This is a genomic window from Candidatus Hydrogenedentota bacterium, assembly GCA_012730045.1.
Lineage (GTDB): Bacteria > Hydrogenedentota > Hydrogenedentia > Hydrogenedentales > CAITNO01 > JAAYBR01.
Genome location: JAAYBR010000082.1, coordinates 1 through 57671 on the forward strand (window position 1 = coordinate 1; position 57671 = coordinate 57671).

41 protein-coding genes (1 of these 41 running past the window's edge) are annotated in these 57671 nt (G+C 66.2%); 24 read left to right on the top strand and 17 right to left on the bottom strand.

What is annotated here, in order from left to right; translation table 11 throughout:
* The 3 genes from GXY15_08170 to GXY15_08180 form a co-directional block, all read right to left on the bottom strand.
* Positions 1-693 (bottom strand): hypothetical protein (locus GXY15_08170; GenBank protein ID NLV41191.1); only part of this gene is annotated, 693 nt, incomplete at its 3' end.
* The gene (locus GXY15_08175; GenBank protein NLV41192.1) at positions 677-1426 is read right to left on the bottom strand and encodes a hypothetical protein; all 750 of its coding nucleotides are present in this window, start codon (positions 1424-1426) and stop codon (positions 677-679) included. The genes GXY15_08170 and GXY15_08175, both read right to left, overlap by 17 nt.
* Before the next feature lie 30 nt (positions 1427-1456).
* A complete protein-coding gene (locus tag GXY15_08180) occupies positions 1457-3298 on the bottom strand; it encodes a hypothetical protein (GenBank protein NLV41193.1) in 1842 nt (613 codons plus the stop codon).
* A gap of 209 nt (positions 3299-3507) precedes the next feature.
* On the opposite strand from GXY15_08180, the gene GXY15_08185 reads away from it, so the two are divergent.
* The 4 genes from GXY15_08185 (at position 3508) to GXY15_08200 (ending at position 14989) form a co-directional block, all read left to right on the top strand.
* Complete coding sequence (locus tag GXY15_08185) at positions 3508-6453, top strand: hypothetical protein (GenBank protein ID NLV41194.1); 2946 nt, start codon at positions 3508-3510, stop codon at positions 6451-6453.
* 258 nt (positions 6454-6711) lie between these two features.
* A complete protein-coding gene (locus GXY15_08190; GenBank protein NLV41195.1) occupies positions 6712-11259 on the top strand; it encodes a DUF5011 domain-containing protein in 4548 nt (1515 codons plus the stop codon).
* A gap of 75 nt (positions 11260-11334) precedes the next feature.
* The gene (locus GXY15_08195) at positions 11335-13854 is read left to right on the top strand and encodes a hypothetical protein (GenBank protein NLV41196.1); all 2520 of its coding nucleotides are present in this window, start codon (positions 11335-11337) and stop codon (positions 13852-13854) included.
* 184 nt (positions 13855-14038) lie between these two features.
* The gene (locus GXY15_08200; GenBank protein ID NLV41197.1) at positions 14039-14989 is read left to right on the top strand and encodes an ROK family protein; all 951 of its coding nucleotides are present in this window, start codon (positions 14039-14041) and stop codon (positions 14987-14989) included.
* Positions 14990-14992: 3 nt separating this feature from the next.
* Here the strand turns inward: GXY15_08200 and GXY15_08205 are convergent, their stop codons facing one another.
* From GXY15_08205 to GXY15_08230, 6 genes are all read right to left on the bottom strand, one after another.
* Positions 14993-16357, bottom strand: coding sequence for a hypothetical protein (locus GXY15_08205; protein NLV41198.1), 1365 nt, complete (start codon positions 16355-16357; stop codon positions 14993-14995).
* Positions 16354-17235 (bottom strand): ABC transporter ATP-binding protein, encoded by an 882-nt coding sequence (locus GXY15_08210; GenBank protein ID NLV41199.1) that lies wholly within the window; start codon positions 17233-17235, stop codon positions 16354-16356. The genes GXY15_08205 and GXY15_08210 overlap by 4 nt, the downstream gene beginning before the upstream one ends.
* A complete protein-coding gene (locus tag GXY15_08215) occupies positions 17232-17657 on the bottom strand; it encodes a GntR family transcriptional regulator (protein ID NLV41200.1) in 426 nt (141 codons plus the stop codon). Before GXY15_08215 ends, GXY15_08210 begins: the two co-directional genes overlap by 4 nt.
* Before the next feature lie 617 nt (positions 17658-18274).
* Positions 18275-19027: a hypothetical protein gene (locus GXY15_08220; protein ID NLV41201.1), complete on the bottom strand. Its 753-nt coding sequence runs from the start codon at positions 19025-19027 to the stop codon at positions 18275-18277.
* Positions 19020-19424 (bottom strand): hypothetical protein, encoded by a 405-nt coding sequence (locus tag GXY15_08225; GenBank protein NLV41202.1) that lies wholly within the window; start codon positions 19422-19424, stop codon positions 19020-19022. The genes GXY15_08220 and GXY15_08225 overlap by 8 nt, the downstream gene beginning before the upstream one ends.
* A gap of 63 nt (positions 19425-19487) precedes the next feature.
* Positions 19488-20441 carry a hypothetical protein gene (locus GXY15_08230; GenBank protein ID NLV41203.1) on the bottom strand — a complete coding sequence of 318 codons (954 nt, stop codon included), beginning with the start codon at positions 20439-20441 and terminating at the stop codon, positions 19488-19490.
* A 170-nt stretch (positions 20442-20611) separates the two neighbouring features.
* Between GXY15_08230 and GXY15_08235 the strand changes: the two genes are divergently transcribed.
* The 3 genes from GXY15_08235 (at position 20612) to GXY15_08245 (ending at position 27854) form a co-directional block, all read left to right on the top strand.
* The gene (locus GXY15_08235; GenBank protein NLV41204.1) at positions 20612-21199 is read left to right on the top strand and encodes a GNAT family N-acetyltransferase; all 588 of its coding nucleotides are present in this window, start codon (positions 20612-20614) and stop codon (positions 21197-21199) included.
* Positions 21200-21383: 184 nt separating this feature from the next.
* Complete coding sequence (locus GXY15_08240) at positions 21384-23129, top strand: BamA/TamA family outer membrane protein (GenBank protein ID NLV41205.1); 1746 nt, start codon at positions 21384-21386, stop codon at positions 23127-23129.
* A 3-nt stretch (positions 23130-23132) separates the two neighbouring features.
* Positions 23133-27854 carry a translocation/assembly module TamB gene (locus tag GXY15_08245; GenBank protein ID NLV41206.1) on the top strand — a complete coding sequence of 1574 codons (4722 nt, stop codon included), beginning with the start codon at positions 23133-23135 and terminating at the stop codon, positions 27852-27854.
* Positions 27855-27979: 125 nt separating this feature from the next.
* Here GXY15_08245 and GXY15_08250 read toward each other — a convergent pair whose 3' ends face one another.
* Positions 27980-29380, bottom strand: a complete 1401-nt coding sequence (locus GXY15_08250) for a hypothetical protein (GenBank protein ID NLV41207.1) — start codon at positions 29378-29380, stop codon at positions 27980-27982.
* 367 nt (positions 29381-29747) lie between these two features.
* On the opposite strand from GXY15_08250, the gene GXY15_08255 reads away from it, so the two are divergent.
* From GXY15_08255 to radC, 4 genes are all read left to right on the top strand, one after another.
* Positions 29748-29987, top strand: a complete 240-nt coding sequence (locus tag GXY15_08255) for a type B 50S ribosomal protein L31 (GenBank protein NLV41208.1) — start codon at positions 29748-29750, stop codon at positions 29985-29987.
* 30 nt (positions 29988-30017) lie between these two features.
* Positions 30018-31085 (top strand): peptide chain release factor 1, encoded by a 1068-nt coding sequence (gene prfA, locus GXY15_08260; protein ID NLV41209.1) that lies wholly within the window; start codon positions 30018-30020, stop codon positions 31083-31085.
* Between the two features lies 1 nt (position 31086).
* Complete coding sequence (prmC, locus tag GXY15_08265; protein ID NLV41210.1) at positions 31087-31938, top strand: peptide chain release factor N(5)-glutamine methyltransferase; 852 nt, start codon at positions 31087-31089, stop codon at positions 31936-31938.
* A 149-nt stretch (positions 31939-32087) separates the two neighbouring features.
* Positions 32088-32795 carry a DNA repair protein RadC gene (gene radC / locus GXY15_08270; protein ID NLV41211.1) on the top strand — a complete coding sequence of 236 codons (708 nt, stop codon included), beginning with the start codon at positions 32088-32090 and terminating at the stop codon, positions 32793-32795.
* 54 nt (positions 32796-32849) lie between these two features.
* Here the strand turns inward: radC and gnd are convergent, their stop codons facing one another.
* Both gnd and GXY15_08280 read right to left on the bottom strand, forming a co-directional pair.
* Complete coding sequence (gene gnd / locus GXY15_08275; protein NLV41212.1) at positions 32850-34304, bottom strand: decarboxylating NADP(+)-dependent phosphogluconate dehydrogenase; 1455 nt, start codon at positions 34302-34304, stop codon at positions 32850-32852.
* A 126-nt stretch (positions 34305-34430) separates the two neighbouring features.
* Positions 34431-35420 (bottom strand): hypothetical protein, encoded by a 990-nt coding sequence (locus GXY15_08280; protein NLV41213.1) that lies wholly within the window; start codon positions 35418-35420, stop codon positions 34431-34433.
* Positions 35421-35553: 133 nt separating this feature from the next.
* On the opposite strand from GXY15_08280, the gene GXY15_08285 reads away from it, so the two are divergent.
* The 5 genes from GXY15_08285 (at position 35554) to GXY15_08305 (ending at position 41302) form a co-directional block, all read left to right on the top strand.
* Positions 35554-36186, top strand: coding sequence for an acyltransferase (locus GXY15_08285; protein ID NLV41214.1), 633 nt, complete (start codon positions 35554-35556; stop codon positions 36184-36186).
* 39 nt (positions 36187-36225) lie between these two features.
* On the top strand, positions 36226-37677 hold the full coding sequence (locus GXY15_08290) for a hypothetical protein (protein NLV41215.1): 1452 nt from the start codon (positions 36226-36228) through the stop codon (positions 37675-37677).
* Positions 37678-37745: 68 nt separating this feature from the next.
* On the top strand, positions 37746-39326 hold the full coding sequence (gene lnt / locus GXY15_08295) for an apolipoprotein N-acyltransferase (protein ID NLV41216.1): 1581 nt from the start codon (positions 37746-37748) through the stop codon (positions 39324-39326).
* Positions 39326-40930 (top strand): murein biosynthesis integral membrane protein MurJ, encoded by a 1605-nt coding sequence (gene murJ, locus GXY15_08300; GenBank protein NLV41217.1) that lies wholly within the window; start codon positions 39326-39328, stop codon positions 40928-40930. The genes lnt and murJ overlap by 1 nt, the downstream gene beginning before the upstream one ends.
* Before the next feature lie 6 nt (positions 40931-40936).
* Positions 40937-41302, top strand: a complete 366-nt coding sequence (locus GXY15_08305) for a response regulator (GenBank protein ID NLV41218.1) — start codon at positions 40937-40939, stop codon at positions 41300-41302.
* A gap of 51 nt (positions 41303-41353) precedes the next feature.
* On the opposite strand, the gene GXY15_08310 is transcribed toward GXY15_08305, so the two are convergent.
* On the bottom strand, positions 41354-42421 hold the full coding sequence (locus GXY15_08310; GenBank protein ID NLV41219.1) for a Gfo/Idh/MocA family oxidoreductase: 1068 nt from the start codon (positions 42419-42421) through the stop codon (positions 41354-41356).
* A 217-nt stretch (positions 42422-42638) separates the two neighbouring features.
* Here GXY15_08310 and GXY15_08315 point away from each other — a divergent pair, with 217 nt between their 5' ends.
* Complete coding sequence (locus GXY15_08315) at positions 42639-43517, top strand: sugar phosphate isomerase/epimerase (protein NLV41220.1); 879 nt, start codon at positions 42639-42641, stop codon at positions 43515-43517.
* A 190-nt stretch (positions 43518-43707) separates the two neighbouring features.
* Complete coding sequence (locus GXY15_08320) at positions 43708-45312, top strand: radical SAM protein (GenBank protein NLV41221.1); 1605 nt, start codon at positions 43708-43710, stop codon at positions 45310-45312.
* 36 nt (positions 45313-45348) lie between these two features.
* Here GXY15_08320 and GXY15_08325 read toward each other — a convergent pair whose 3' ends face one another.
* Positions 45349-47823: a hypothetical protein gene (locus tag GXY15_08325; protein ID NLV41222.1), complete on the bottom strand. Its 2475-nt coding sequence runs from the start codon at positions 47821-47823 to the stop codon at positions 45349-45351.
* A 140-nt stretch (positions 47824-47963) separates the two neighbouring features.
* Between GXY15_08325 and GXY15_08330 the strand changes: the two genes are divergently transcribed.
* From GXY15_08330 to GXY15_08355, 6 genes are all read left to right on the top strand, one after another.
* The gene (locus GXY15_08330; protein ID NLV41223.1) at positions 47964-48905 is read left to right on the top strand and encodes a hypothetical protein; all 942 of its coding nucleotides are present in this window, start codon (positions 47964-47966) and stop codon (positions 48903-48905) included.
* Between the two features lie 52 nt (positions 48906-48957).
* Positions 48958-50625: a hypothetical protein gene (locus GXY15_08335; GenBank protein NLV41224.1), complete on the top strand. Its 1668-nt coding sequence runs from the start codon at positions 48958-48960 to the stop codon at positions 50623-50625.
* Position 50626: 1 nt separating this feature from the next.
* Entirely contained in the window at positions 50627-50941 is a 315-nt protein-coding gene (locus GXY15_08340; protein ID NLV41225.1) for a hypothetical protein, read from the top strand.
* Positions 50938-51417, top strand: a complete 480-nt coding sequence (locus GXY15_08345) for a hypothetical protein (protein ID NLV41226.1) — start codon at positions 50938-50940, stop codon at positions 51415-51417. The genes GXY15_08340 and GXY15_08345 overlap by 4 nt, the downstream gene beginning before the upstream one ends.
* A gap of 45 nt (positions 51418-51462) precedes the next feature.
* Positions 51463-52479 (top strand): flotillin-like protein FloA, encoded by a 1017-nt coding sequence (gene floA / locus GXY15_08350; GenBank protein NLV41227.1) that lies wholly within the window; start codon positions 51463-51465, stop codon positions 52477-52479.
* A gap of 1015 nt (positions 52480-53494) precedes the next feature.
* Positions 53495-54385: a DUF1559 domain-containing protein gene (locus GXY15_08355; GenBank protein ID NLV41228.1), complete on the top strand. Its 891-nt coding sequence runs from the start codon at positions 53495-53497 to the stop codon at positions 54383-54385.
* A 76-nt stretch (positions 54386-54461) separates the two neighbouring features.
* Here GXY15_08355 and GXY15_08360 read toward each other — a convergent pair whose 3' ends face one another.
* From GXY15_08360 to GXY15_08370, 3 genes are all read right to left on the bottom strand, one after another.
* The gene (locus GXY15_08360) at positions 54462-56252 is read right to left on the bottom strand and encodes a hypothetical protein (protein ID NLV41229.1); all 1791 of its coding nucleotides are present in this window, start codon (positions 56250-56252) and stop codon (positions 54462-54464) included.
* Positions 56253-56343: 91 nt separating this feature from the next.
* Entirely contained in the window at positions 56344-57186 is an 843-nt protein-coding gene (locus GXY15_08365; protein NLV41230.1) for a hypothetical protein, read from the bottom strand.
* 122 nt (positions 57187-57308) lie between these two features.
* A protein-coding gene (locus GXY15_08370; protein ID NLV41231.1) for a DNA polymerase II crosses the window boundary here: on the bottom strand, positions 57309-57671 show its 3' end. It continues 1536 nt past the right edge of the window; the window shows 363 of its 1899 coding nt (coding positions 1537-1899); its start codon lies off the right edge, out of view — the gene reads right to left on this strand; it ends in the stop codon at positions 57309-57311.

Sequence of the window (57671 nt, forward strand, 5' to 3'; positions counted from 1 at the left end):
CAGCGAAGGCGACGGACTGGCTTCGGCGGCCAGGGCGGCGGCGCGCGCCGACTCAAGAGTGTCAAGAAGCGCCCCGGCGGGAACCTGTGCCGGGTCCACAAGGGAGAACAGGGCCGCCGCCGCCACCCGCACCGACGGGTCCGTGTCTTTGAGCGTGAACTCGAGGGGTGCCGGGGAATCCGCCGGCACGGCCGGTGTTTTCGCCACCAGGAAGTTGTGCAGCAGGGTCATGAGGGCGACCACGGGCACCCGGTTGCCGGAGAAGGGGGGAAACTCCGCCTTGCCGTCAGAGGCCGGGTAGAAACCGACCGTGGGGAAGGTTCCCGCAGGTGCCAGCCGTCCCTCGGAGGGCGCGACAAGAAGGAGCGCGCGGGTTTCCACACCGGGCATCCAGCATGCGTCGGTCAGGCCCTGAAGCCGCATTTCCATGGGCCCGCCGCCGGGAAAGCTCTTCAGCACCGACAGCCGCGCCTCATAGGGCAGTATCTGGAGGGAGGCGCCCTCGGCGGGGAGGGCGGGCGCGATGCCCGCGAGGGGATGGTTCATGTACGCCACCCGGACGTCCAGCACCATGGTCGCGGAAAGGAGCCCGCGCGGGAGGCACGCCTCCAGCGTTTCGGGGGTGAGCGGAACGGCGTGCGCCGCGCCGCAGACCAGCAGGGCCGTGGCGGCAATTCTAATAGTCGTCGTCATCAAGGGCGTTCTCCTCGGCTTGCGCGCGGTCGCGGTCCGCCATGCAGACCCTCCAGGAAATCGCCAAGATTGCGCATTCCATCAGGGCCAGGGGAAGGTCGCACAGGCCCAGCAGGGCGATGTCCAGGAATGAGGATGACGGGAAGGCCGCCTGAAAGAGGTCGCCGCAGACAACCTGCATGAGTCCCAGCAGCAGGGCGGGGGCCAGCGCCGGCAAATTGCGGAGCAGGCAGACGGCGGCGTCGCGCGGCGCTGCGGGGCCGGACTGCGCGTGGAACATGACCGCGGCCCCGGCGGGCGTCGCGGCGCACAGGGCGGCGCAGGACACCAGCAGGAGAAACCCCGCCGTCGGGGCGGGACTGGACAGCGCCACGGAACCCGCCACGGACATCAGGGTGGTGACGCCGAGATTAATCACGAACCACACCGGGAGGAACTCCCGCAGCGCGGTGCGGGGCGCGGCGCGGCGCCAGATCGGATAGTCAAGGTGGGCGCCCATGCGAGCGAAGCACAGGGCCTGCAGGGCGGACAGGGCCAGCGTGACGGCCAGCAGGGAGACAAACAGGTGAAGGTTAAGAAGAGCCCCCCACTCCGGCGCGCGCTCCAAGAGCGCGGTGGCCGCCGCACGGTTGAGGCGGAACACAGTCAGCACGGCGGCCGTGCCTGCGGCATACACCGCAACGGTGCGCTTGTTGCTCTCGATATCCTGCTGTGTCTGCTGAATGGGGGACATCTCTTCCTGACCGGGACGGCCGCCGGGGGCCTATTCCACCACAAATCCTTCTTTCTCGAGCAGCCGCGCGAGCTCCTTCCGCGACAACCCCTTGAACTGCACAACCCGGTGCGGGTCAACCTGCTCAATGATCGGGGCGACCCGCTTGCGGTGGGCCAGATCGAGCAGCGTCATCGGGTCGTCCGCCTCAATGACGTGAAGGGTGCGCACGCGCACCTTCTTGATGCCCCCGCGCCAGTCCTCCAGTGTGGTCCGCACATTGTCCGGAAGAAGGCCCCCGCGGTTGTGCCGCAGCAGAAAATCAGTGAAGGTCACCGGGTTGTGCCCGTTCTGCACGGCCTGAAGGTAGCTCTCCCGGGAAACCCGGTACACCGACACCTGCCCCGTGCTGACCTGTTTCGCAAACTGCTCGAGCGGCACCGTGAGCAGGGGGTCCATGTCCTGGATCGGCACCATGATGTCGAAATTGGGCTGGACCACGATCTCGCTGGCGGGGTCCGGGTGGATTTTCTCCAGGCGCGAAAGCGGCGTGCCCTGGAGGATCGAGCGGCCCAGCGGCGTCACGCGGACCGCCGAGTTGCCGTCGCACACGCCCCGCTCCACCAGCCCCAGCCAGAAAAACAGCTCCTCGAGGGCGCGCGCCAGCTTGCTCTCGGAGCGGGCCGAGGTGGCGGGGTCAACGTACTCGTGCGCCCCGTTGACCAGCTTCAGCACGGGGCGGGAGGTCTGCGCGTCGCGGCGGAACGCGTTCTCCACGAGGTCCATCGCGTTGTACCAGGCGCCGTCCTCCATCTCGGCGGCAAGTTCCGCCAGGGTCTTGCACTGCGCCGTGTAGTCCATGAACCGGATGGTCTGCTCGCACACGGTCCTGTGGCGCTCCAGCCGCCGCTGCGGGAGCAGCTCGCCGATGTCGCGGACCACCAGGTCCTGGTCCACATAGGCCAGCCATTGCAGGCCCGTTGTCGCAATCCAGAGGCAGGTGCTCAGCGAGGGCTCATTGTCCTCGCCGCCGCACAGCGGCCCGAGCCTTCGAAGGTCCTCCCGGAACAGTTCCCCGTCGCTGCGCAGCCGCGCCGGCTGCGCGGCGACCGCGGCCACCAGGCGGGAGAGGGTGTCCGTGAGGGAGACCCCGCGGTATTCGGGGGACTCCACCTCGGCGCGCAGCGGCCGCAGCCGGTTCTTCTCGCGCTGGCGGCGGCCGCAGGACTGGAGGTGCTGCCGCACCTCCGACAGCAGCCCCACCACCCGCACCAGCCGGTCCTCCGCGTCGAAGCGGAACATCTCGGCGCAGGCGAATCCCTGGATCAGCTCCAGCAGCGCCTGCTCCACCGCGTACTCGTTCCCCCCGTGCAGCGCGTGCACCTGCGACACCGCCAGCACCCCGTTCTTGCTCTGCCACAGGATGTCAAAGACCTCCCGCGCCGTCTCCGAGAACAGCTCCGTCGCAACATGGTCCTGGAGCGAGTCGGGATGGTGGTAGCACTTTTCCAGAAGGATGTCTATGGCCGCCTTCTTCGTGAGCGGGTTCTCCGAGCCCAGGCGCTCCTCCAGCATCTGGAACTCGAAGGTGCCCAGGGCCTTCACCCGCGCGCAGAGCGACGGGATGTCCCCGTGGTTGTTAAGACCCTCCCGGATCCGCCGCACCGCGCCGTACCCCTCCGGCACCAGCTTGATCTTCGTGAGGTCCGTGAAGAAGAGGCGGTGGTTAACGTCGAGAAGGTACTCGATCTCCTCCGCGGGCACCTCGAGTTTCTTCGCGAGAAAGCGCGTGGTGAGTCCGGAGCGGCTGTTGTTGGACAGCTCCACGGCGATGTTGTACGCCGTGCGGCTCATGCCCTCCAACGAGGCCAGCAGGCTCGCCCCATGTCGCATAGCCAAACGCCTCCTTGCACAGTCGCGTGAAAAAACGCACCGAAACCGAATCTCATATTATATTCGCCGAACTCACGCGCGGCAAGCAATCTTCGCGCGTATTTTCTGCGGGAAGCGGACGGGGAAGAGGAGCGCCTTGAAGGGCGGTTCCCGGTCGGGTATCATCGCCGGACCGGCCCCGGGCCGGACAACCAGGAAAGGGTGTTCGCATGCGGCGTGCGTTTCAGGCTTGGGCGGTCGTGATGATTATGGGCGCGGCGGCGGCGCAGGACGCGGCGGCACCGCAGTGGGATGTTTTCCAGGGGGAGATGATCGCCTATCCCGGGCCGTGGTCTTTCGGGCTGCCCAAGGACCACATCATCCTCGTGAGCGACGAGCAGCTGGAGGCGCTGTCGGATCCGGACAAGGCGGTGGACCTCAGCCTCACCTTTGACAAGCGCGAGGAGAGCCTCCGCCAGGTCTGCGAGCACGCCCAGGCCGCCGGTGCCCGCACCCTGATCCTCGCCTTTGACCATTTCTTCTCGCAGTACCGGGAGGGCCAGAAGGGCAAGCCGCGCGCCCTCACGCCGGACAAGCAGGGGTACATTGACCGCATCGCCGCGATCAGCAGCTTCGCTGCGGGCTACGGCCTCGGGCTGGAACTGAGCCTGCTGTCCCCGCTGGAGATCGGCCCCGGCTACACGGAGCAGACGGGGGAGCAGGGGGTGTGGATGCACTACCGCAAGGGCCTGCGCGACCCGAAGAGCGGCGCGTACAGCGTCCAGCTCTGGCGCCAGCGCCGCTGGGCAAACAACAAGGGCCCGCTGGATGTGAAAGACGCCGGGGTCCGCGTGTTCGCGTTCCGCGAAAAGGAAATCGGCGGCACGCAGTACAGTGCGGTGGACCCTGCGGACATCGTGGAGATCACGGAAACCGCGAATGTGGAGGTGTTCGAGGACCTCGTGGAGGGCCGGGGCGACTACCAGGCCGTGCGGGTCCGCGTGCATGGAACGGGGAACGGCGACGGCCGGGACCGGGTGCTCGTGGTCCAGCAGTACCACACCCCCGAGATGGACTACTTCAGCGAGAACGCCCTGCCGTACCTGAAATCGCTGGGGGACCGCTACGCCGACGCGGGCGTGCGCCTCAACGGGCTGTACAGCGACGAGATGCACATCCAGCAGGACTGGGGTTATTTTGGCCACCACGACAACGGGGAGTTTGCCCTGCGCTATGTCAGCCCCGGCCTCGCGCGCCGCTACGCGGAGCTGTATGGCGCGGAGTACGCCGACTTTGCGAAGTGGCTGGTCTATTTCGTCCAGGGGCAGGACGACACGGCGAACGACCTGTGGGCGAAGGCGGACCGGATGCACGTTTTCGGCGCGTCGCCCGAGGACATCGCCCGGACCGCCCTGCTGCGGTCGCGGTACTACCGTCTCCTGCAGGACGGCGTGGTGGAGCTGTTCACCGCCGCAAAGGCGCATCTGGAAGGGCGCATGGGGCGCCGCCTTGAGACGCGCGCCCACGCCACCTGGGCGGAGAGCCCCACCATTGACCGGTGGGACACCGGGCGGCTGCCCCACCAGCAGGCGCAGTACGAATACACCCCGAATTTTGTCTGGTCCTGCACGGTCCATCAGGCGGCCTCGGCCTGCCACGACTATTTCCGCTGGGGCGACTACCTCACGGGCAACGGAAACGACCACCCGGAGGGCGGGTGGATGGACCGCGACTACTACGCCCTGGCCCTGGCCTGTTCCACCGGCATCCTCAACGAGGTGCCCCACTCGTACTGTGCCCACTGGGGGATGCCCGGACCGGTGAGCGCCCACCGGAACGCCCTCGTCAGCGTCACCGGGACGGGCGGGCCCGATTTCTACTCCATGGTGGCCGACATGGAGCACCGCGACACGTCCGTGCTGATGCTGTACCCCCTGGACCTGGTGGCGGCGAGCGAGCGGTTCGGGAGCTGGATGACCCAGTACGGCTACGCGAACTATGTGACCCAGGCGAAGCTCCTGGAGATGGGGCGCGTGGAGAACGGCGCGATTGTGCTCGGGGGACGCCGCTTCACGACCCTCTGCACGCTCTTCGAGCCCTTTCCCGCGCCCCGGCTGCTGGAGATGATGTCCGCCCTCGCGGACCAGGGCGGGCGTGTGCTCTGGTCCGGGCCGCCGCCGCTGCTGGACGCGGACGGAAACCCCGCACTCGCGGCCTGGCAGGGCCTCTTCGGCGCGCAGGTGGCCCCGGAGAACGCGGGGGGGCTTATGCTCCCCGGCCGGGTGGCCACTTTCTCCGGCGCCCTGGAGGGGGTGCCCGACATGCCGGTCCTCACGCATTTCCTTGTGGACCGCGTCTATCCCGCCGCCACGGCGGAGGGGGTGGAGGCGGTGGCCCATGTCGGCGCGTACTGCGCGGGCACCCTCCGGCGGCTGCCTTCCGGCGGGATGCTCGGCTTCCTGGGGTTCCGGCCGCGGGACGACCAGGCGGCCTCCCTGGGCTATGAGACGCGGACGTGGTTCGAGATTCTGGACCGGCTGGGCGCCTACCCGCCGTCCGGCGCGTTCCCGGAAGTCAACGACAACCCAGACCACCTTTCCCGGACGGGCCCGCATCTGGTCTGCCGCTTTCCAAACGGCGCGGTGGGCGTCGCCCCGCATCTGACCTCGGTGCTGGAGGACTGGCCGGGCGGGTTTGCCCGGAACGCGGAGCAGGACGCGGAGATCATGAAGCGCGTGGTGATGCCGCCGGACCGGGTGCATCTGGAGGATTTTCAGGTCAACGGGCAGAAGGTTTCCTATGACGGCAGGATGGCGGTCCTGTGGCGCGCCGGGGAGGGCGGCTTGCCGGAGGCCTTCGCCGGCATGGACTGCCGGGAGATCACCCTTGACGGTGTGAAGACCCCCTTTGCGGAAAACCCCATGCCCCTGGTCGCCTGGGCGCCCGTTCCCGAAAGCCGGCGTGTTCAGGGCGGGGCGAAACTGGTGGTGTTCTTCCACGGCGCCGGACAGCTGCGCATCCCGGTTTCACCGGCCCTCGGCTTGACCGGGGAGGCGTTCTGCCAGGGAAGCGTTCCGGGAAGCAAAGGAGCGCCTGTTCCTGTGTCGCTGGCGGCGGGACTCCTGGAAATCGTGGCAGGGCCGGACACGGCCGGACGGTGGATATTTGTGAGGTGACATCCAGAAAGGGATTTGTGGACTCAGTGCAATACTGTTGACAGTGTTGACCGGGACCTGGAAAAACTGCCGAAGGCTTGACCCCTGTCCAGATGCGTTCTATAATTCAAGTGCGTGGCTGGTGTACGGAGTTCTCAGCGCGGGGATGTGTCGCCGGAACAAAAGGGTGGATGTATGAAAATGTCGGGAATCGTGTTTTCTGCATGCTTGATATGCGGTGGGTTTGCCTCCGCCATGACCGAGCCCGGAACGGTGGATATGACCCGAAGCGTTGCCAGTCTGGGGGAGGTGTCCCCGGGAATATTGGGGTTCGTGGTCTCCCTGAACATTGTCGCCGCGTCGGACATTGCCCCCTTCGTGACAGCCTTGTCGGTAGTCGAGTATCTTCCGGATGGATGGGTGTACGATGGCACCTATGGAAATCCAATGCCTGTGGCCAGCATAGGGCAGGGCGTCCTGCAACTGCTTTGGGAGAATGTGCCCGACCTGTCGTCCCCTCTGGCGGTTGAATACCATCTGCGGGTTCCGCAGGCGTTGGCAGGCGCCGTCCTTTTCGGGAGGGTCGTTTACGCAACGGAAGCAGGACCACAGGAGTCTCCGGATGTCATCACCAACCCAAACGAGATTAACTGCCTCTTCATGGCCCGCTCCGCCTCACTGGCCGGATATGTGCCCGGCGCGGAAGTGACGTTCACGGTCACGGTCAACAGTTTCTGCCTCGAGCCGGTCACCGCGCTGGCCGTGGTTGAAGAGTGCCCCGCCGGTTGGACCTTCGTCTCCGCGACGGGCGTTGCCGACGCCGGCGGCGTGGAGCCCGATCCCGGCGCGTCCGGACCCTTGGAGTTTGTCTGGCTGTCCGCCGTTTCGGTCTTTCCGCACAGCTTCACCTATACGGTGGCCGTGCCGGAGGACTTTTCGGGCGATGCGATGGTCTCCGGCCGCGTGCTCAGCCGCCTGAGCGGTCCCGAGCTCCTTTCCCCCGTGGTGGAGACGCCCCTCGACTACCTCGACACGGTCCCGCCGGTCATCGTGATCACCGGCGGTTCCCCCGTGACCGTCGAATGCGGCGGGCTCTACGTTGAACTGGGGGCGACCGCCACCGACAATGTGGACTCCGCGGTGGATGTGACTGTGGACAACAGCGCCGTGAACACCGCCGTGCCGGGCGACTACACGGTCTATTACAGAGCCCAGGACACCGCGGGCAACAGCGCCCAGGAAACCCGGACGGTGCAGGTGGTGGACACCACCGCCCCTGTGGTCGTCATGGACGGGGGGGAGGCCCAGTCCGGCACGTGCAGCGTTCCCCTGACGCTGCACACCGCCACCGCCTCGGACGCCTGCGACGGCTCCGTTCCGGCGGTGGCCGCCGATTTGGGCGGGCTCAATCCCGCATCTCCGGCAGTGGGCGTGTATGAAGTGCTCTTCGAGGCGTTTGACGGCGCGGGCAACCGCGGAACGGCCGTCCTGACGGTCAGCATTACGGACAGCCAGACCCCGCTGCTTGTTCTTAACGGCGCGAATCCGCTCTCCGTGGAGTGCGGCGCGGTCTTCAATGATCCCGGCGCCACGGCGACAGACAGTTGCGCGGGCAATCTCACGGCAGCGATCACCGTGGAGGGAACTGTCAACACCGCCGAGCCCGGCCTCTATCTGCTGACCTACACGGTTGAGGACCCCTCCGGCAATGTGGCGTCGCTTGCGCGGGATGTCGAGGTGGCGGACACGACGCCCCCCGTGATCGCGCTGCTGGGGCCGTCCACGGTCACAATCACCCAGGGAACTCCCTACACCGAGCCCGGATACACCGCGACGGACCTCTGCTCCGGCGACCTGACGGCGGAGGTGAACGTCACGGGTTCTGTCAACATCAACGTGGTCGGCGCCTATGAACTCACCTATGCCGTCTCCGACGGCGCGGGGAATCCCGCCCAGACCACCCGAACGGTAAACGTGGTTTCGGACTCCGCGCCCGTCATCACGATCCTGGGTGACAACCCCGCAACCGTTGAGTGCGGAGACCCCTATGAGGATGCGGGCGCCGAGGCGGATGACGCCGAGGACGGCGACCTGACCCTGTACATTGTGGTGGAGAATCTCGTGAACCCCGGCGCGGCGGGCGTCTATCGGGTCATCTATTCCGTCACGGACGCCGACATGAACACCACCACGGCCGAGAGGACGGTCATTCTTCAGGACACGGCCGCGCCGGCGCTTGAACTGCTGGGGGACAATCCGCTGGTGGTGCAGTGCGGTTACGGTTTCAATGACCCGGGCGCGACCGCCCTGGACGCCTGCCTGGGCAATCTGGACGCCGCCATCTCCGTGTATTCAGAGGTGGATGCCTCCACGCCCGGCACCTACCCCGTCGTCTACGCGGTCAGCGACGCCTCGGGCAATGAGAGCGAGGCGTCCCGCACCGTGGAGGTGGTGGACACCGTCGGGCCGATGGTCTTCCTGCAGGGAGACAATCCCATGCAGCTTGAGTGCGGCACGCCCTTTGTGGAGCCCGGCACCATCGGAAGCGACGCCTGCTCGGGCGAAGTGCCCGTGGAGAGCACCGCCGCGCTGGAGAATTTCGGCGCCGTCGGCCCCGTCACGGTCCAGTATTCCGCCCAGGACAACGCGGGGAACGTCACGACCGTGACCCGCACGGTCAACGTGGTGGACACCACGCCGCCGGTTCTCAGCCTGGTTGGCGGGAGTCTGGTGCTTGTGCCCCTGGGTTCGCCGTGGGTGGAGCCCGGCTACACGGCCGTGGATGCCTGCGCGGGGGACATCACCGGCGGTGTGTCGGTCACCGGTTCTGTGAACACGGACCTTCCCGGCGATTATCCGTTGACCTATGTCTCCATTGACGGCGCGGAGAACAGCGCGGAGGCGGAGCGCATTGTGCGTGTCACCCCGGGGACCCCGCCGGCAATCACCTTGAACGGTGACAATCCCATGACCGTGGAGTGCGGCGCGGCCTTCCAGGATCCGGGCGCCACGGCCTCCGACGCCGAGGACGGCGACCTGACTGCGGCCATTTCGGTGGACGGATCCGTTGATGTCTCCGTGCCGGGATGGTATGTTCTTAGCTACGCCGTCGCCGACAGCGGCGGCCTTTCCGACCTCGAGACCCGTTCCGTGCAGGTGGTGGACACGGCGGCCCCCGTGGTGGCGCTGCTCGGGGACAACCCCCTCAGCCTGGCGGTGGGCGCGGCCTACACCGAGCCGGGCTTCACCGCCGGGGACGCCTGCGCCGGCGATGTGACAGCGGGCGTTGTGGTCGGGGGAACCGTGGACACGTCGGCGCCGGGGACCTATGTCCTCACTTACTCGGCCCAGGACGCCGCAGGAAACACAGGGTCCGCCTCCCGGACCGTGGTCGTGGGCGGGGTGGACTACTGCGCCCTGACGGATGTGGACATTCTCCGGCCGACGGGCAACGTGCTGACGCCCTTCGTCACCAGCACGGCCTCCGTCCCGCTCCGGTCCCGCCCCGTGTTCTCCTCCACCGACTGCGTCACCGGGACCGTTTCCGTCGAATACTTCGTCAACGGCGTTTCCCGCGGCGCCTCGACCGATGCGGCGGGAGACTATCCCGTGACCGTCGCGCTGGGCAACGGCCGGTATGAACTGGCCGCCGTCGCGACACAGCAGGAGACGGGCGCCGTGGTCACGGCCTCGCGTGTGTTCAGCGTTATCGGGGCGCAGATCAACCGCTACGGCTATCTGGACAACCCCTTCCCGAGCCTTCCGCTGGACGGCGACCTCTTCGAGAACACCCTCGCCGTCACAGGCTACTACCGCGTCATCGCGATGGCTTCGGCGTACTGTGAGGAGGAGGTTGGCCTTGCCGCCGACATCGTCCTGGCGGCGGAATATCCGGACAACCCCGGCCAGACCGTGACCGTCCGCGTGCCGCGCGGGGCGATCCCCTGCGGGTACCAGGCGATCATCATCCTCACGCTGTCCGACAGCATTGAGGGGCTCGTCGGCTACGACCAGGCGCCTGTGATGGCCGCCACGCCGGAGGGGCTGGTTCAGGGCGGCCTCTTCTTTGATGTCAGCATCATTATCGCCTCCCGGGAGGATGTGCTCGCGGGCGGGGAGATCCCCTACGCCGAGCTGGACAACGCATGGCTTGCGGACAATCCGGTCTCGTTCACGCTCAACGGCCTCTCCTTTACGCCCGGCCGGGTTCCCGTGTTCCTGTCCCACCCGACGGACATTCAGCCGCTGGGCGACGCCGATGTGAACCTCTTCGCCGCAAAGGGCGCCTGGAGCGGCGTCAACACCGGCGGGTTCATGGTCCAGGGCGACGCCCTCACCGGGTCCGCCACCGCGCTGTCCGTCTTCGCGCCCTTTGAGCGCCGCGCCACCCTGGCATTCTCGCCAAACATCGCCTACGGCGTGGTCTTCGGCCGGGCCGTGCTGGAGGAGACGCTGGAGCGGACCTTCGTGGTGACCAATGTCGGCGACCTCCCCGTTTCCGGAGAGGCGGCCATTGCGGGGGACGGCGCCTTCACGGTGGTCGGGGAGGCCGCGTACACCCTGCAGCCCGGCCAGAGCGCGGAGATCACCGTCGCCTTCACCCCGGCGGAGATCCGCGACTATGAGGCCCAGCTGCAGCTCACCGGCGACCCGGAGGGGCTCCACAGCGCCCGCCTCTTGGGCTCGGGCACAAAGGGCCGCACCAACCTCTTCGGATGCGGGCCGGGCACCGCGGCGGGCGGCGGCGACTGGGCGGTCCTTCTGGCCGTGTGCGCCCTGCTGGCGCTCGGCGGCGGGCTGCGCGGCGCGGCGGGCCGCGCCCGCTGAGCGGGGTCCAATGATCTGATTTGCGGGCCCGGCGGATTGTCCGCCGGGCCCGTTCTTTCGAGAAAAGGAGGGTCCATGCGGGGCAGGCAGATGCTGTTGTCGGGATTGGCGCTGGCGGTGGCCGTTTCCGCCGCGGCGGAAGAGGGGGCCGTGTGGCGGCGCGCCGCGGAGAACGCGGTTACGGCGAACGAAAACATCGTCTACTGTCTGGACCATGCGGAGGGCTGGCTGCAGCAGGCCGACCCTGAAACCGGCCTCCTCCCGCGCCGCCTCAAGGAGGACTGGTTCTGGAACGCCAAGGACTGCGCGGCGGACAATTTTCCGTTTCTGCTGCTCACCGGCGAAATGACCGGACAGCACCACATCCGCCGCGCCGCACGCGCCGTTTTTGACGCCGAACGCCGGCTCTGTCCCCGGCTGGACAGCCTGCCCGATGACTACCTCTTCGACCGGCAGGGGTTCCGGGACGGCACCCCCAAGACGGAGGACCTCATCTTCGGCGCGGCGGAATACGCCAAGGACGGACTGCTGCCCGTCATCGAGTGGATGGGGGAGGGCCCCTGGCTCGACCGCGCGCGGGAAATGGTCGCCGACATCTGGAAACACGCCGTCTTTGAGACGCCCCACGGCCGGCTGCCCTCGCCCGTCCTGGAGGTCAACGGCGACCTCCTTCAGGTGATGAGCCGCCTCTACTGGATGACCGGCGACGCGCAGTGCCGGGAGTGGGCCTTCCGCCTCGCGGATTATTACCTGCTTCAGGCACCCCTCGTGGAGGGTGACAAGATTCCCCTGCGCGACCACGGCTGCGAGGCCGTCGGCGGCCTGGCGGAGGCCTATGTCATCGCGTGGAAGACCGACCCGGCCAAGCACGCCGCCTACCGGGAACCCATGCACCGGCTGCTGGACACGATCCTGGAGAAGGGCACTTATCCAGACGGCATGATGCCCAACTGGTTCAACCCGAAGACCGGCGAGAGGGCCAAGGACACCGTCTCCGACGGATGGGGCTATGTCTATGACGCCTTCCTTACCGTGGCGATGGTGGACGGGCACGATCCGTACCGCGCGGCGGTGGAGAAGGCCCTGAACAGCGCCCACACCCACCTCGGCACCAACTGGGAGGGGTACCGCGGCGACGGCTACGCCGACAGCGTGGAGGGCGCCATCAACCTCCTAAACCGCATTCCCTGCACCACCGCCTGGCCGTGGGTGGACGCCTCGCTCGGCATTGTGAGGGGCCTCCAGGGCCACGACGGCATCGCGGAGGGGTGGTACGGCGACGGCAACTCGGCCCGCACCCTGATGATGCACACGCTCTGGCTCACCCGGGGCGTCACCGCCGCCCCTTGGAGGAAAGACGTTACATTGGGCGCTGACATGGAGGCAGACGGCAGCGTGTGCCTGCATCTTTCCACGCAGTGGGCCTGGAACGGCACCCTGCGCTTTGACATCCCGCGCCACCGGGACAACCTGCGCATGCCCCTCGACTACCCCCGGATCAACCAGTTTCCGGAATGGTTCACCGTGGAGAAGTCGGGCCGCTATCTGGTCTCCGAGAACGGCGGCGCGGAGCGCGAGGTGTCGGGAGAGGACCTGCTGAACTACCGGGTCGCGCTGAAGGAGAAGGAAACGCTGCGCCTCAAGGTGCGGGCGAAGGACGCGGCCGCTTCTGGCGCGGTGCCTGCGGAACCGTGGCGGGAACAGCGCTTCCACGCGGTCTCCGGGGAGGAGGCGGAGCGCTGGCAGCGGGAGACGCGCGGCGCGCTCCTGTCCCTGTTGGGACTGGACGCCTGCGCCGCCCAATGGGCGAAGGCCCCGCTGAAGGTCCGCGAAGGGGGCAGGCGGAAGGCAAACGGGTTCCAGGTGGTGGAGGTGGAGTTTGCGGCCGCCCCGGAACGCCGGATACGTGTCCTCGTGGGCATGCCTGACGGAGGGGGGCCCGCCTCGTGCCCCGCCGTGGTCTGCATCGGGGGGCACGGTTCCAAGCCCGAGGATGTGTTCGACGAGAAGTCCATCTACAAGGGCTTCGCGGCGGCACTGGCCCGCGCGGGCGCGGTGGTCGTCGCGCCGGACATCGCCTACCACGACAAGGACGCCGCCTTTAAGACCCTCCTGGGGCAGCGCACCTGGGACCTGATGCGCTGTGTGGACTACCTGGCCTCTCTGGATACGGTGAACCCCGCGCGCATCGGCTGCGCGGGCCTGTCCCTCGGCGGCGAGATGGCTATGTGGCTGGGCGCGCTGGACACGCGGGTGTCCGCCGTGTCGAGCTGCGGATTCCTCACGCTCATGGACCAGATGGAGCGCAACCACTGCCTCTGCTGGAAGGAGGAGGGCCTGCGGGAGCTCGTGGACTTCCCCGACCTCTACGCCCTCATCGCCCCACGCCCGCTCCAGTGCCAGCTCGGCGAGCAGGAGCCCCGCGACCAGTTTCCGCCCCTGCTGGGGCGCGTCGCTTTCCGCGACGTACAGCGCTGTTATACACTCTTGGGCGTTCCCGGACGAGCGGGCCTGCATGTCCATCCCGGCGCCCACGAGGTGGACCGCGAGGCTCTGGTGGCATTCCTGATGGGAACGCTCGCCGTAACGAGGTAGAACTGCTTGGAATGGAGGCCGTCTGTGAAGTGGCACGGGCTTCCAGCCCGTGGTCTTGGTACCAAGGGAGACACCGTCACGGGCTGGAAACCCGTGCCACCTCAGGGCGGAGACGCTTGACGCAGGACGCATGCCGTAGCGCCGCCGTCCCGGCGGCCTTCAGTCGAGAAGGGAGTTGGACGATATGGAAGACAAACGCATCATCGCGGTGGAGATCGGCGGCACCAAGCTCCAAGCGGCCATCGGCACGCCCGAGGGAAAAATCCTGCGTGTGGAGCGCGGCCGCGTGAATCCTGAAAAGGGCGCGGCCGGCATTCTGGACTGGGTCACGGCCCGCGTGGAGGAACTCGTCGCCGAGTGTGACGGGGCCGCCTCCGCCATCGGCGTCGGCTTCGGCGGCCCGGTCGAGAGCGCCACCGGCGCGGTGCTGGTCTCCCACCAGATCGCCGGATGGGAGGGAGTCGCCCTCAAGACCCTGCTTGAGGGGCGCTTCTCGCTTCCCGTGGTCGTCGCAAACGACGCCAACGCCGCCGGCTGGGCCGAATACCGCCTCGGCGCGGGCAGGGGCGCCCGCCAGTTCTTCTACATGAACATCGGCAGCGGCATCGGCGGCGCGCTCGTGGTGGACGGAAAACTCCACGACGGCCAGGGCCGGGGCGCGGGGGAAATCGGCCACACATGGGTCCCCGACTGGACCGCCGACGCCCCCGGCAGGGCCGACAAACTGGAGAACCTCTGCTCAGGCTGGTCCATCGAGCGGCGCATCCGGGGCTGGGCCGGTCTGGACCCCGCCTCGCCTCTGGGAAAAGCCTGCGGCGGCGACCCCGCCCGGCTGACCTGCGCCCTTCTCGCCGACGCCGCCCGCCAGGGCGACCCCCGCGCGCTGGAGGAAATCCGCCGCGTCGCCCAGACCGCCGCCCTCGCCCTCGCCAACGTCGTCACCCTGTTCCACCCCGAAGTCATCGCCCTCGGCGGCGGCGTCTCCCTCATGGGCGACATCCTCCTGCACCCCCTCGCCGAAGCCCTCGACGCCCGCGCCTTCGGCCCGTACCGCGGCCGCTACCGCCTCACCCCCTGCCAGCTCGAAGAGGATGTCGTCGTCGTCGGGGCGCTTTTGCTGGCCGGGGCCTGCTGACCGCTACTTCGCTGCTGTCTCCGGGCGGCTTCTGTAAAACTGGGAGTTTCCAAGCATCCTCCAAAAGAGGAACCACGCGAGCAGGAAAGCGACCACAACAAGCAGTGATCCCGCAGGACCGCCGAAACCTATTGCGGTGATGTGAGCGGGCAGGTCGAGAGCGAGAGACCAAGCGTAGATCACTAACGGAAGAACTACCATTATCCCTGTCCTACGGGACGGAGAAATTCGGACCGCCACAAAGGGAAACGTTAACAGCAGGGCGATTGCCGGGATAATAAAGAAGGAGGGACTGGGAGCGGGGTGCTTTCCGTACATATCTCTAACCATGAAGGGAATTTCCAGCCCGTGTTGCGCAAAAAATGCGGACACACCCTGGTAAGTGATGGCGACGAAATAGACGATAAGAGGGATGGGTGCGGCAAAAAGGGAAAGTGCGAGACGGAACGCCTGTGTGGACCGCTTCATGGGAAGCTGGCGCTGCGCCCGGGGAGAAAGGAAGTATAACCTGGCGTATTCGGCGAGAAGCCCGGCAACCATCGCGCAAAGGGCAAAGGGAATTATGGCAAGCACTTCTCTACGGATTGCGTTGTGGGGGAGAAGGTGGGCCGCCAAGAAGGCCGCAACCATGTAAATGACCCACATCCCGCCAGACGACCACACAGGCTTGCGAAACACCGTGGGCAACCCGGACACCTTGACACCATCGGGCTTCTGGGCGGTGTCCATGGGCCGCAGTTTGTACGCGTAGACATCGGGGCGAAGGGAGAGAAGGGGAAAGAAGAGCACGCCCGCGACCAGCATCACGCCGGGAATGCTCCGCTGCGGAACCAGCACCAGCAGGGCCAGATACACCGCGATCGCAAGGAGCGTTTGTAGGAGCAGTATCTGATGGACGGACAGCCGCGCATGGGGAAAGGCGCGCCACAGCAGCTCAAGCACCACAAGCCGACTGAAGGGAATCGAGCCGAACAGAAACACGCAGGGACCGGCGGCGGAAAGAAAAAACCAGGAAGTCTGGAGGTCTGTGCGGCCCACAATCAGCGGAAAAACCGAAGCAGAGAAAAGGCCCACAAGAGCCGCCACCCCTGCGGGGACTCCAGAGAGCGCCAGAAGCAGGGTGGCCGAAAGGCTTCGTTTAGAGTACGGAAGCGAGTGGAGAACGCTCAACTGACGCTCAACGGACACCAACAGGAGTGGCAGGAACGACGCTAGGACAAGGAGCATATAAGCGAAAAATACAGGGGGGCTGGGGCGGTCGGATCTGAGGAGATTCAGGGAGAAGACGTAGGACATCATGGGGAGAAAGATGCAAATGATTAAATACCCCCTAGCAAACAGGATAAGCCGAAATGCGGTGAATTTCATGATGCGGTCTCCTTCACGAGGGCGACGAAGAGTTCCTCAAGCGTCACCGGCGCGTCGGTGAGGCCGGTGAACCCGGCCGCCTGAAGGCGCGCAACGGGGTCCTTGAGCGTGTCCGCAAGTATCTTGAAGCGGTTTCCCTCGTGCCGCAGAAGGTACAGCCCGTCCTCCCGGCGCAGCGGCGGACTGTCGGCGCATTCCCCGTGAATCATGCGGAAGCGTTCAATGAGGGCGGAGGTCTGTCCCTCCAGCACCATCCATCCCCGGTTCAGGATGCCGAGATGGTCGGTGAACCGCTCAATGTCCGAGAGGCTGTGGGAGGAAATGATCACCGTGCGCCGCTCGTCCTGCACCGCTTCCAGAAGTTCCGGAAAGAGGTCGCTTTTGGACACCGCGTCGAGCCCGGTCAGCGGCTCGTCGAGCAGCAGCATGTCGGGGCGGTGCGCCAGGGCCATCACCACGGCAAGCTTGGTCTTTGCCCCGAAGGAGAGGGTGTTGATCCGCTCCTCCGTGTCGAGGCGCATCCGCTTGAGCAGGGAGTGGCAGTAGGCGTCGTCCCAGGCCGGGTAGTGGGGGCGGAGGAAACGGATAAGCCGGCCAACAGTCCGCCAGGGGGAGTAGTCAAGCTCGGGGCTGACATACCCAACGCGGCGCTTCACGGCAACCTCGTCCCGCTCGTGGTCGAGACCGAACACGGAAATGGTTCCGCCGTCCAGCGCGCCCATGCCCATCACCAGGTCTATGCTGGTGCTCTTTCCCGCCCCGTTGGGGCCGATCAGCCCGTAGATGCACCCCGGGGGCGCGGTGAGGTCCAAGGGGCCAAGCGTGAACCTGGGGAAACGTTTCAGCACTCCCCGAAACTCCAGAGTGGCGGCGGTCATTTCCTCTCCTCCTTTGTATGGTGACGATTCCAAATGTCCGCGACGATGCGGTTCAATTCTTCCAATGTCATTCCCAGTGCCGTGCCGTCCGTCACCGCCTGGGCAAGGCGTTCCTGGACCTCCGATCGCTGGGCGGAACGGCTTTTCTCAACGCCATCCTCGGAGACGAAGGTGCCGATTCCCTGTTTCCGGTAGATGATCCCCTCGCGTTCCAGGTCCTCGTAGGCCCGCTTGACGGTGATCAAACTCACAAGAAGGTCTTCGGCGAGGGCGCGGAAAGAGGGAAGGGGGCTTCCCGGCGGCAGGGTTCCCGCGCTGATCGCCTGCTTGAGCCCGTCAATGACCTGCTGATACAGCGGCGGCTGCCCGGCAGCCGTGGTGATGGGCGGCAGTGAAATCCGCTTGGAAGGGGATGGGCTCATGACTGTCTATATACACCATATACAGCACGATGTCAAGCCTTTTCCTCGGGGCAAGCCCACTACATGCCCCGCGAGAAGTGACTGCGGGCGGATGGACGGCCCTCGGATGCTTTGTTGTCCCAGCGGGACATCCGCATAGGGCCCGGGCAGGCCGTCTGCCACCAGCTCAGCGCCGGGTCCGCACAGCGCGCAGCGCCTTGGAGTGCGGTAGCTTGCTGCCGCCTTTCTTCGCGTGGGCTTGCCCGCGCGGGGGCACACGAGAAACGACCGCAGGACCGCGTTTGCACGGGGCCGCCCGCTGGGGCGACCCCGTGTGCGTCTGTGAAAGGGATGCTCCTCATCCACCGGGTGAGACGGTCCTGCCGGGAAAGAAGAGGGCGCGGCAAGCGGCGCACCCGGGAAGAGGGCGCGGCAGGCGGCGCACCCGGGAAGAGGGCGCGGCAGGCGGCGCACCTGGGAAGAGGGCGCGGCAGGCGGCGCACCCGGGAAGAGGGCGCGGCAAGCGGCGCACCCGGGAAGAGGGCGCGGCAAGCGGCGCCCCTACATGCCTGCGCCTTGGGTATGCGCCTGTAGGGGCGCCGCTTGCCGCGCCCTAGAGTGGACGCATGGGCCGTCGCTTATCCGGCGATCCGGCTGTTGACCCACTCCCCCTCGATCCGCGCGATTCCCCGGATGAGCGTGGGACGGCGGTCCGGGGGCAGGAGGGAGAAGAGGGCGGTGGCCTCTTCGAGCGTTTCGCGGGCGAGGCGGAGTCCGTCGCGTTCCTGTGCCGTCCATTTGGCGGGGCTCTTCGCGGTGGCGGATTCCAGAGTGCGGGTGAGTTCCAATCCCGCCTCCAGGACGCTCTCATCGGAAAGCGCTCGCAGGAGGGCGGTCAGCGCGTCGGCCAACTCCAGGAAGGGCTGTTTCGGAAGCGGTGCCAGAACGGCGGAGAGTCTTTCGTCCTCCGGGGGGGTGCGGGGGGGGACGTCCGCGTCCTGGAAAGCCCGCGCCACGAGTTCCTCCACACGGCGCACCTTCTCAAAGGTGTCCAGTGTGAGCCGGCCCGCCTGCGCCGCCGCGGGTAGTTTTCTGCCCAGCCGCCAGAAGGCGGACAGCGCGACAGACAGCAGGGACCGGAGGCGGCCCGGGGAGCGAAGCAGGTGATGGAGCGTCTCGAAGGCCTCGTTGAGTCTCCGGCGCTCTTCAGGCTCCGGGTAGACCCGTCCCAGCACGAAGGCCTGAAAGGCGGCCACGGTGCCGGCGGAAATGCCCGCGAACTCCTCCACGCCTGCGAGGGCATCCGGAGCATAACGCCGTTCCAGCCCGGCCCGCAGGAACGCGATGGCCAGGGCTTCATGGGAACTGCAAGGCTCAAGGACGTTACTCATGCCTGGGCGGCTCCTGCGGCACGCCGCCAAGGGGGGTGTTCCAGGTGCGCCTGCCGAGAATCCCCAGCGGGGTCAGCATGGGGAGCATCCACAGGGGACTCCACCAGCCGATACCCCCGGCGGAGGTTCCGCCGAACGCTAACCAGGCCCATGCCGCGGAAAGGACCACGAGGAGATACAGGGGCGTCATCAGTTTCCAATAGGGGGTGTCCGGCCTTCTCCACGGGGAAAACCGGTGGACGCAGACCAGGGAGCAAACGAACAGCGCCATGCCCGTGACGGCGGCTGCCGGCTGCCCCATGAAAAGAAAAACAACCGCCAGAATGCCGACCCACAGAAAGGCCCCCAGCCAGCCCAGGGCCCATCCGGCCTTCTCTCCCGCGCGCGCATTATTCATGGTTCTTCCTTTGCGCAAACACCCGCCCCCTTGCGGGGAAGCCGGGCACTGTCGTCACTCCCTTCATTTCCCGTATCCCCCCTCCAGCTCCACGGTGAACGTGATCTCCTCCAGAGCGGGGCAGACCCCGCCGTCATCGGCAAGCACATGCTTCACCATGGACAGCTTTCCTCGCCCGAACCGGCGCACCGCCTCAATGTCCTCCGGTGTCGGCGAAACATGGCTGTCGGGCCCCTGAATGGACTTGCCGACCTCGGGGGAAAAAATGAACTCGCGGGGATCGCGGGGGCCGGCCTCCGCGTTGTGCGGCCGGTCGGGGCAGGCCGCCGGATCGTCCAGAAACTGCCAGCCCTCGATTTCCCGGGGGTTGGGCACGAAATGCAGGGGAGGGGTGAGGCGGGCAAGGTCCTCCTCGCGGCCCACCTCCTGCACCCTGATGGTCCATCCCTTGTCCATGGGCGAGAGCACGAGCGCGAACCGTCCGCCGAAAGGCCTTCGGTACTCGGTCCCCCGGCGCGCCCTCCCCTGAAAGGATTCCTTGAAGACAGGGTACCGGAAACGGTTGAGAAAGGTTGTCCAGGACATCTCCTGATGGTCTCCCTCGCCGCCGTCTATGCTGCCCGAGACCTTCCCGTCCGCCACACGGAGCCAGTACTCCCCGCAATGGGAGAGGGCGTGGCCGTTGCCGGGTTTCGACCCCGGCCCGTCCAGCGCCAGCACCCACTCCGACCCCGCAGGAAACGCCTCCAGCGGGGGCCGGCACAGCATGCCGTCCCCCATGCCAATCCGCATGCCTGAATCCAGGAGCCCCCCCTGCAACACGTCGCTCACGAGGAAATCCATGCAGGGGGCGTCATCGGTGTGGTGCCGAATCACCGTCCCCCGGACCACGAGGAGGCTCCCCGGGGCCACTTTCAGAAAAGGCCCCTCCCACGAGCAGGAGCAGGCGTGGGCAGTTCCCGCCGTGATCAGGGAGCAGAGAACAACCGCAGCGACGAGTGTGGATGACCGCCTCATGTGACTGCTCCAAGTGTCAACCCGCCGAGTCTATACCAGCCGGACGGTCTTGTCAACCGGGTTGGGCGGGACCTCGCCGGCCCGATGCCACGGGAACAAGCGGGGCGCGGACACTGTTAGCAAAAACAGACGGCGGCACTGGGTCCGCCGGGCTCACAGGAGGAAAACGTATGATTTCCCACATTGAACCCAAGGACAACGTGGTTTTTCCCTGCACCGCCGAGGTGGAGGGCGAGACCTTCCGTTTCACCCTGATGGACGGGAGCGAAAAGGACCTGCTGGAGCGCTTTGGCGCGGGCCTGGAGGGGGCCGACCGGGTGTTCATGCGCATGGACCTCACCAACGCAAAGTGCATTGAGGACTGGGCGGAAAACGTCGTTGCGGGCCGCACCCGTTCCGTGCTGGTGTGGAATGGGGCAGGGGACATGGTGGGTTTTGCCAGTCTTCACCAGAACAAGCTGCTTTGGACACGCCACATCGGCGAGATGCGCATTTTCCTCCTCGGCCAATACCGGATGAGGGGACTGGGTCGCCTGGTTGCCGGCATGGTGCTGGGGCTGGCCCGGACAGAGAGCCTTCAGATTGTGTTTGTGAACATACCCCGGCTCCAGCCGGAAATCCAGGAGGTCTTGCGCCACATGGGCTTCCAGGCGGAGGCCCTGCTGGCCGACTGGCTCATTGACCCCGAGGGGAACACCCACGACATGATCGTTATGGCCTACCGCTTCAAGGAACGGGCCCTGGCCGGCGGAGACTGACGAATGCCGGACTCGGCAATCGGACCCGGTCTTGTCCCGCCCCCGGACAAACAAAATGTCGTGGTGCGTTTATTCGTAGACCACAACATCGTGTATAATGGCCGCCATGGCACGGAGTCATGCAACATCAGCCGGGATGACCCCGTTTGACCGGCGCCGCGCCCTCCCCCCGGGAGGGATGCTCTTGCTTCTTGCACTGGTGTGCGGTGCGGGTCACGCCGCCCAACAATCGTATTCTGTGCGCTTCGAAGGCGATGTCTCCCGCGACCTGATCGGGGAACTGCGGGACATTTCTGACAGCGTGCAGTTGCGGGACAGGGAGCCCCCCTCAGAAAACCTCCTCCAACGCCGCGCGGAACGCGACGGGGAACGGTTTACCGACCATTTTCACGCCTTCGGATATTTCGACGCCCACGTTTCGTCGGCGGTCACCGGGGAGGAGGGGGCCCGCTCGGTCGTCTTCTCCCTGAACACAGGCCCCCAGTACACCGTTTCAGAAGTCTCCTGCCGGGTGGTGGAGGATTCCGGATCGGTGCGGCAGGAAGAGCCGGGGGCGGACCTGTCCAAAGCGCTGGCCCCCGGGGATCCGGCGCTGTCCCGCGCCATTCTGGACGCGGAGGAGCGGTATCAAAAGCGTTTCCTGGAGGCGGGCCACCCCTTTTGCGAGGTGCTGCCCCGCGATGTGGTGGTGGACCGCGGGAACCGCACGGTCGCCGTCACCTACACCCTGAGGCCGGGCCCGCAGGCGGTCTTTGGGCCGACAACCATTGAGGGCCTTGCGGATGTGGGCGAGGACACCGTCCGCCGGATGCTCCCCTGGCGCGAGGGCGATGTCTGCCGCCGCTCGGCACTGGAAAAGGCGCGGCGCCGACTCCAGGAGAGCGGGCTGTTCGCCCTCATTCAGATCACCCCGGAACCGGGCAAAGACGGCCCGGCGACGGCGGCGATGCGGGTGGTCCTGACGGAGCGAAAGCACCGGTCGGTGGGGCTCGGCGTGGACTACCGCAGCGACGACGGCCCCGGCGCGCGGGCCTTCTGGGAACACCGCAACCTGTCGGGGCTCGGACGGCGGCTGCGGATGTCCGGCGAACTGTCGGAGCTGGAGCCCGGGCTGGAGGTGGCCTACGACAACCCCTTTTTCCTGCGCGACGACCAGAGCCTCTCGCTGGCCTTCAAGGGCTCGCGGCTGGACCCCGACCCCTATGAGAGCCGGAGCCTTTCCCTTTCCGGGACGGTAGAGCGCCGCCTCTCGGAGGTGCTGCGGTTAAGCGGCGGGCTGAAGCTCCGCTTTGCGACCGTGGAGCAGCGGAGGCAGGAGGAGGATTTCCTGCTGCTTTCCTCCCCGTGGCGGCTGACGCTGGACCGGCGCGATGACCGGCTCGACCCGGCCTCCGGGTTCCTGCTTACCGTCCTTGAGGAGCCCTTCGTGGATCTCGGGGACGCGGACGTGTTCTTCACCCGCCAGGAAATCGGGGGCTCGTGGTACAAGGCGCTGGATGCGGAGGAAAACTGGGTATTCGCCGTGCGCGCGCGGCTGGGCTCCATCACCGGGGACGTGCTGGAGGACATTCCCGCCGACACGCGCTTCTACGCGGGCGGCGGCGGGTCCGTGCGCGGTTACGGGTTTGAAAAGATCGGCCCCGAGGAATGTGGGGAGGTCACCGGCGGCCGGTCGCTGGCGGAAGGGTCCGTGGAGATGCGCAGACGGCTCACCGAGCGCCTGGGCCTGGCCGTCTTTGTGGACGGCGGCGCGGCGTTCCGCTCGACCCTTCCCGATTTTAGCGAGGACATTCGCTGGGGCGCGGGCATGGGGTTGCGCTACTACACCCCCATAGGCCCCGTCCGCCTCGATGTCGCCACGCCGCTGAACCCGCGCTCCGGGACCGACGACCCCGTGCAGGTCTATGTCAGCGTCGGGCAGGCGTTCTAGGCCATGGCTTCCGCGGTCGGCAAAGCCCCCCGGTCCCGTTTTCGGCGGCGACTGGGTGTCTTCGCGCTGGCCGCGGTCCTGTTGCCGGTCCTGCTGTTTGTTGCCGTGCAGACCCCCCCCGGGAAGCGCCTCGCCGTCTCCCTGATCGCGGAACGGGTCGCGGCGCGCACCCCGTTCTCCCTTGAGGCCGTCGGGCTGCGCGGGGTCATCCCTTTTTCCCTCTCCATGGACAAGGTGATTGTCCGCGATGTTCAGGGCGCCTGGCTTGAAATCCGGGACGTCTCCGCGCGCGGTGACGGGGCGTCCCTCCTCCGCGGGCGGTTTTGCCTCAAGAGCGTTCATGTCGGAGAGGTGCGTCTGGACAGACGTCCGGTCAAGCCCCGCCGTCTCCGGGTGCCCATGCTCCCGTTGGTGCGGTGGTGGCCCGGTGTGGGGGATCTTTTCGTTGACTCAATCACGCTGGACGGGGCGGTGTTTGGCCAGCAGGCGGTGTATGCGGCCGGCGGGCGCGTGGACTGGAGGGGATGGGGCAAAGTCCCAAGCATGGAACTGTCGGCCCGGCGGACCGACGGTCCGGCCTCCGAGGTGTCGCTGTCGCTGTCCCATCCGGAAGGAACGCCCCAACTTGCCCTTTCCGTTTCGGACGCGGGGATCGTGCCCGCGTTCTTCGCGCTCCCCGGCCCGTTCTCGGCGAGCCTGAAGGGGGGCGGCGGACGGGCGGACTGGAAGGGAACGCTCACCGCCGCACTCGGCGGAGAGGTTCTTCTGGAGGGGAATCTCGATGTCCGTTCGGGGGACTTGACCGAGATCACGGGAACCCTCTCCGCACGGCCCCCGGACGTGCCGCGCATGGCGCCGGTGCGCCGCCTGTTCGGTCCGCGCCAGGACATGGAAGTGGCGCTCTCGGTGACCCAGGGTGGACATTGGTCGTTGGGCGGCGCGACGGTGACGGGGGGAACCCTGCATCTGTCCCTTTCCGGGGACTATGACCTGTCCGCCCGGACTGCGAACTTGTCCGGCAGCCTGTCCGCGCCGGACGGTCTGCCGGAGGCTTTCGCCCCCTGGGTCGCCCTCGACGCGACCCGCGGGGTGGCGGGGTCTTTCTCTTTCAAAGGGCCGGTCGGCACACCCGTCGCCACGCTGACGGTGACGCAGGGCGACCGCGCCCTCCTCCATCTTGAACAGGTGGCGTCGCTTGGCGGCACGAAGGCGGTGTCCGGGCGTCTGCTGGTGGATATTCCCCGCAAATGGCTTCGAGCGGGGGGGGAGAACCCCCTACTCGAAGGGCCTTGGCGGGTGTTGGACACTGTTTCCTGGCAGGAGGGGAGGGTGCGTATTCACCGGCTGGACGTCGTGGGAAACGCCGGCCGCCTCGTGTTTGCGGGCTCAGCCGCGCCCGGGGCGTCTCTTTTGGAGGGGACGGTGCATGCCGTTTCCGGGGTGTCCGGGCCCTTCAAGGGACTGCATGCGGACTCCATGGCTGTCGGGGCGTCCATCCGCATGAACACGGACGAGAAGTCCATCACCGGGCGAATGGAGATGGCGGGTGTGCGTTCTGCCGTGGCGGCGGCCGCGAGGCTGGGCGGGGACTTCTCCCTCCGTCAACCCGGCGGGTGGCGGGAGTGGGGCGCAGACCCCGAATACGACCTTCATTTGACCGGGGACAACGCGCGCATCAAAGACCGTGTGCTGAAATCCGCGCGACTTGGGGCGCGGGGCGTTTTCTCCCCCGGGAAAGGGCTGGAGGCGGCCGCGCTGCATCTGGAGCTCCCGGAGATGGACGCACAGGTGGAGGGCGCGGGCAGGCTCTCCCTGGACGGAACCGTCTCCTGCGACGCACGGGTCCATGCGGGGAACCTCGGCGCGTTCTCCAGCGGGCTCCCGGTCTCCGGCGGTGTCGAGGCGCGGGTGGCCGCATCGGGGAACTACAAGAATCTCGAGGCGGAGGGAACCCTGTCCGCCACCTCGGACGGGCTCTCCGGACTTCCGCAGGTCCTGCGTCCCGTCGAAGGGCAGAAGATCGTCTGTGCCGCCAGCTGGCGTGCAGACCGAAAAGGTGTTTCCCTTTCAGAAGTGGATGTGGAGACGCCCGTGGGGGAAGTTGCCGGGAAAGGACGTTATTCTTCCCCCGACGACACTTTTTCGGCCGAAGGCACGGTAAAACTTGACGATCTTTCCGTGCTTTCAGGCATGACCACCGCCCACTTGGACGGTCGGGGGGAACTGTCCGTCTCCCTTTCGGGCAGGCCGTCCGATTTTTCGGCCAAGGGAAACCTGTCTGCGTCCAGCCTCCGGATGAGGGGACTATCCCTTTCCTCCCTGGGGGCCGACTTCGACCTCAAGGGGTTGCCGGACCATGTGTACGGGCCGTTTCGCGTGTCCGTCAAGCCCGGGGAGGACGTTCCGGATGTCACGGTTAAGGGTCGGCTGGCAGCGGACAGGGACCGGGTCTCCCTGGACAAGGTGTCCCTGCTGAGCGGACCCAACACGGCCTCCGGGAGGCTATCCTACGACCGCAACACGGGGACGCTCTCCGGCCGGGGGGAGGCGGCCCTCCCCGACCTTTCGCCCTTCGGGCGCATGTTGGGCGCCGAACTGCGGGGCGGTGGACAGATCAAGGGCGAACTGCTCCGGAAGGGCGCCGGTGTTACGACAAACGCAGTCTTCTCCCTTGACGCGGTGACCACCCCGTGGTTTGCGGCAAAGCGCGCGGAAGGGGATCTCTCCTGCGACACGAAGGACGGTGCGGCGCCCGTGCGGGCAACCCTCCGCGCGCAGGGCGTGGAGCACGGGGCCTTTCTTCTGGACACCCTTCAGGCCGAGGTCCGGGGCGCGGTGGAGGACGCGGCGGTTTCCTGGAACGCTTCGGGCTCCCTCCCGTCGGACGGCTCCGCGTTCGGGGTGTCCGGCGATGGGCGGTTTTCCGTGCTGGACCAGAAGGTCAGGTTGGACAGGGTGGAGGGGCAGGTCGGGGAGGTCCGGGTTAAGGCCGCTCAACCGTTGACGCTGAGCCGCCGCGCGCCCGAAACGCGCGTGGAGGGGGCTTTCACCATCGGAGACAAAGGCCGGGTGGATGGGTCGTTTATGGCCGCCCAGCCGGGACCGGTCGCGGAAATCACCTGGAGCGGGGTTCCGCTGTCGGCTGCCCGCGCGGCCGGGCTTCCCTTCTCCGGGGGGGACTGTTCCGGTCACCTTTCCCTTGGTGGCGGGTGGCAGAGGACGCGGGTGGGATTGAAATGCACGGCATCCGGGGCGGTCCTCTCGGGCGGTGCCGCCGACAGTCCGCCGATGGACGCGGAATGGACGCTGGACAGCGGGGACGGCGGCACGGACCTCTCCCTGACCGTGAATGCCGGCGCCGCCGGACGGGTGGAAGGCAAGGGGCATGTCGGTGCGTGCCCCGGAATGAGCCCCCTCACCCTGATGCCGGACGCCGGGGCCGCTGTGGAGTGTGAAGGGAGGGCGGAGGCCGATCTGGAGGCGCTTGCGGGCGCGTTGGCGCTTCTGGACCATGTGGCGTCCGGACACGCCTCCGGCGGGTTCAAGGTGCGCGGGACCTGGGGCGCGCCCCTGCTGACCGTGGACGGCGCGGTAAAGGATGCCAGATACGAGAACCTCAAGACGGGGACCCTGCTGGAGGGCATCGCGGGCCGCATCAGTTCCGAAGGGAACAAGGTCACGTTCTCAGGATTCAAGGCGCGGGCTGGACAGGGCACGGTGACGGCGGACGGTCATGCGGCTGTCTCTTTCACAGAGGGCGCCTCGGTGAAAATCGCCGTGTCCATGGACCGTGCGCTGCTGGCGAGGACGGACCGTGTGCAGGCCACCGCAGACGGCACACTCACCATCGGCGGCCCGCTGAGCCACCCGGAGGTCTCAGGCAGGCTGGTGTTTTCCCAGGTGGAAGTGACGATGCCCGAGCAGCCCGCAGGGCGCGTGAACGTCGTTGCATTCAGGGAAAAGGGGACGGCTCCGGAGGCCTCTCCGCCGGAGGCACCCGTGAAACGCGCCGCGCCGCCCCTGGACATGAATGTGGAACTCGAGTTTCCCGGCCGCTGTTTCGTGCGCGGCCCCGTGCTCGACTCGGAATGGCGCGGGGGGCTGAAGATGGCGGGAACGGTGGGGGAGCCGGTCCTCAACGGCCAGATGACCGCCGTGCGCGGCCATGCCGGCCTCCTTTCCACCCGGTTTTCCCTGGAGAACAGCACGGTGTCGTGGAACGGCCCCATGAGAAACCCCTATCTCGGCGTTCGGGGAACCGCGCAGTCGGCCGGCACCGGGGTGGAGCTTGCGATCACGGGCCCCCTCTCCGACGCGCAGCTGACGCTGACCTCCAGCCCGGCCATGCCGCAGGATGAGATTCTCTCCCAGCTCCTGTTCCGGCGGAACCTCGCCAAAATATCGCCGGTACAGGCGGTCCAACTGGGGCGCGTGGCCCGGCTGTTCAGCGGGAAAACCAGCGTGGTGGAGCTGATGACGGGGTTCATGCGTCTGCCCGGCGTGGACATGTTCGACATCCGCACGGGCGAGCAGGCGGACGAGGCCGTGGTGGGCGCGGGAAAGTACATCAACGAGCGCATCTACATCGAGGTGGAGCAGGGAACCGCCGCCGACAGCGGCAAAGTCTCCGCCGAGGTCGGCGTCACGCCGAACATCTCGGTCAAGGGCGACGTGGGCGCCCGCGAGCGAAGCGGCGTGGGCGTCTTCTGGAAGCACGACTACTGAGAGTCATGGACCACGCCTGTGGATCGTGGCGGCAAGAGGTGGCACGGGCTTCCAGCCCGTGTTTTGGGTCATGAACGAGGCCCAAGAACCACGGGCTGGAAGCGCGTGTCACCTCAGCGTTCTTCTCAGAACGACAGCAGGCATTGCCAGATGTAGACGTAGGCCAGGGTGTCCACGTTTTCCCAGATGCGCTGCGCGAGGGCCTCGTCGCCGGAGACCACGGGGATCTCGGCGCGCTTCTTCGCCCACGGGAAGCACACAAAGGGTGGAACGTTCCCCTGGGGGATCGCGTCCGGCTGCGAAGCGGGGACGGGCTTCAACTCGGGAACCGCCGGGGCCGCGCCGTAGACGCCGTACTCCCGCGTGAAATCCGTCATGGCCTTCACGTTCTCGATCCTGGCGTCGTTCTGCACGATGCACGAGGCGTCCATGACGTACCCGCCGTTCGGCGCGCAGGTGTCAATGAGCTCGCGGCATTTCGCGGTGACCTCGTCCGGCGTGCCGTAGGTGAGCATCGCGTTCGGAACGCCACCGGTGAGGCAGAACTTGTCCCCCAGCGTCTTCGCGGCCGCCTGCGGGTCGGTGCGGTCGAGATGGAACACGATGGACTGCTCCGGAAGCTCGGCAAAACTCTCCAGATGGGCCGTCCAGTCGCCCTCGGCGTAGAAAAGCGTCTGGTGCCCCCGCGCCCAGAACTCCTCGATGATCGGCTTGAGCGTCGGCCAGAAGAAGGTGTTGTACTGCTCCATGGTCACAAAGGGCGTGCAGCCCCGGTGCATCCAGAAGCCAATGGGCACGTTCTTGTCCGGGTCCGCGCCTGACAGGCCCATCTGCAGCAGGTGCGGCATCAGGGCGCGGCACGCCGCCATGACCTTGTCCGGCTGCTCCAGCAGGTCCATCGTCAGGCCGAGGTACCCGCGCAGCTTGTCCCCGATGATGTCCAGCGGCGCTTTAAAAATGCCGGAGATGGCCGAGGCCGTGCCGCATTCCGTGCGCAGCTTCTCCCCCTGGGGCCCGAAGGCGTTGAAGTAGTTCAGCATTGCCATGCCGCCCTTGAGGAAGGACAGGTTGTTCTGGAACGTGTTCGGGCTGCCGGGGGGGACCGCCTCCGTGGACACGCGGGGCAGCCACACGTTGAACAGAAACCCCGTGGGGTCGGCGATAAGCTGGTCATACTCGTCCGCCCGCATGAAGGACTGGTCCTCCGGCGGCTCCTTGTACTGGAACCCCGTGTCCGGGGCCACGTCCAGCCCGGGGACGCCGTAATACCGCAGGCCGATGGTCTGCGTCAGACCCGTCCAGACATACACCATGTTCCCCACCACGGCGTCCCAGTCATACTCCGCCGCGCAGCGGCGCGCCGCCAGAAAGGCGTTCTCGTAGTCGTGCGTGACCTCCTGGCACGTCATGCCGCAGTGCTTCGCCGTGAACTCTGCCACAAAGGGCCGGATCGGCACCCGGTCCGGCTTGCCGTTCCGCATCGCCGTCACATAGCGGTTCAGGCGCTCCTGGTACAGTGTTTCCATCTCAGTGGACATGGGCGAACCTCCGGTTGGTTGACAAAGGTAGACTAGGGAAAAGAACCGGGTTTTTCAAGTTTTGGGGGGCGGGCGAATGGGCAAACTTACTGCCCGAGCCGGAGGGAGGTGGACGGAGTGGACGTTGTGGACAGTGCTGACGGAAACCGGTGTTCTATCCAGGCGGGTTGGTGCGGGTCTGCGCTTGATCCCGCGCTGTTGTCCGGGGGCGCAAGTGTTTGCACGACAGCGGTTTTGTGTGCTAAAATGGCCACCCCTTGCGCCCGAAGTCTGTTTTTGCGGCGGGCGCGCGGAAGAGGGACACCAAGAGCATGCGCCGCCCTGTGCGGCATGGTTTCTGAAAGGAGATTTCCCCGTGAAAAAGGACATTCATCCGGCCAACTACCGCGAGGTGGTTTTCTTGGACGCGGGCGCGGGCGCCCAGTGGTTGACCAAGTCCACGATCAAAACGGACAAGACCATCGAGGTGGACGGCAAGACCTACCCGCTTCACCGGGTGGACATTTCCAGCGCGTCGCACCCGTTCTACACGGGCAAGCAGAAGTTCGTGGACAGCGAGGGACGCGTGCAGCGGTTCCAGAAGAAGTTCAAGTAGTCCGCGCCGCCCTCCGCCATGGACACCCCCATGCGTGACAGGCTCCGCTCCGTGGCGGAGGAGTACGACCGGCTTTCCGGGGAGATGGCCTCCCCGGAGGTCGCCATGGACCCCCAGCGCTACATGAAACTTGCACGCCGCCACGCCGAAATGTCGGCCATTGTGGCGGCGTTTCGCCAGTATGAGCGCAGTGAGGAGAGCCTCGAGGAGGCCCTTTCCATGCTGGAGGGGGAGACGGACGAGGAGATGCTGGCCATCGCGCGGGAGGAGCGCGACCTGGCGCGGGCCGACCAGGCGCGGCTCGACGAGGAGCTCCGCCTGCTGCTGGTCCCCAAGGACCCCCTGGACGAGCGCAACACCATTGTGGAAATCCGCGCCGGAACCGGCGGGGACGAGGCCGCGCTTTTCGCAGGCGACCTGTTCCGCATGTACAGCCGGTATGTGGAAGTGCGCGGGTGGCGGGTGGAGGTCCTGAGCTCCAACCCGACCGGCCTCGGCGGCTACAAGGAACTCACCTTCCAGGTCACCGGCGATTCGGTGTACAGCAGTTTCAAGTGGGAGGGCGGGGTGCACCGGGTCCAGCGGGTGCCGGAGACGGAGGCCCAGGGCCGCATCCACACCTCCGCCGTCACGGTGGCCGTGCTGCCGGAGGCCGAGGAGGTGGACGTCCAGATTGACCCCAACGACCTCCAGATAGATGTGTACCGGTCTGGCGGCCCCGGCGGCCAGAGCGTGAACACCACGGATTCGGCGGTGCGCGTGACGCACAAGCCCACGGGGCTGGTGGTGATCTGCCAGGACGAGAAGTCGCAGCACAAGAACAAGGCACAGGCCCTGCGCGTGCTGCGGGCCCGCCTGCTGGACATGAAGGTGCGCGAGGAGGAGGAGCAGCGCGCCGCCGCCCGGAAGAGCCAGGTGCGCTCCGGCGACCGCAGCGAGAAAATCCGGACCTACAACTACCCGGAAAACCGCGTCACGGACCACCGCATCCACCTCTCCCTCTACAAGCTCAGGCAGGTGCTGGAGGGCGACCTTCAGGACTTCATTGACGCCCTCACCGCCGCCGACCGCGCGGCCCGCCTCACGGAAACCACCTGACATGGCCGCCCCGCTGGGCGAAACCCTGCGCAGGGCGGAGGAGAGGCTGGCGGCGGTTTCGGACTCCCCCCGGCTTGACGCGGAAATCCTGCTGGCGCACGCCGCGGGATTGACCCGCGCGGGGCTCCTCGCCCGGCTGCGCGACGCGGTGGACTGTCCCGGGTTTGAAACCCTGCTGGCCCGGCGTCTTGCCCATGAGCCGGTGGCCTACATCCTCGGCGAAAAGGAGTTCTTCTCCCTCCCGTTTCACGTCGCCCCGCCCGTGCTGATTCCCCGGCCCGAAACGGAACACCTCGTGGAGACGGCTCTGGAGCGGGTCACGGAGGCGGGACCGAACGCCGCGCCCCGCCTGCTGGACCTCTGCACCGGGTCGGGCTGCGTGGCCGTCACCCTCGCGCGGCAACTGCCGGAATGCCGGATGACCGCGACCGACATTCACCCCGCCGCCCTCGCCCTCGTTGCGAGAAACATCGCACGCCACTGCGTCGCGGTGTCGCTGTACGCTGGGGATCTGTTCGACGCCCTGCCCGCGGGTGCGGAGCCTTTCGACGGTATCGTTTCCAATCCCCCCTATGTGGAGGAGGATGACTGGGAAGGATTGGCCGCCGACATCCGGCTCTACGAGGACCGGGCGGCGCTCGTGTCGGGAAGGGACGGCCTTGACCTCATCCGTCGCATTGTCCGGGAATCAAGGGCGCATCTGCGTCCAGGCGGCTGGCTGGCCTTCGAGATCGGCGAGCGGCAATACCCCGCCGCGGAGGGCCTCCTTCGGGACGAGGGATACACCGGCATCCGCCCGACCCATGACCTCGCGGGCATCGCCCGCGTGGTCTCCGCGGTCTTGCCGGGCTGACGTTCCCCTGAACGCCGGACACGATGAGACAGCGGGCCTTCCCACCATCCCATACTTCCCATAGCTCTCCTTCGTTTCTGCCCGGCGACCGGGTTTCCCCCGCTCTTGCGGGCGTGTTATGCTCGTGTGACCAGCAGGGAGGGAGCGTCATGAGCGATCCGGCGGCACCTACCAGAAGAATGCAGGACCATCCGGAGGAGGAACGCCCCCGGGAGCGCCTGGTGACCGCGGGTGCGGGGGCGCTCAAGGACGCGGAGCTGCTCGCAATTCTTTTTCGCACGGGGTCGAGGGAGTTCAACGCGCTGCGGCTGGCGGAGGAGCTTGTGCTGGCCTTTCGCGATCTGCGCGGGGTGGCCCGCGCCTCGCTGGAGGAGCTTCAGCAGGTGAAAGGGGTCGGGCGTGTGAAGGCCATCGAGATCAAGGCCGCCCTGGAGCTGGGGCTGCGTCTGGCGACCCACCACCACAGCCACGACATCAAAGAGCGCATGGACCGCCCGGAGGCGGTTCACAGTTATCTCAAGCACCGGTTCAAGGAATACGAGACGGAGCATTTCGTGGCGCTGCTGCTGAACACGAAGAACGTGCTGCTGCGCTTGGTGGAGATTTCCCACGGGGGGCTGGACGAGACCGTGGCCGCGCCGCGTGACGTGTTCCGCCAGGCCGTGCGGGAGGGCGCGTCCGGGGTGGTGGTGGCGCACAACCACCCCAGCGGCGACCCGGAACCCAGCCGGGCCGACCTGATGCTCACCCAGCGCCTGAAAGAGGCCGCCGACATCATCGGCGTCCGCCTGCTGGACCACGTGATCTTCGGCGACGGGGACCGCTACGTCAGCCTCAAGGAGCGCGGGCAGATGTGAGAAGCCCCCGGCTCGCGGGGAACCGGGGGCTGGCAGGTCCAAAGGGGGAGGGGGTTACGCGATGTAGGTGGACGCCGCCGTGTTGCCGCCGCGTCCGGTCCAGTTCGTGTGGAACCACTCCCCGCGCGGCTTGTCCACCCGCTCGTAGGTGTGCGCGCCGAAGTAGTCGCGCTGGGCCTGGAGCAGGTTGGCGGGGAGCCGCCCGGAGCGGTAGCCGTCGAAGAAGTTCAGGGCCGACGCGATGGCCGGCATCGGCACGCCCATCTCCACCGCCTTGGCGACCACACGCCGCCACGCCGCCTGCGCCTTCGTGATGACATCGGCGAAGAAGGGGTCCAGCAGGAGGTTTTCCAGGCCCGGGTTGCGGTCGAAGGCCTCCTTGATCTTGCCGAGGAAGACCGAGCGGATGATGCAGCCGCCGCGCCACATGAGCGCGATGCCGCCGTAGTTCAGGTTCCAGCCGTAGTGGGCCGCCGCCGCGCGCATGAGCTGGTAGCCCTGCGCGTAGCTGACCAGCTTGGAGGCGTAGAGGGCCTGCCGCAGGTCGTCCACAAAGGCGTCGCGGTCGCCGCTGAACGCCGTCCCCTGGGCGGGGAACACCTTGGCGGCGCGCACACGCTCGTCCTTGAGCGCCGAGAGGCAGCGGGCGAAGACCGCCTCGCCGATGAGCGTGAGGGGCTGGCCCTCGTCCAGGGCTGCGATGGCCGTCCATTTTCCGGTGCCCTTCTGGCCGGCCGTGTCCAGGATCAGGTCCACCACCTCGTTGCCCTCCTCATCCTTGAATCCGAGGATGTCGCGGGTGATTTCGACGAGGTAGGAGCAGAGTTCCGCGTTGTTCCAGTCCGCGAAGACCTTGTGCATCTCGGCGTTTGTCAGGCCGAGGCCCTGGCCCATGAGCTGGTAGGTCTCGCAGATCATCTGCATGTCGCCGTACTCGATGCCGTTGTGGACCATTTTCACGAAATGGCCCGCGCCGCCCTCGCCGACCCAGTCGCAGCAGGGCTCGCCCGCGTCCGTCTGGGCGCAGATGGTCTGGAAGATGTCCTTGACGTGCGGCCAGGCCGCCGGAGACCCGCCCGGCATCATGGACGGCCCGAGGAGCGCGCCCTCCTCGCCGCCGGAGACGCCGGTGCCGATGTAGAGCAGGCCCTTGCCTTCCACATACTGCGCGCGGCGGATGGTGTCCGGAAAGTGGCTGTTGCCGCCGTCAATGATGATGTCGCCGGGCTCCAGATGGGGGAGCAGCAGCTCGATGAAGTCGTCCACGGCCTGGCCGGCCTTCACCAGCAGCATGACCTTGCGCGGGCGCTTGAGGCTGGCGCAAAGGTCCTCAATGCTGTGCGCGCCGTAGAACCGTTTCCCGGCGCCGGGCCCGCCGATGAAGTTGTCCACCTTCTTCACCGTGCGGTTGAACACCGACACGCCGAAGCCCTTGCTTTCCATGTTAAGCACGAGATTCTCGCCCATGACTGCCAGGCCGATCAGCCCGATATCCATCTTCTCAGACATTCCTGTGGACTCCTTTGGTTGGGGACTCGATGAAGGGGACGGACCCTCCGCGCGGGAAGGGTATTCCCGGAAACGTGAAAAAGTATAGCAAACCGCCGGGCCGCGTTTCTCCCCCGGGATTTGAGGTCAGGGCTTGAAAGCCTCCACCAGGGCGTCCATCCGGTCGCCGTCCCGGAGCAGGGAAACCCGCCCGAATCCGGCCTGGGCAAGCGTTTCCGCGATTTCGGCCAGGGTGTAGCAGTTGCCGCCGTTGGTGCAGGCGAGCATGTTGAGGGCGAAGAGCGCCCCGGACACCGGCCGGGTCCGGTCGTCGCTCAGAACGTGGTCCCGAATCAGGAGACGCCCCCCCGGCACCAGCGCGTCGAAACACTTTCGGTAGAGGGCGATGTTCTGCTCCGGGCTGTTCTGATGGATGATCGCGGACAGCAGCACAAGATCATGGCCGCCGGGAAGGTAATCCTGGTAGAAGTCGCCGGCGGTGAGCATCAGGCGCGGCCAAATGTCGAGAGGCTCCATGCGTCGGCGGGCCATTTCGATGACCGGCGGGCGGTCGAAGACCGTGGCCTTCATTTGCGGATACTCGCGCAGGAAGGCCTCGGCGTAGGTGCCCGTCGCCCCGCCCACGTCCAGGAGCTTTCGGGCTTCCTGCGCGCGCACGGTGCGCGCGATTTCGGCGGCGGTGTCCCGGCCGACGACATGCATGGCCCCGATGAAGGCTTCCAGCTCCCCCGGGTCGTCAAAGGCCCCGGCGGGGCGCTCGCCGCCTTTTCCCGTGCGGACGATGGCGGTGAGTTCGGACCACCGGTTCCACAGGGAGGCGGAGTGGCGCATCATGGGCAGCACGGACTGGGGGTGTTTTGACGACAGGGGCAGGGCGCCTGCGCCGGGGGAGTAGCGTCCGTCCTTCTTCTCCAGCAGGCCGAGAGCCGCGAGCCCGTCCAGCAGAATGGGCGCGCCCCGGGGGGAAAGGCCCGCCTCCACAGTCACCTCCTCCAAGGTCATGGCGCTGCCGTCCAGCAGCGTGAAAAGGTCCAGCTCCACCGCGGTCAGGACGATTCGGGAGTCCATAAACCCCCTGCCGGCGGCGAGCAGTTTTTCGGTGGTCCACGTTTCCATGGTGAGGGCTCCTTAGTTGAGCCTTAGTATAGCCGATTTCCGCCCAGAAGCGGGAGGCCGCGTTGTTTTTACACGGTGGGGCGCATACAATACGGGCAACAGGGACATTGTCGAAGAGAAGGGAAAGGTTGCCATGGGCAGTCCGGTGTCCTCCATTGTCAAAGGCACGAAAATCAGAAGCGAATACTCCCCCCTGGGCCGGTGGATCGGGCGCATGGTGCTCCGTCTCGGAAGGTGGCGGCTGGTCGGGGTCAACCCCAACGTGCCAAAGTGCGTGGTGGCCTGCGCGCCGCACCAGTCCTACTGGGATTTTCCGTACACGCTGGCGGCCGCCCTCGCCCTGAGCCTGCCCTGCGTCTTCATGATCAAGGACTCGGCCTTCTGGTGGCCCCTGGGCAGCCTGCTGCGCTGGCTGGGCGGCATCCCGATCAACCGGCGGAGTCCTGTGGGCATTGTGGACCAGATGGTGGAGATTGTGAAGGCCCATGAGCGCATGCACGTCATCGTGACGCCCGAGGGCACCCGGAGGAATGTGGAGCATTGGAAACTGGGCTTCTACCGCATCGCCGTGGGGGCGGACATCCCCATCCTGTTCGGCATCATCAATTACAAGGAGCGCTGGATCGGGGTGGACGAGTTGTTCTACCCCACGGGAAACCTCAAGGAGGACTGGAGCGCCATTCAGGAGCGCTTTCGGATCAAGGTGGGCGTGGTTCCCACCTACAAAGGGATGGAACGGGCGGGAGACGGGCCCAAAGGTTCCTGAAACGTCCGAAAAAACATCGGCAAGGGAGAAGAGCGGGACATGAGATGTTTTTTTTCAGCGTGCGCCGTGCTGGCGTGTTTGTGGGCGGCGGATGCCGCACCGGAAGAGGCGTTGAACATCGGAACACGGCTGGAGCCCTTCCTTGACCGGTTCCTCATCGACCGACTGGAGGGGGCCGCCCTGGAGATGCAGTCTCCAACCGAGGCGGGGGTGGCCCTGCGCTTTGACGCGCCGTGGGAGGGCCGCTACTGCGGCTATGTCACGGTTTTCAAGGACGCGGAGAAGTTCCGACTGTATTACCGCGGCCTGCCGGAACCCAACAAGGACGGGTCGGACACGGAGGTCACCTGCTACGCTGAGAGCGCGGACGGCATCGCCTGGACCAAGCCTTCGCTCGGCCTTCACGAGGTGAACGGCACCCGGGAAAACAATGTCATCCTGGCGGGAATGGCCCCGTATTCCCACAACTTCGCCCCCCTTTATGACACGCGGAACGGGGTGCCCGCCGAGGAGCGTTACAAGGCCCTGGCAGGCACCAGCGAGACCGGACTCGCCGCCTTCGTTTCCCCGGACGGGGTGAACTGGCGGATTCTGCAGAAGGGGGTCATCACCGAGGGGGCCTTTGACTCCCAGAACGTCGCTTTCTGGTCCGAGGCGGAGGGGAAGTATGTCTGCTATTTCCGGACCTGGTCGGAGGGTCCCTTCGCCGGGTACCGCTGGATCAGCAGGACCGTGTCGGATGACTTCCTAAATTGGACAAAGCCGGAGGAAATGGGCAACGGCGGGGCGCCGCTGGAGCACATCTACATCAACCAGACGACCCCCTATTTCCGCGCGCCGCACATCTACATCGCCCTGGCCGCCCGATTCATGCCCGAGCGCACCGTGGTGTCAGACGCGGAGGCCGCCGCCTTGGGAATTCAGGGGGACTATGGAAAGGACTGCTCGGACGGGGTTCTGATGACCAGCCGGGGCGGCACGCGCTATGACCGCACCTTCATGGAGGGGTTCATCCGGCCCGGTGTCGGGGTGGAGAACTGGACCTCGCGGTCCAACTACCCGGCCTGCGGCATCATTCCCACAGGGAAAAACGAGATGTCGTTCTTTGTCCAGCACAACTATGGGCAGCCGGCGGCGAATCTGGTGCGCCACACCCTGCGTCTGGACGGCTTCACCGCCGTCACCGCCGGGTATGCGGGCGGGGAAATGACCACGAAACCCCTCCGCTTTGAAGGGGACACGCTGTTTCTCAATTTCGCGACCTCGGCTGCGGGAAGTGTCCGGGTGGAGATGGAGGACGCGGACGGGAACGTACTTCCCGGCTACGGTATGGAAGACTCCATGGAGCTCATTGGCAATTTCATCTCGCGGCCCGTGGCGTGGAAATCCGGAAAGACCCTGGGAGACCTCGCCGGGAAAACCGTCCGTGCGCGGTTTCTCATGAAGGACAGCAGCCTCTTCTCCATCCGTTTCGGACAAGCGGGAGAATGATGGGCAAATCCCCGAAACAAACAGGCGTCTCCTGCCCGGCCCCACCGGGGGAGGGGGAGACCGGGAAGGTGGGTTTCGCCCGCCGGGCACTGCGGTCTCCCTGGGTGTCCCGGCTGGTTGCGCCCGCCGTGTCCGCCGTGGCTCTGTTTCTGGCCTTCCCCACGGCGCACCTGTATCCCCTGGCCTGGGTGGCTCTGGTTCCGCTGATCCTTTCCTGTGTCCATGCCGGATCCAAGGGTGCCTTCTTCCGCTTCTTCTTCGCAGGGTGGCTGTTTCATTCTTTGACGCTTCAGTGGCTGTGGGCAAACATCTTTTGGGCGGGCGGCTGGGCCGTGATCGGCCAGCAGTTTCTTTGTGTCGCCTTGGCGCTGTTTTGGGCGGCATGCGGCGGCGTGTGGGCCGCCGGTCGGCGGCGCTGGGCCTTTGGCGGTGGGCTAGAACTGGCCTCCCTGTGGTGGTTCATGGAACTGGGAATGGCCAACCTCTTCACCGGGTTCGGATGGACTGCTTTGGGGTACACCCAGGGGGCCGTGCTTCCTGTGGCCCAATGGGCCGCCGTGGGGGGCGTGTCCCTGGTCTCCTTCCTCCTGATGGGCGTGAGCGCACATCTGGCGCTGGCGGTCTGCGGCAAACACCGCCTTCTGGCCGGGTGCGCCGCCGTGCTGCTCATTGTGGTTGCATTTTCTGGCGGACTTCTACTGCGGGAGGCCCCGCCCCCTGAAAATGCCCCCGTCCGGGCGGGTATCGTGCAGCCCATGTTCTCCCAGGAGGTCAAGTGGGATCCCCATTACGCCCGGTTTCTCTTCGACAGCCTGGAGGACATGACCCGGGCCTTGGGACGGGAGGGCCGGATGGATTTGGTGGTCTGGCCGGAGGCGGCGGTTCCCGACGCCTTGCCAGCCGCGGAGGTGGATGAGCGCCTGAAGGCGTTGGCCCGCGAAATGGACTGTGTGCTTCTGACGGGCTACGGCAGGGACGACCGCGCCGCCGGCCGCTCGTACAATTCCCTGATGGCCGTGGCGCCGGATGGCGCAGAACCCGCGTCCTACGACAAGGTACGGCTGGCCGCCTTTGGCGAGTATGTGCCCTTTGGAGAATATCTACCCTTTTTGGAGGCCATCGCTTTCGGCGGCGTTTCCGCCGGAGAAGAACAGCGCCTTCTGCCGGCGGCCGGGCAGCGGGTCGGTCCGCTGATCTGTTTTGAGGTGCTGTTCTCCGGAATGTCCCGCAGCCTGCGGAAGATGGGGGCCGACTGCCTGCTGGTGGTCACCAACCTGGCATGGTTTGGCGCGAGCAATGCGGTGATGCAGGAGCTGGAGATTGCCCGGTTCCGCGCCATAGAGAGCCGCCTGCCCCTGATTCACTGCTCGAACACCGGGATTTCAGGGGTCTTTGACCCCTTCGGCCGGTTCCACCCGGTCAACATGCAGTACTTCTCGGGCGGACAGGTCCGCGCCTTTGACGCCGAACGTTTCCCGGTCGGGGCGGGCATGTCCCGGCGTCTGGTGGGGATTCTGGACATTCCGGGGAAGGCGGCAGCGTACATGGCACCGTGGTGGGGGGCGGCGCTGGTCTTCCTGTCAGTCCTGACTCTGTCCCTCCTTTGGCGGCGGGTGCGCCCCTCCCGGGGTGCCGGAGAATCCGTCTGATGGATTCCAAGCGGGACATGACCCGGTTCGCCGCCGTCTTCGCGGGGGGGACCATGCTCAGCCGGGTCAGCGGGCTGGTTCGGGACATGATTTTCTTCCATTTCGTGAAGGGGGAGGCCCTGGGCGCCTTTGTCTTCGCGTTTAGCCTGCCGAACATGCTCCGGGACATGCTGGGCGAGGGCGCGACCAACGCCGCACTGATTCCCGTGTTCGCCGAGAAGAGGGAAAAGGAGGGGGAGGAGGCCTACCGGAAGGCGGTGGCCTCGGTGATGGGGTTCATGCTGCTCATCCTGTCCGTGATCACCGTGGTGGGGGTGGCGGTGATGCCCGCCGTGCCGGGATTCCTGCGCATGCTGACGGTGGTGACGGGGGAGGACCTGCCGCAGGACGAGGCGCAGCTTTCGGAGCTCGTGCGCCTGCTCCAGTGGACCTTCCCCTATGTCCTCATGATCTGCATGACCGTGTTTGCCAGCGGCCCGCTTTTTTTGGCGAGGCGCTACGGGTCCGCCTCGTGGTCGCCCGTGATCCTGAACGTGGTGCTGGCCGCGTCCTGCGTGCTTTTCGCGCGCGCGTTTGTCAACCCCGCCTGGGCGCTGGTGCTGGGCATCTGGGCCGGCGGGCTGGGCACATGGGCCTACATGTTCTGGGACATGCACCGCGCCACGGGCGTGCTGCTGCCCCGGTTCGACCTCCGGAACCCCGCCGTGGGGCGGGTGCTCCTGCTCATGCTGCCGGTGATCGCCGGCCAGTCGGCGGGCGAGGTCAACAAGGTCATTGAACGCATGTTTGCCGCCTCCCTGGGGCTTGACAAGGTGCTCGCGCTGTATGCGGCGAACCGGCTGGTCCAGCTTCCCCTGTCCGTGTTCGGCGTGGCCGTGTCTGTGGCGATCCTGCCCTCCATCTCGCGCGCCATGGCGCGGGGGGAGCGGGACGTCGTCCGCGACACCCTCATGCACGGGCTGCGCCAGAGTTTCTTCCTCGTGTTTCCGGCCCTGGTGGGGCTGGTGGTCCTGAGGGAGCCGTTGGTGCGCCTGCTCTTCGAGCGGGGGGAGTTCGGACCGGAGGACACCCGCCTGGCCGCCGACGCCCTGGGCTACGCCGCCCTGGGCCTTCTCTCGTTTTCCTGGGTGAAGGTGTCCATTCAGGGGTTCTACGCGGCGCAGCAGACGCACATACCGGTGCTTGCGGCCACGGCGAGCATGGTGCTGAACATCCTGCTCAATATCGCCCTGGTGCGGCCGATGGGCTACCTGGGCCTGGCCCTGTCCACCAGCATTTCGTACACCGTCAACTTCCTGGTCGTCTACACCCTCCTGTGCCGGAAGTACGGACGGCTGTGGAATGCCGGCTTCCTGGGGGCCCTTGCGCGGATGCTGCTGTCCGGCCTCTTCATGGGCGCGGGCGTCGTGTTCGTCTCCGGCGCCGTGGCCCCGGTGCTGGGCACAGCCACCCTTGCCGCGCGCCTCGCGGGGGTGCTTGTTTCCATTGGGGTGGCTGTTGGTGTATATTTTGGCTCCTGCGCCCTGCTGGGGGTCGCGGAAATGAGGCAGGTTGTTTCGGTGTTCCTAAAAGGGAGAGGGGCAGACATGCCCCCTTCAGGATAAGCCGCCGTGGAGCTGGTCATCATAGCGACGGACGACGTGTCCGTGTACATGCCTTTCTCAGCCGAGATCGAGGCTCTGGGCTATGAGGCGCTGTGGGCCTCGAACGGGCTGGAGGCTGTGCTGGAGGCGGAACGGAGGCACCCCCTGGTGGTTTTTCTGGACGAGCGTCTTCCGGTCCTTAACCCCTACGAGGCGTGCGAGCGTCTCCGCATGATGCCCGAGTTCCACCACGAGCTCCCCGTCTACCTCATCACGCACAATGACGTGGACCCGCGCGCCCGGGACAAGTCCGGGTTCACCGGGGAGTTTCCCGCCGCGCACGGCGTGTGGGCGCTTCAGGAGCTCATGGCGCAGCTCGACGCGCAAAGATAACCCCGGCCGCGGAAACGGCCGGGACGTGCTTTGAAGAGGGGAGGGCGTGCGCTACTTGATGACGATTTCCCGGTTCTTCGCGGAGGACAGGTAGATCGCGTCTATGATCTTCTGGATGCGGAGCGACTCCTCCGGCTTCACCATCACCGGCAGGTTCTTCTCGACGCACTCGCAGAAATGGCGGACCTCACGCCGGTGGCCGTCCTCGTCGGAGAGCCAGTCCCAGGTGGTGTGGTTCAGGGAGTCGTGGTCGGCGCTGAAGAACCCGAGGGGGTTGATGCCCACGCCGCCCTTGTCCCCGAGAATGTACATGTTCTCGATCTCATCGTGGACGTTGGCGGCCCAGGACACCTGCATCTGCATGGTGAGCCCGCCCTCAAACCGCACGAAGGCGGTCGCGTAGTCCTCCACGTCGAACTCCTTCGGCGGGTAAGGCGTGCCCCAGTCGGCGTTGAAGAAGTCCTTCCGGTCGCCGAACTTGCGGTAGACCTTTCCGCTGGCGGCCACGGGCTTCGGGCTGCCCATGAGCCACACGCACAGGTCCATCATGTGGACCCCGATGTCAATGAGCGGTCCGCCGAGAGACTCTTTGGCGATGTGGAACTTGCCCCACCCGGGCACGCCGCGGCGGCGCAGCCACTTGGTCTCGGCGGTGTAGATCTCGCCGCAGGCCCCGCCGGCAATGACTTCTTTCAGTTTCTGGGCGCGCGCCTCGAAGCGCATGTGCTGGGCGACCATGAGCTTCTTGCGCGCCTTCCTGGCGGCGGCGATCATGGCCTCGCACTCCTTCACGTTCATCGCCATGGGCTTCTCCACCAGCACATTGGCCCCGGCCTGGAGCCCCGCGACGGTGGCGACGGAATGGAAGCGGTTCTGCGTGCAGACGTCAATGATGTCAAAACGGTTTTCCGAGAGCATCTTCCGCATGTCCGCGTAGGTTTTCGCATCGCGGCACTGCGCCGCCTCCGCCTCCCGGCGCTCCCTGACGACATCGCACAGGCCGGCAATGTGGACGCGGCCCTCCGCCTCCAGCTCGCGCCAGTAGGGAAGATGCTGTTCCCGCGCAATCGCTCCGGTCCCGATAACTCCAACGGTGAGCGGACTCTTCTGTTTGGCCATCTTTTCTCGTGACTCCTTGACCTGATATGCCCCCGGAGGGGCGGTTTCTCTTGAGCGGTAATCATACCCGACCGGGCACCCCGCCGCCAAGACGGGCGTGTGTTTTGATTTCGGCCGCCGATTGGGTAGAATAGACCGGTCCGCGGGGCTGTCCCGCTTGTGGCGCGAAACGAATCATGCCCCTGGTTCCCAGGGGACGGGAGTACGGACAATGACCATGAACCATGTTTCCCTGCTAGTGCTTGCCGCGGGCCTCGCGGTCGCCTTTCCGGCGGTTTCCCAGGACCTGTACACCGGCGGCGCGCCCACGGCGGAGTCCCTCGGGTGGCGCGTCGGCTGCCAGGCCTACAGCTTCAACCGCTTCACCTTCTACGAGGCGGTGGACAAGACGGCCTCCATCGGCCTGAAGTACATCGAGGCCTACCCCGGCCAGCGCCTGAGCAAGGACAAGCCGGAGGACGTCAAGTTTGACCACGCCATGTCTGCGGAACTGCAAAAAGAGGTGCTGGACTATCTCGCCGCCAAGGGCGTCAAACTGGTGAACTACGGCGTGGTCGGCATTTCCAAGGATGAGGCCGAGGCCCGCCAGCTTTTTGACTTTGCCAAGGCCATGGGCATCGAGACCATCGTTTCCGAGCCCGCCAAGAACCAGCTGCCGGCCGTTGCCAAGCTCGCGGACGAGTACGGCATCAAGGTCGCCATCCACAACCACCCCAAGCCCAGCATGTACTGGGACTACAATTCGGTGCTCAAGGCCACCGACGGGCTGAGCAAGAGCGTGGGCTCCTGCGCCGACACGGGCCACTGGCCCCGGTCCGGCGTGGACCCCAAGGAGGCCGTGATCGCGCTTGCGGACGCCGGCCGCATCGTCTCCCTGCACTTCAAGGACCTCAACGAGTTCGGCAACCCCAAGGCGCATGACGTGGTCTGGGGCACCGGCGTCTGCAATGCGAAGGACATCCTCGCCGAGCTGAAGAAGCGCGATGTCAAGGGCGTGTTCAGCATCGAGTACGAGCACAACTGGGACAACTCGCTCCCCGAGATTTCCCAGTGCGTGAAGGCTTTCGAGGAGTTCGCCAAGGAGCTGGCGAAGTAGCCTCCCCCAGTCTCCGTTCCGGCGTCTCCGCACCCCCCGCGCGGAGACGCCATTTCTAATTTTCCGTCCCGCAAGGAAGCCTGAACGGGCGCCGTGCCGGGCGCACGGGCACACCCGCCCGGGGTTCACTGTGGGCCCGCACCTCTGATATACTGGGCGAGGAAAGTTACCGCAGCGGAGGAATGATTCAATGTCTGTTGATATGACCGTCATCATGGCGCCCAAGTGGGATTCGCGGGAGCCGGCCTGTTCAACCGCCTACATCTGCCAGCGCCTCCGGTCTCTCGGACGCACTGTGCAGTATTTGGACTACAACATCGAGTTGTATGACCTGTGCCGCCGTCTGGGCATGGGGGACTTCTGGACGGATCCGGTCTACCATCAGGGGTGGGTCAAGGGGGCGTTCCATTTCCTGGCCGCGTTTCTCGACATTGACCGCATCCAGGGCGACGTGGTCGGCTTCTCAGTCACCGCCACCAACCGGGACATGTCCCTGCTCCTCGCGCGCATGGTCCGCGAGCGTTTCCCCCGAAAGAAGATCATCTTCGGCGGGTATGCCCTCTACTATCACACAGACCTGTACGGTGTCTCCCCCGGAGCCGTTGACGCCATTTGCACGGGCGAGGGCGAGCACACGCTGCGCGACGTCCTTGACCGCGACTTCAAGAACCTGGAGGAGGTGCCAGGCCTTTACCTGCCGGACGGCGACTGCTGGCGTCTCACCGTGCCCCGGCCGCTGATCCAGAACCTCGACGAGATCGCCTGGCCCACTTTCGAGGAGGTGGACCTGGGGCTCTATGATGTCCCGGACCTTCCGCTGATGGGGAGCCGGGGGTGCATCGGGAGGCGCGTCTTCTGCAATGACCGGCACAGAACGCCGGGATACCGCACTCGATCCGCCGTGCACCAGGTGGACGAACTCCAGTTCCTGAAGGAGCGCTATGGCACCCAGTTCTTCATCTACAACGACCCGCTGATGAACGGAAGCGTAAAGGTCCTGGAGGAGAAGGCGGACGAGATTCTCCGTCGCAGACTGTCGGTGGACTACGGCGGAAACCTCATGGCGCACCGCGGCATGAAGCCCGAGCTGTTCCAGAAGCTCCGGCGCTCCGGCCTCACCGTGGCCATCATCGGCCTCGAGAGCGGGTGCAACGAGACGCTCAAGGGCATGAACAAGTACCACACCGAGAGGTCGGCAGAAGAGTTTCTGCGGAACTGCCGCGATGCGGGCATGCGCGTCGAGATCAACATCATCGTGGGGTTCCCCACGGAGACGGAGGAGCATTTCCAGGCGACCATCCGTTTCATCGAGAGAAACCGAGACAACATTGACTGCGTGGTCAGCGTGGCCACCTTTCATGTCGCCTATTCCGACCTGTGGAAACGCAGGGGGGAGTTCGGCATTGAAATGAAGGACCATGGACACACCGCCGAATGGCGCACCCGGGACGGCCGCAACACCCTTGACATTCGGCTGGACCGGCTGAAGCGTTTCCAGTCCCGAATGCTCGAGTTGGGGCTTTCCCTGGACCGGAGCGACAGAGCGGTGGAGCAGAAGTGCCCCAATGTCAGCAGGCGCTTCCTGAAGACGTATCTCGACAGCCTGGGGGAAGAGGGGATACTCTCCGCAGAAGAGCGGAACCGGGCGCCGTTCGTTGGGCGCGACATCCAGGGACGGCTGTGGCGGGCGTCCCTGGCAAAGGCGCTGGGCAAGATCGGCGTTCTCGACCAGGCTGTCTGGATGAAGAATACGCTGGCGAGGGTGTTGAGGGGGGCGGGAACTGGGGCCGAATAGCAATCCCCCGTTCCGGGGAATGTCTCCCCTCTGGGATCATCTGGTTGCCTGCCGCAGCCGCAGCACCGTGAAAGAGCAGGAGGGGAAGGATTGGGGGAATGACGCCTCCGGAAACCGCACGGCCGTGGTCTTGGGAACAACCGCGCCGGGGTGGCCGAGGCTGTTCTCCGCGGGTCTTTCCGCCGCCGAGAGGACGGTCGCCGTCCCTTCCAGGGGGCCGGAAACGCCTTTCAGGGTGACGGTGGTCTCCCACGCCCGGTCGAGGAAGTTGGAGACCTTGATAATGTGGTCCCCCGTCTCCGTGTCCCCCCCCGCGTTGGCCGTGATGCCCGGCGTGCGAAGGGAGGGCAGGGGCTCTTCCATCACCCGCACGCCGTCCAACGTCACTGTGACGGTCTCCTGTTTCACGGCGACCTCTACGTCGTACCAGCGCCCCGTCTGGATGCTTCCCGGAAGTCGCCGGGACTCGCCGAAGCGGGCGCCCTGCACGCACGACTCGAGGCCGTGCGCGGTGTTGCCCCAGCCGCCCAGATTGATCCAGTGCCAGGTGCCGCTGTCCGAGGCGCGGAAGAGCGCCAGGAACCCCTCGCCTCCGGCCAGTTTGCGGGCCTTGAAGCGGAGGGTGCAGTCGGTCCAGTCGGGACTTCCCGCCAGGGCGACCCGGTTGGGGCCCAGGTCAGACTGGGAGAGTACCCCGTCCGCGACAGACCATTCCCCGTCGAAGAAGGTCCAGTCCCCGGGGTGGTCGGCCGCGCGCCAGGGTTCCGGCGACGCGCCCGGTCCGGTCACCTCGATGTCCTTGAACTCCGCCCGGGTGCGCCAGGTGCCGACCCCAATGCGGCCCTTTCGCAGCGAGATTTCCTCCCCGAGGCGGGGATAGTCCACGGCATGGAGGCGGTCGGGGAGGTTTTCCGCGAAGAGCTTCTGGACATGCCAGGACGGGGTTCCGTAGACGCGGTGGCTGTCGAAGACGACCATATTGACGGGCCACTTGCGGTCGTTCTCATGGCAGAAGAGGGGGGCGTAGGCGGCCATGGCCACGATGTCGCTGTTGTTCTCCAGACCGATCATGAACGCCGCCTCGCCCACGGCGGCCTCCAGATTCCCCTTTCCCGCGGCGGTGTTGGCCGCATACTCGCTCACGAAGACCTTGGGGAGCTTTCTGTCGTAGGCGTCGTACTTCTCCGCGTTGGCGGCGAACCACTGCGGACTCATGTAGTAGTGGTGCTCCTCGTAGTCCGTCGGCGACCCTGGCACCGGGCTGTTGGAGATGAGTTGGATGTCCGGATACTTCTCGCGGAAAACGCGCGCGAAGAGGTCGTAGCGCTCCTGATACTCCGGCCCCCCGTTCTCGTTGCCGATGGTGATGTGCCGCAGGTCAAAGGGTTCCGGGTGCCCGTTGGCGGCGCGCTTCGCCCCCCAGACGGTCTCCGGCCCGCCGATGGCGTACTCCACCGCGTCCAGCGCGTCCTGGACATACCGGTCCAGGGCGTCCATCGGCTGGAAGATCGGATTCCGGCCCTGGCAGGTGATGCCGCAGTTGACCACGAGGATCGGCGCCGCGCCGATGTCCTCGGCGAACTGGAGGAACTCATGGTAACCCAGGCCGTCCGTGGCCCGGTACCCCCAGAGGTTCTGGCGTCCGGGCCGCGCCGCAGGGTCGCCGATGGTCTCCTTCCAGTCCCAGGCCGTCTCGGGCGTGAACCCCTCCACGATGCACCCGCCGGGGAAGCGGATGAACGCGGGCTTCAGCGCGGCGATCATTCCGGCCAGGTCCGGCCGCAGGCCGTTCTTCCGGTTAAGATAGGTATCTTCGGGAAACAGGGACACCATGTCCAGGCTGAACGTGCCGGGCCGGTCCGTGCAGAGGACCAGCACGGCCTCCGCGTCCTTTTCCGTCACAGAGAAGACGGCTTCAAAGCGGCGCCATTCCGGGGAGGTGACTCCAAGGACTTGGGTGTCGTAACGCCGCTTTCCGTCGCGAGAGGCGAGGAAGGCCGTGAGGGCAACCCCTTCTCCCCGGGCATGGAGGGAAAGGGCATAGCGCCCGCCGGGCTTCACATGCATGCCCCAGAAGCCGCCGTTTTCCAGCCCCGCCCATCCGTCTTCCCCGATCGACTCCACCACAACGCGCGCGGAGGTGGGGGCCTGCGCGTTCAGGGGCGTGTCCGTCTCCAGCAGCACGCGCGCCCGCGCGTTGTGTTCCACCAGTTTCCATCCGGCAAGCGGCACCGCCTGATCCCCCTTTTCGAGACGGTATCCCGACGGGCTGATGAACGCCTCCGCGTCATCGGTGCAGTCCTCGGGCACGCGGTTGTCCTCGAATCCCCGGTTGCGCACCATCTCCGCGTAGAGCCCGCCGTCGCCGGAATGGTTGATCTCCTCGAAGAAGACCCCCCAAAGCATCGGGCTGGTCTCGCGGACAACGGCCGATGGGTCTATGATGAGCTCATCGGAAAAGACCGGGGCGGACAGGGCGGCCAGAAGCAGCAGGGGGATCGCGGAACGCATGGGGGCACCTCCTTGGTTTGAGGTGATTGTATCCGCCCGTCCGCGGAAGCGCAACGCCTTGCTCCGCAAAGTTTGACCCGGGGCCGTCCCGGAGTGAAGAATGATAGCGGTTGCGGACGAACCCTGTTGGAGGATCGAACATGTCTTTTTTGCTGATGACGCTGGCCTCCCTGGCCGCCTCGGGCGCGTTCTCGCTCGCGGAGGAGGCCGGAAAGGTCACGGTGCTGGACAATGGCGCGCCCGTTTTCGTGTACTGCGCCGATCCAGTCAAGGCCCCCAGACTTGTTCCGGAGCGGTTCACCCGCGGGGGCTACATCCATCCCCTCTACGGACTGGACGGCGAGGTGCTGACGGAGGACTTCCCCTGGGACCATTTCCACCACCGCGGCCTTTTCTGGGCCTGGCCCGACAGCACCGTCGCCGGGCGCAAGATGGATGTTTGGTCGTTGGACGGGGCGCGGCAGGTTTTCGTGAAGTGGCTGACGAAGGAGGCGGATGAGAAGTCCGCCCGGCTCACCGCCGAATGCGTGTGGGTTTTCGACGATGCCCCGGACACCCCGCTCGTCCGGGAGACCGCTGAGATGGTTGTGCTGCCCGTCGAGGGGGACGCCCGCCCGATGGACCTCACACTGCGGTTTGAGAATGTCGGAAAGGAAACCATTACCATTCGCGGTGCGACCACGGGCAACAAGGGATATGGCGGTCTCTGCCTCCGGCCCGACTCCGCGCGCAAGCCCATGCACTTCACGGCGGCCACGGGAAAGATCGAGAAGGATGTGCTGGAACTCGCCTCGCCGTGGGCGGACGTGTCCATTGCTGTCGAGAAGGGCTCGGAGAAACTCTCCGGCCTGGCCGTGTTTCAGCATCCCTCCCTGCCCGGATATCCGCATCCCGGGTGGATCCTGCGCAACTACGGGTTTCTCGGGCAGTCGTGGCCCCACACCACCCCTTACGATCTGGAACCCGGAAAGTCCTTCACGCTGAAGTACCGGGTGGTGATTCACCGGGGAAGCGCCGAGGAGGCGGGCATAGAAAAACTGCACGAGGCCTACGTCCGTTCTGAGGGGGGGGGCGCGAAATAGCGGGGGAAGTTCCGGGCGCGTTCTGGTGTATACTCTTCCCGAGGGTACTTCCATGATACGGGCCGGGTGGAAACATGGTTTGGCGCTGTGCGCCGCGCTGCTTCTCCTCTCCGGAGGGCAGGCGGACGGGGAGGGCGAGCCGCTTCCCCGCGCCGTGGTGTGCCCCATTGACCGCGAAATCTCCGACGGGGTGGCCGTGCTGGTGCGCCGGGCCGTGCAGGAGGAGGCCCCCGGGGCCGCGGCGCTGGTCTTCGTCATTGACACCTTCGGGGGCCGCGTGGACTCGGCCATTGAGATCACCGAGCACATTCTCGACGCCCCCTGCCCCACGATCGCGTACGTCACGGGCAAGGGGGCCATCTCGGCGGGCGCGCTGATCGCCTACGCCTGCGATTACATCGTCATGGCGCCGGGCACCAACATCGGCGCCTCCACCCCCTTCATGCCCGCCGCCGAGGCGGCGGACCAGGTGAACGAGAAGTCCATGTCCTTTCTGCGCGCGAAATACCGCGCCCTCGGGGAACTGAAGGGGCACAACCCGCTGCTCGGGGAGGCGATGGTGGACGAGGACATCGAGCTTTTCGGCATTCCACAAGAAGGGCGGGAGATGCTGATTGTCAAGGTGAGCGGAGGAAAAGTGGTGGAGGGCATCCGAGAGGATGCGGAGCGGAAGCCCGGATCGGCGCTGGACGTCGTTTTTGAGGCGCTGGACGAGGAGGGGAACCAGGGCCTTCAGGACCTGAAGGAACTGGTGAAAAATGCCGCAGGGGACATCCCGGGGAAGACGGAAGACGTCCCGACAGGAGCAACGGAGGCCGCGCCAAAAGCTAAAAGCGTGGCTCCGCAGCGCGCCGGTCTTCCAGCTGACGCGCGGATAGTGACGGAGGCGGGAAAGCTTCTGACGCTCACCAGCAGGGAGGCGCTTGAACTGGGGCTGGCTGATGCCGTCCTGGACTCCCCGGAGGAGGCTCTGGCGCAATACGACCTGCGCACCCTGCCGCCGGAGCGCATGGCCATGCGCTGGGACGAAGGCCTCTTCACCTTCCTCACGTCGCCCCTGATCGCTGGTCTCCTCCTCATGTGCGGCGTCGCCGGGATCTATCTCGAGTTCAAGACGCCCGGCATCGGCTGGGCGGGGTTCATCGGCGCGGCGTGCCTGGCCATTTACTTCGGGTCCCGGCTCGTGGTCGGCATGGCGGACTGGATGGACGTCGCGCTGGTGCTCGCCGGGTTCGCCCTGCTGGCCGCAGAGATATTTGTCATTCCCGGCTTTGGCCTCGCCGGGGCGGGCGGCATTGTGTGCCTCCTTCTGGGCGTCTACCTCTCCCTGACCCGGGTGACCATCCCCGAGTATACGTGGGACTTCATGCGCCTCACGGACGCCGGCGTCTCCATCATGGTGGCCGCGGGGACCTTCCTGCTGTTCATGCTGTTCATGTGGAAGGTGTTTCCGTCGACCCCCGTGGCGCGCGGGCTGATGCAGTCGCACGCCCAGCTGGCCGAGGCGGGCTACGCCGTTCAGACCCATGCGGACGCCGAGGCCGCCCTCGGCCTGACGGGCGTGGCCGTTTCCATGCTGCGTCCGGCGGGACGCGGGCGGTTCGGCAGCCGCACACTGGACGTGATGACCCGGGGCGAGTTTGTGGAGCCGGGACGGAACATTGTGGTGATCCAGGTCGAAGGAAACCGCTACGTGGTGCGGGAACAGGAGGAGTCGTAGGATGGAAACGGGCAACGACACTTTTCAGGCGCCGCTGCACATGCTGCGCCAGCTGCTGAAGGAGATGGAGATCGTCTCCTCGCAGGGCTCCGGGTATTACACCTGCGTCCCCTTCGCCAGCCGCTACAACAAGATGCTCGGTCTTGCCAGGACGCTTCCAGGCCTGGACTCCGCGCTGCTCGGCACCTTTTCCCCCCTGGAAGAGGGTGACCCCAAGGACCCGGCGGACAAGAGCCGCGTGCTCCTGGGCATACGTGTGGAGATTTCGCAGTTGATCGCGCTGCTGGAATCGTGCGGCGGGGGGCAGAAGAAATGATCGGATGGGTCCTTCTCTTCTTTATCGCCGGCATGTGCATGATCCTCGCGGAGTTTCTCCTTCCAGGCGGCGTGCTGGGCATGTTGGGCGCCCTGCTTGTCCTCACGAGCGGCGCCCTTGGCGTATACGCCTACCCCGAGCAGGCCGTCCTCATCATCTTTGGCGAGTTGACAGGCGCCGCCCTCTCCGTTATTCTGGGGTTCTGGGTGCTCACGCGCACCAAGGCGCTGAAGCTCCTCACCCTGCAGACATCGCAGCGGGCGGAGGACGGGTTTGTGAGCGCCGTAAGCGACCTGTCGCTGGTGGGCAGGGAGGGCGTCTCCGTCACCGCCCTGCGCCCCGCGGGCGTGATCCGCGTGGGGGACGAGCGGCTGGACGCCGTCACCGACGGCGGGTTTGTGGAGGAGGGGCACCCGGTGCGCGTGCTCGAGGTGCACGGAAGCCGGATTGTCGTTGAGGCCGTTGACAGTCAATAACGCGCCCCCGCGGGCGCCGGGAACCGAACTGAAAGGAACAGGAAAATGGGTCCGTTTGTAGCCGTGCTGGGGCTTTTCGTGGCGGTCGCCGTGCTGGTCATGTTTGTGGTCTTCATCTCCTACGTGCGCCTGTGGCTGCGCGCCTGGCTGTCAGAGGCCAGCGTCAGCTGGCTCAGCCTGGTCGGCATGAGCCTGCGCAAGGTCAACCCCGCCGTGATCGTGGACAGCCGGATCATGGCCGTGAAGGCGGGCCTTAACATCAGCACCAACGAGCTGGAAACGCACTACCTGGCCGGCGGCAACGTGGTCAAGGTGGTGCAGGCGCTTATCGCCGCGAACAAGGCCAACATTGACCTCTCGTTCCAGCAGGCGACCGCCATTGACCTGGCGGGACGCGATGTGCTGGACGCGGTGCAGACCTCCGTCCGCCCGAAGGTCATTGACTGCCCCGACCCCTCCAAGGGCTCGCCCGTCGTCGCCGCCGTGGCCATGGACGGCATCCAGCTCAAGGCAAAGGCCCGGGTCACCGTGCGCACCAACATCAAGCGCCTGGTCGGCGGCGCCACCGAGGAGACGATCATCGCCCGCGTCGGCGAGGGCATCGTCACCACCATCGGCTCCTCGCAGTCGCACAAGAAGGTGCTGGAGAATCCCGACTCCATCTCCAAGACCGTGCTGGCGCGCGGCCTGGACGCGGGCACGGCCTTTGAGATTCTCTCGATCGACATTGCCGACGTGGACGTGGGCGAGAACATCGGCGCCGACCTCCAGATCAAGCAGGCGGAGGCGGACAAGCAGATCGCCCAGGCCCGCGCCGAGGAGCGCCGCGCCATGGCACGCGCCCGCGAGGCCGAAATGGTCGCCATGGTCCAGGAAATGCGCGCCCGCGTCGTGGAGGCGGAGGCCGAGGTGCCCAAGGCCATGGCCGAGGCCTTCAAGAAGGGCAACCTGGGCATCATGGACTACTACCGCATGAAGAACATCGTGGCCGACACCGGCATGCGCGAGTCCATCTCCCGCGCGGAGGGCGGCACGGAGGCGGGCGATCCCGTTCAGCAGTAACGCGCGGACAAGCCTCGGAACCGAAGGAGGATGCCGATGGGATTCGAAAACCTGCTGGCGTTCATCGTCTTCATCGTGATCGCCGGAGTGAGCATGGCGCAGAAGACACGCGAGGCGCGCAAGAAGGCCGAGGAGGAGAGCCGCCACCTGGAGGAGCTCTCCCGGCGGCCCGAGCTCCCCGAGGCGACGCGGCGCGTCCTTTACGGAGAGGGCGGGGAGGCCCCCCGGCCCGCCGGCCCCCCCCCGCACACGGATTTGCCGGAGGCCACCCGCCGCATCCTCTACGGGGACCGGTCGGAAATCCCCACTGCGCGCCCGCGCGGAGTCACAGCGGCACCCGTTCGTCCCGTGGTGGTGGCCCGGCCGGCGGCCCCTCCCGCGCCGCCGAACAGGGTGCCCCGCAACCCCGAACGTCCGAACAGCCCACCCGTCCGACAACCTCAAGGGAGGCCCCAGCCGCGCCCTGTGGGCATGCCGCGGCAGGGCACTTCTCCAGTGGCGCCGGTTCGTCCCGCCGTCCCCCCCCGCGGAATGGCACCGGTTCCCGCCATGGCCGCGCAAATGCGTGTGGCGGGGGGAAGACCGGACGAAACCGCCCGGGCCCAAACGAGGCGGAGTGAGGAACGCGAACAACGCCAGGCCCAGGCCCGCCGCGAGGTGCAGGTACGGGCCATCCGGGCGGCGGACCAGAGGAACCACCGCCTTTTTGCCGGCGGCAGGGCGCTGGGCAGGGCAATCGTCCTGCGAGAGGTGTTAGGCCCGCCTCTCGGTTTGCGGAATTCGCCCGCACCCGATTCGAGGAACGCCCCCACCTATTGGTAATATCATTTTTGGCAGGATGAACGCCGTTTGTTCGCAAACAGGCGTTCATCCTGCTCTTTTTTGCTGCGGGGGATTGCCAAAAAAAGACGATTCGTGGTAGATTATTTGTAGAGCAGATTACCGAAAGGGACGTGATGCGTTGTTTGGTGTCAGAACGCGGGAAGTCTCCCGCATACCCAAAAGGAGCGGCGTCATGAAAAAAACAGGATTCACGTTGATCGAGTTGCTCGTGGTCATCGCCATCATAGGCATTTTGGCCGCCATTCTGCTCCCGGCACTGGCGCGGGCGCGGGAGGCGGCGCGACGGTCCAGTTGCCAGAACAACCTCAAGCAGGTCGGGCTGGTGTTCAAGATGTATGCCAACGAGTCAAAAGGGCAGTCCTTTCCGTTGGTTCACCACCGCGGCGAGGATGATTCCGTGCCGGGCGAGCCGTGCATTGACCCCGGTGTTGACTTCATGATCCAGGGCGAGACGGTCTATCCAGAGTACCTGACCGACCCGAACATCCTGGTGTGCCCGTCGGACGCGGACGGAGCGGAGAGTTTCGCCTCCGGAAGATGGCACATTGACGGGAACCCCCAGAACCCCGTCAATCCCTGCCGGTTTGACTCGCTGTCCTATGTGTACATCAGCTGGGCGCTTCAGGATGTCTACACCGGGCCGCTTGACCCCAACTCGCCCGACATCCCCAACACGCTCATGGGGGCCCTCGGGGCCGGTTACCTGAACTTCGGCCTGGCCTCGTACCTGCAGACGGTTCAGGATGAGGTGGACGAAGGCAATTTCAGCATACTGGACGGCGACATGACCCTGCCCGCCCCGGACGGCCGCACGGTCCACCGGCTCCGCGAGGGCATCGAGCGGTTCTTCATCACGGACATCAACAATCCGGGCGCCTCGTCCCAGGCCCAGAGCGAAGTCTATGTGTTCTGGGACACCGCCAGCGTGAAGGCGGACAACTTCAACCACATCCCCGGCGGGTCGAACGTCCTGTACATGGACGGGCATGTGGAGTTTGTGCGGTTCCCCGGTCCGGCAAAGAGCCCCGTTTCCAGGGCCTTTTCCGTGCTGACCGGCGGTTGATCCCCCGGCCTGACCGCGCGTGAGTTCCCGCGGGGGGCGTGTCCGGCGACACGCCCCCCGCTTCTTTTGTTGGGGGCTACGGAAGGGTCAGCCCGCCTGCCGTATCGGCCAGCAGGAAGCGGAAAAACCAGTCCCCGCGGTTGTTGGTCACTTTCACCACAATACGGTTCGCGCCCGCGCGGAGACGCACCGGGACGTACACAAACCCGCCGGGGGCGGAGAGGGCCTGGGCCTGCTCCACCAGCACGCCGTCCACATAGAGTTGGGCGTAGTTGTCCGCATAGAGCAGGGCGCGGGTGGAAAGCTCCCCCGGGGAAACGACATCGAAGGCGAAGAACGCGGAGGCCAGGTCGGCGGTCCCCATGAGGGCGTTGCAGTTGACCAGTCCGGCCGCGTTTCCCGTGGCGGGACGCCACTGTTCCGCCGTATCCCCGGCCGGCGGCCCCGCCTCGTGTCCCGTTGGGGCGAACAGCTGCGGCCAGGCCGTTCTGGGATCGTCCCGCATTCCCTTCTCGTCCGCCATGGGGCCGATGGGAACCGGGCCGGCAAACCGCCACTGGCGCACCGCGCGCCACGCGTCCCCGGGGTAGATCGGGACAACGGGGGCCTGCTCCATCCGCATGGCCTCGTTTTCGAGCCAGGCCCCGCCATGCAGCACCTCGTGCGCCACCGGCGGCGGGAAGGGCAGGGCGGCATTCGAGACGGTGAATGCCAGGGGAAAGGTGTGCCGCTCCCCGGGGGCCAGTGCCTGTTCCACGACGAGTTCCCCGTCCTCCAGCCGGGCCGCGCGGGTTTCCCCTGCGGGAGTCCATCCGGAGCCGTGGGGAAGCGCCACACGCACCCTTACCGTGATGGGAACAGGAAATGGGTTGACCGTGTCGGCCTTTCCGCTGACCCCCCAGGCACCCTCCTGGGCGGGGCGGGGAGGCTCTTCTGCGGCAAGCACGAGCAGGTTTTCGATTTGTTTCCGGAAACGCAGGGGGGATTCCTCCGGGTCGTGGCGGGTTCCGTCCGGCTCCACGATTGCATAGGTGACAGCCGTTTCTGACACGGACACCTCCGCATACCCATGATAACAGCCGTAAATCTTCGCATTGCTCAGGTGTATCCCGCCTCCCGTGGCATTCTGGATCACCAGCAGAAGGTTGTCCCGGCGTTCGGTGGCAAGGTAATGCTCATGTCCCGCAATGACCGTGCAGGGGCGGTCGCCGATGAGGGCAACAAGTTGCCGCCAGTCCTCCTCAAACCGGGGGTCGCTCCACATGGGTTTGTGAAAGAAAAGAAAGGTATGCGGTGCGCTGCGATGTTTTGTGAGCGATTCCGCGGCGTAGAAAAACATCTTCTGCCAGATGGGGCCCCGCCCGTCAAAGCGCTCCTCTTCCGTGTTCAGAACCAGAAACAGGCAGCCCTTGTGGGTGAAGGAGTAATAGGTGTCCCCGAGATCCTCCCGCCAGAACCCGTGGCAGGCGGTGTTGGCGATGTCATGGTTTCCGGGAACGAGCCAGAGGGGGGCGGTGAGCCGCGAGGCATGCGCCCAGTATTCCCGCCACTGGGACTCCCACAGGGGCCGGTCCTCCATGTGGCCGGGAATATGGTCCCCCGTGGTGATGACGAAATCGTGGGGCTTCGCGTTGATGGCGTCCACCGCCCGGTCAAACAGGGGCCAGTTTTCCTCGCCGCCACTGGTGCGGTCGCCGAGAATGGCGAAGGTGAAGGGGGCGGCGGCTTCCGCAGTGTCTGTCCAGGCGGGTCGGCGTGGATAGCGCGGGGCAGTCGCGGCATCACCGGCAGCGTTGGCGGAAGCGCAGACCGACCCCATGATGGCCAAGAGAAGGAAGACCAAACGGGGCTGTGGGCGGGATTTCATGGCGGGGATTCCTTTGGCGGGCGGTTGTCAGCCGGCACCCAACGCATTATGGGGAACCCGGCCGCTGCCGCTCAAGCCCGGCTTGCCACCCTCACGAGGGGGAATAGAAGGGGCAGGGGGCAAAACCATCCTCGGTGTTCGGGGCGGGGCCGTAACATCCGGCGTTGTAGAACTGGATGACGCGGAGCAGCTCCGAGAGGGAGACAGCCCAGTCCTGCGGGGCGTAGTCGGCGCTGTGCGCGGGGCAGGCCGCGTCCCCCGGGCCGGGGGCAAACCCGTCCTCGGTGGCGGGGTCGCAGTGGAAGGACCCGGTATTGTAGAACTGGATGATTCGAAGCAGTTCCGAGACGGAAACCCGCCAGTCCGCAACATAGTCCCCCGAATGCTGTCCCCCGGGATCGGCAATGGTCACGCCGGGGCCCTCAAACGCGAGGGAAACCGGCAATGCATCGGTTCCCGCAGCGCTCGCTCCGGGGCCCTCCGAATAGCCGCCCGCGGCGCCGGAGGGGGTGTTCGCGGCAAGCCGTGTCACAACATGGAAGAGCACCCCCTGGGGAAGGGGGACGTCGCCGCCGTAGACCGCCACCCGCGCAACGCCGTCCGCCAGACGGAAGGAGAGGCCCTTTCCAGCGGCTTCGAGGCCGTCCGCAGGCAGGACATCCCGTATTTCCATCCAAGGGGCGGAGGCCTCCAGCACCACCACGGCGGTTGCGGGGACATTTGCCGGGTCCGGGGGAATGTGGAGAGACACGGGAACGGCGGCCGCCACCCCGGCGGGGAACGTGGCCGGCCCCGCCGAAAGCACGGGGACCGCCTTCGTCTCCGCAGTAATCCCCTCAGGAACGCCCCCCAGCATGCCAAAGGCGGCCATTCCCGCGAGAACGCCCGCGACCATGCCGGCCACGAAGCGCAGTTGTGTTTTCCAGAGGGCCATCACACCCGCTCCAGACGGGGCCAATCCCCTGCCCGAAGTATATCACGAAGCCTGCGTGGCAAAAGAGGAGGGCGGACGGGGCAGGTGCTCCGTCCGCCCGAAAAAGGCGCTTTGTCGTCCCCCTAGTCCTTGCTGGGAAGGTCGGAGGCCGGGTGGTCGTAGTCGTTCTTCTCGTAGTCCCGGTATTTCGGCGGGATCGGGTTCATGCACTCGCTGGCCAGCCAGTTGAGCTTGCCGTCCATGAGCTCCGCGCCGACTTTCTTGTACATCCGGTTATGGTTGCACTTGACGGCCCTGAAGTTCATGGCGATGCGCTTGCGCGCCTCCTTGCAGAAGAGGTCCGCCAGGTCCTGCGGGGTCTGGTCCGCCGGATTGAGCCCGAGCAGGTGCTCCGCATAGGCCAGGGACGAACCCATGACGAAGAGGTCCGTGCCGATGTCCACGAAATTGGCAAGAATCAGCTGTTCGTACTCCATCTTGGCCTG

Coding starts and splice junctions, on each gene's coding strand:
- GXY15_08225 (NLV41202.1), bottom strand. CDS start 19,424: ATGAATAATGCGCGCGCGGGAGAGAAGGCCGGATGGGCCCTGGGCTGG.
- GXY15_08175 (NLV41192.1), bottom strand. CDS start 1,426: ATGTCCCCCATTCAGCAGACACAGCAGGATATCGAGAGCAACAAGCGC.
- GXY15_08280 (NLV41213.1), bottom strand. CDS start 35,420: ATGGAAACGTGGACCACCGAAAAACTGCTCGCCGCCGGCAGGGGGTTT.
- GXY15_08250 (NLV41207.1), bottom strand. CDS start 29,380: ATGGAAACACTGTACCAGGAGCGCCTGAACCGCTATGTGACGGCGATG.
- floA (NLV41227.1), top strand. CDS start 51,463: ATGGGTCCGTTTGTAGCCGTGCTGGGGCTTTTCGTGGCGGTCGCCGTG.
- GXY15_08365 (NLV41230.1), bottom strand. CDS start 57,186: ATGGCCCTCTGGAAAACACAACTGCGCTTCGTGGCCGGCATGGTCGCG.
- radC (NLV41211.1), top strand. CDS start 32,088: ATGAGCGATCCGGCGGCACCTACCAGAAGAATGCAGGACCATCCGGAG.
- GXY15_08325 (NLV41222.1), bottom strand. CDS start 47,823: ATGCGTTCCGCGATCCCCCTGCTGCTTCTGGCCGCCCTGTCCGCCCCG.
- GXY15_08180 (NLV41193.1), bottom strand. CDS start 3,298: ATGCGACATGGGGCGAGCCTGCTGGCCTCGTTGGAGGGCATGAGCCGC.
- GXY15_08185 (NLV41194.1), top strand. CDS start 3,508: ATGCGGCGTGCGTTTCAGGCTTGGGCGGTCGTGATGATTATGGGCGCG.
- GXY15_08330 (NLV41223.1), top strand. CDS start 47,964: ATGTCTTTTTTGCTGATGACGCTGGCCTCCCTGGCCGCCTCGGGCGCG.
- GXY15_08335 (NLV41224.1), top strand. CDS start 48,958: ATGATACGGGCCGGGTGGAAACATGGTTTGGCGCTGTGCGCCGCGCTG.
- gnd (NLV41212.1), bottom strand. CDS start 34,304: ATGTCTGAGAAGATGGATATCGGGCTGATCGGCCTGGCAGTCATGGGC.
- GXY15_08230 (NLV41203.1), bottom strand. CDS start 20,441: ATGAGGCGGTCATCCACACTCGTCGCTGCGGTTGTTCTCTGCTCCCTG.
- GXY15_08210 (NLV41199.1), bottom strand. CDS start 17,235: ATGACCGCCGCCACTCTGGAGTTTCGGGGAGTGCTGAAACGTTTCCCC.
- GXY15_08355 (NLV41228.1), top strand. CDS start 53,495: ATGAAAAAAACAGGATTCACGTTGATCGAGTTGCTCGTGGTCATCGCC.
- GXY15_08285 (NLV41214.1), top strand. CDS start 35,554: ATGGGCAGTCCGGTGTCCTCCATTGTCAAAGGCACGAAAATCAGAAGC.
- GXY15_08235 (NLV41204.1), top strand. CDS start 20,612: ATGATTTCCCACATTGAACCCAAGGACAACGTGGTTTTTCCCTGCACC.
- murJ (NLV41217.1), top strand. CDS start 39,326: ATGGATTCCAAGCGGGACATGACCCGGTTCGCCGCCGTCTTCGCGGGG.
- GXY15_08290 (NLV41215.1), top strand. CDS start 36,226: ATGAGATGTTTTTTTTCAGCGTGCGCCGTGCTGGCGTGTTTGTGGGCG.
- GXY15_08215 (NLV41200.1), bottom strand. CDS start 17,657: ATGAGCCCATCCCCTTCCAAGCGGATTTCACTGCCGCCCATCACCACG.
- GXY15_08320 (NLV41221.1), top strand. CDS start 43,708: ATGTCTGTTGATATGACCGTCATCATGGCGCCCAAGTGGGATTCGCGG.
- GXY15_08340 (NLV41225.1), top strand. CDS start 50,627: ATGGAAACGGGCAACGACACTTTTCAGGCGCCGCTGCACATGCTGCGC.
- prfA (NLV41209.1), top strand. CDS start 30,018: ATGCGTGACAGGCTCCGCTCCGTGGCGGAGGAGTACGACCGGCTTTCC.
- prmC (NLV41210.1), top strand. CDS start 31,087: ATGGCCGCCCCGCTGGGCGAAACCCTGCGCAGGGCGGAGGAGAGGCTG.
- GXY15_08360 (NLV41229.1), bottom strand. CDS start 56,252: ATGAAATCCCGCCCACAGCCCCGTTTGGTCTTCCTTCTCTTGGCCATC.
- GXY15_08310 (NLV41219.1), bottom strand. CDS start 42,421: ATGGCCAAACAGAAGAGTCCGCTCACCGTTGGAGTTATCGGGACCGGA.
- GXY15_08220 (NLV41201.1), bottom strand. CDS start 19,027: ATGAGTAACGTCCTTGAGCCTTGCAGTTCCCATGAAGCCCTGGCCATC.
- GXY15_08190 (NLV41195.1), top strand. CDS start 6,712: ATGACCCGAAGCGTTGCCAGTCTGGGGGAGGTGTCCCCGGGAATATTG.
- GXY15_08345 (NLV41226.1), top strand. CDS start 50,938: ATGATCGGATGGGTCCTTCTCTTCTTTATCGCCGGCATGTGCATGATC.
- GXY15_08245 (NLV41206.1), top strand. CDS start 23,133: ATGGCTTCCGCGGTCGGCAAAGCCCCCCGGTCCCGTTTTCGGCGGCGA.
- GXY15_08195 (NLV41196.1), top strand. CDS start 11,335: ATGCGGGGCAGGCAGATGCTGTTGTCGGGATTGGCGCTGGCGGTGGCC.
- GXY15_08200 (NLV41197.1), top strand. CDS start 14,039: ATGGAAGACAAACGCATCATCGCGGTGGAGATCGGCGGCACCAAGCTC.
- GXY15_08205 (NLV41198.1), bottom strand. CDS start 16,357: ATGAAATTCACCGCATTTCGGCTTATCCTGTTTGCTAGGGGGTATTTA.
- GXY15_08315 (NLV41220.1), top strand. CDS start 42,639: ATGAACCATGTTTCCCTGCTAGTGCTTGCCGCGGGCCTCGCGGTCGCC.